General features: G+C 60.1%; 45 protein-coding genes, 2 tRNA genes and 1 pseudogene (1 of these 48 only partly in view). 27 read left to right on the top strand and 21 right to left on the bottom strand.

The genetic code is table 11. The annotated features are described in order from the left end of the window. Positions 1–963: the 5' portion of an anthranilate phosphoribosyltransferase gene (gene trpD / locus AC2FMD_RS06985; protein ID WP_496794829.1), read on the bottom strand. The gene continues 57 nt to the left of window position 1, outside the view; 963 of the gene's 1,020 nt are visible here — the first part of the coding sequence; it begins with the start codon at positions 961–963; its stop codon lies beyond the left edge, outside the window. Continuing rightward, a complete protein-coding gene (locus tag AC2FMD_RS06990; protein ID WP_496711385.1) occupies positions 960–1,541 on the bottom strand; it encodes an anthranilate synthase component II in 582 nt (193 codons plus the stop codon). Before AC2FMD_RS06990 ends, trpD begins: the two co-directional genes overlap by 4 nt. Before the next feature lie 194 nt (positions 1,542–1,735). Between AC2FMD_RS06990 and AC2FMD_RS06995 the strand changes: the two genes are divergently transcribed. Then, positions 1,736–3,211: a divergent polysaccharide deacetylase family protein gene (locus tag AC2FMD_RS06995; RefSeq protein ID WP_496678196.1), complete on the top strand. Its 1,476-nt coding sequence runs from the start codon at positions 1,736–1,738 to the stop codon at positions 3,209–3,211. A gap of 54 nt (positions 3,212–3,265) precedes the next feature. Here AC2FMD_RS06995 and trpE read toward each other — a convergent pair whose 3' ends face one another. The 5 genes from trpE to fabI form a co-directional block, all read right to left on the bottom strand. Further along, a complete protein-coding gene (gene trpE, locus AC2FMD_RS07000; RefSeq protein WP_496740560.1) occupies positions 3,266–4,777 on the bottom strand; it encodes an anthranilate synthase component I in 1,512 nt (503 codons plus the stop codon). A 12-nt stretch (positions 4,778–4,789) separates the two neighbouring features. Further along, the gene (locus AC2FMD_RS07005) at positions 4,790–6,631 is read right to left on the bottom strand and encodes a peptidyl-prolyl cis-trans isomerase (RefSeq protein ID WP_496794830.1); all 1,842 of its coding nucleotides are present in this window, start codon (positions 6,629–6,631) and stop codon (positions 4,790–4,792) included. Positions 6,632–6,712: 81 nt separating this feature from the next. Continuing rightward, positions 6,713–7,888: an aminotransferase gene (locus tag AC2FMD_RS07010; RefSeq protein ID WP_496794831.1), complete on the bottom strand. Its 1,176-nt coding sequence runs from the start codon at positions 7,886–7,888 to the stop codon at positions 6,713–6,715. A 40-nt stretch (positions 7,889–7,928) separates the two neighbouring features. After that, a complete protein-coding gene (gene gpt, locus AC2FMD_RS07015) occupies positions 7,929–8,438 on the bottom strand; it encodes a xanthine phosphoribosyltransferase (protein ID WP_093962173.1) in 510 nt (169 codons plus the stop codon). A 4-nt stretch (positions 8,439–8,442) separates the two neighbouring features. After that, positions 8,443–9,249 (bottom strand): enoyl-ACP reductase FabI, encoded by an 807-nt coding sequence (fabI, locus tag AC2FMD_RS07020; RefSeq protein WP_496689059.1) that lies wholly within the window; start codon positions 9,247–9,249, stop codon positions 8,443–8,445. A gap of 135 nt (positions 9,250–9,384) precedes the next feature. Here fabI and pdxH point away from each other — a divergent pair, with 135 nt between their 5' ends. From pdxH to AC2FMD_RS07040, 4 genes are all read left to right on the top strand, one after another. Further along, positions 9,385–9,990 carry a pyridoxamine 5'-phosphate oxidase gene (gene pdxH / locus AC2FMD_RS07025; RefSeq protein WP_496794832.1) on the top strand — a complete coding sequence of 202 codons (606 nt, stop codon included), beginning with the start codon at positions 9,385–9,387 and terminating at the stop codon, positions 9,988–9,990. A 121-nt stretch (positions 9,991–10,111) separates the two neighbouring features. Beyond that, the gene (locus AC2FMD_RS07030) at positions 10,112–10,639 is read left to right on the top strand and encodes a cold-shock protein (protein WP_496794833.1); all 528 of its coding nucleotides are present in this window, start codon (positions 10,112–10,114) and stop codon (positions 10,637–10,639) included. A gap of 7 nt (positions 10,640–10,646) precedes the next feature. Then, on the top strand, positions 10,647–11,111 hold the full coding sequence (locus AC2FMD_RS07035; protein ID WP_496794834.1) for a DUF192 domain-containing protein: 465 nt from the start codon (positions 10,647–10,649) through the stop codon (positions 11,109–11,111). Between the two features lie 43 nt (positions 11,112–11,154). Next, a tRNA-Pro gene (locus tag AC2FMD_RS07040) sits at positions 11,155–11,231 on the top strand. 8 nt (positions 11,232–11,239) lie between these two features. Here AC2FMD_RS07040 and AC2FMD_RS07045 read toward each other — a convergent pair. Beyond that, positions 11,240–11,695 (bottom strand): hypothetical protein, encoded by a 456-nt coding sequence (locus tag AC2FMD_RS07045; RefSeq protein WP_496794835.1) that lies wholly within the window; start codon positions 11,693–11,695, stop codon positions 11,240–11,242. Between the two features lie 59 nt (positions 11,696–11,754). Between AC2FMD_RS07045 and AC2FMD_RS07050 the strand changes: the two genes are divergently transcribed. The 3 genes from AC2FMD_RS07050 (at position 11,755) to AC2FMD_RS07060 (ending at position 16,604) form a co-directional block, all read left to right on the top strand. Further along, positions 11,755–11,943, top strand: a complete 189-nt coding sequence (locus tag AC2FMD_RS07050) for a hypothetical protein (RefSeq protein WP_496711378.1) — start codon at positions 11,755–11,757, stop codon at positions 11,941–11,943. A gap of 265 nt (positions 11,944–12,208) precedes the next feature. Continuing rightward, the gene (locus AC2FMD_RS07055) at positions 12,209–15,838 is read left to right on the top strand and encodes a vitamin B12-dependent ribonucleotide reductase (protein WP_496740548.1); all 3,630 of its coding nucleotides are present in this window, start codon (positions 12,209–12,211) and stop codon (positions 15,836–15,838) included. Positions 15,839–16,358: 520 nt separating this feature from the next. Beyond that, positions 16,359–16,604, top strand: a complete 246-nt coding sequence (locus tag AC2FMD_RS07060) for an EF-hand domain-containing protein (RefSeq protein WP_496740546.1) — start codon at positions 16,359–16,361, stop codon at positions 16,602–16,604. Between the two features lie 52 nt (positions 16,605–16,656). Here the strand turns inward: AC2FMD_RS07060 and AC2FMD_RS07065 are convergent, their stop codons facing one another. After that, complete coding sequence (locus AC2FMD_RS07065; RefSeq protein ID WP_496794836.1) at positions 16,657–18,201, bottom strand: trimethylamine methyltransferase family protein; 1,545 nt, start codon at positions 18,199–18,201, stop codon at positions 16,657–16,659. A 415-nt stretch (positions 18,202–18,616) separates the two neighbouring features. On the opposite strand from AC2FMD_RS07065, the gene AC2FMD_RS07070 reads away from it, so the two are divergent. Beyond that, positions 18,617–19,135, top strand: a complete 519-nt coding sequence (locus AC2FMD_RS07070; RefSeq protein ID WP_496794837.1) for an outer membrane protein — start codon at positions 18,617–18,619, stop codon at positions 19,133–19,135. A 16-nt stretch (positions 19,136–19,151) separates the two neighbouring features. On the opposite strand, the gene AC2FMD_RS07075 is transcribed toward AC2FMD_RS07070, so the two are convergent. Next, a complete protein-coding gene (locus AC2FMD_RS07075; RefSeq protein WP_496794838.1) occupies positions 19,152–20,339 on the bottom strand; it encodes a pyridoxal phosphate-dependent aminotransferase in 1,188 nt (395 codons plus the stop codon). 265 nt (positions 20,340–20,604) lie between these two features. Between AC2FMD_RS07075 and cysS the strand changes: the two genes are divergently transcribed. Genes cysS through AC2FMD_RS07090 form a run of 3 tightly spaced genes read left to right on the top strand, consistent with a single transcriptional unit; the run spans position 20,605 to position 24,424 of the window. Beyond that, entirely contained in the window at positions 20,605–22,014 is a 1,410-nt protein-coding gene (gene cysS, locus AC2FMD_RS07080; RefSeq protein WP_496794839.1) for a cysteine--tRNA ligase, read from the top strand. Then, complete coding sequence (gene cimA / locus AC2FMD_RS07085; protein ID WP_496794840.1) at positions 22,011–23,645, top strand: citramalate synthase; 1,635 nt, start codon at positions 22,011–22,013, stop codon at positions 23,643–23,645. The genes cysS and cimA overlap by 4 nt, the downstream gene beginning before the upstream one ends. A 2-nt stretch (positions 23,646–23,647) precedes the next feature. Then, positions 23,648–24,424: a squalene/phytoene synthase family protein gene (locus AC2FMD_RS07090; RefSeq protein ID WP_496740868.1), complete on the top strand. Its 777-nt coding sequence runs from the start codon at positions 23,648–23,650 to the stop codon at positions 24,422–24,424. Here the strand turns inward: AC2FMD_RS07090 and AC2FMD_RS07095 are convergent, their stop codons facing one another. After that, on the bottom strand, positions 24,425–25,651 hold the full coding sequence (locus AC2FMD_RS07095; RefSeq protein ID WP_496794841.1) for an MFS transporter: 1,227 nt from the start codon (positions 25,649–25,651) through the stop codon (positions 24,425–24,427). Positions 25,652–25,748: 97 nt separating this feature from the next. Between AC2FMD_RS07095 and AC2FMD_RS07100 the strand changes: the two genes are divergently transcribed. After that, positions 25,749–26,381: a DNA-3-methyladenine glycosylase family protein gene (locus tag AC2FMD_RS07100; RefSeq protein ID WP_496794842.1), complete on the top strand. Its 633-nt coding sequence runs from the start codon at positions 25,749–25,751 to the stop codon at positions 26,379–26,381. Beyond that, complete coding sequence (locus tag AC2FMD_RS07105; protein WP_496740536.1) at positions 26,378–27,043, top strand: alpha/beta hydrolase; 666 nt, start codon at positions 26,378–26,380, stop codon at positions 27,041–27,043. Before AC2FMD_RS07100 ends, AC2FMD_RS07105 begins: the two co-directional genes overlap by 4 nt. A 10-nt stretch (positions 27,044–27,053) precedes the next feature. On the opposite strand, the gene AC2FMD_RS07110 is transcribed toward AC2FMD_RS07105, so the two are convergent. Both AC2FMD_RS07110 and AC2FMD_RS07115 read right to left on the bottom strand, forming a co-directional pair. Further along, positions 27,054–27,479, bottom strand: a complete 426-nt coding sequence (locus tag AC2FMD_RS07110; protein ID WP_496794843.1) for a VOC family protein — start codon at positions 27,477–27,479, stop codon at positions 27,054–27,056. Between the two features lie 31 nt (positions 27,480–27,510). Beyond that, the gene (locus AC2FMD_RS07115; protein ID WP_496711369.1) at positions 27,511–28,116 is read right to left on the bottom strand and encodes a pseudouridine synthase; all 606 of its coding nucleotides are present in this window, start codon (positions 28,114–28,116) and stop codon (positions 27,511–27,513) included. A 212-nt stretch (positions 28,117–28,328) separates the two neighbouring features. Between AC2FMD_RS07115 and AC2FMD_RS07120 the strand changes: the two genes are divergently transcribed. Further along, entirely contained in the window at positions 28,329–28,916 is a 588-nt protein-coding gene (locus AC2FMD_RS07120) for an HNH endonuclease (protein WP_496678242.1), read from the top strand. Between the two features lie 2 nt (positions 28,917–28,918). Here the strand turns inward: AC2FMD_RS07120 and AC2FMD_RS07125 are convergent, their stop codons facing one another. Then, complete coding sequence (locus tag AC2FMD_RS07125) at positions 28,919–29,383, bottom strand: disulfide bond formation protein B (RefSeq protein WP_496740534.1); 465 nt, start codon at positions 29,381–29,383, stop codon at positions 28,919–28,921. Next, the gene (locus AC2FMD_RS07130; RefSeq protein ID WP_496678246.1) at positions 29,380–29,958 is read right to left on the bottom strand and encodes a YqaA family protein; all 579 of its coding nucleotides are present in this window, start codon (positions 29,956–29,958) and stop codon (positions 29,380–29,382) included. The genes AC2FMD_RS07125 and AC2FMD_RS07130 overlap by 4 nt, the downstream gene beginning before the upstream one ends. A gap of 145 nt (positions 29,959–30,103) precedes the next feature. Here AC2FMD_RS07130 and AC2FMD_RS07135 point away from each other — a divergent pair. Continuing rightward, positions 30,104–30,187, top strand: a tRNA-Leu gene (locus AC2FMD_RS07135). A gap of 90 nt (positions 30,188–30,277) precedes the next feature. On the opposite strand, the gene AC2FMD_RS07140 is transcribed toward AC2FMD_RS07135, so the two are convergent. Beyond that, the gene (locus tag AC2FMD_RS07140; protein WP_496740532.1) at positions 30,278–30,787 is read right to left on the bottom strand and encodes a tyrosine-type recombinase/integrase; all 510 of its coding nucleotides are present in this window, start codon (positions 30,785–30,787) and stop codon (positions 30,278–30,280) included. 416 nt (positions 30,788–31,203) lie between these two features. On the opposite strand from AC2FMD_RS07140, the gene AC2FMD_RS07145 reads away from it, so the two are divergent. Further along, the gene (locus tag AC2FMD_RS07145) at positions 31,204–31,431 is read left to right on the top strand and encodes a transposase (RefSeq protein ID WP_496794851.1); all 228 of its coding nucleotides are present in this window, start codon (positions 31,204–31,206) and stop codon (positions 31,429–31,431) included. 645 nt (positions 31,432–32,076) lie between these two features. Further along, the gene (locus tag AC2FMD_RS07150) at positions 32,077–32,475 is read left to right on the top strand and encodes a hypothetical protein (RefSeq protein ID WP_496740530.1); all 399 of its coding nucleotides are present in this window, start codon (positions 32,077–32,079) and stop codon (positions 32,473–32,475) included. Positions 32,476–33,194: 719 nt separating this feature from the next. Here AC2FMD_RS07150 and AC2FMD_RS07155 read toward each other — a convergent pair. After that, a complete protein-coding gene (locus AC2FMD_RS07155; protein ID WP_496740528.1) occupies positions 33,195–34,145 on the bottom strand; it encodes a LysR family transcriptional regulator in 951 nt (316 codons plus the stop codon). A gap of 105 nt (positions 34,146–34,250) precedes the next feature. Here AC2FMD_RS07155 and AC2FMD_RS07160 point away from each other — a divergent pair, with 105 nt between their 5' ends. Continuing rightward, a complete protein-coding gene (locus tag AC2FMD_RS07160) occupies positions 34,251–34,718 on the top strand; it encodes a cupin domain-containing protein (protein ID WP_496740526.1) in 468 nt (155 codons plus the stop codon). Beyond that, positions 34,715–35,137, top strand: coding sequence for a hypothetical protein (locus AC2FMD_RS07165; protein WP_496740524.1), 423 nt, complete (start codon positions 34,715–34,717; stop codon positions 35,135–35,137). Before AC2FMD_RS07160 ends, AC2FMD_RS07165 begins: the two co-directional genes overlap by 4 nt. 389 nt (positions 35,138–35,526) lie before the next feature. Here AC2FMD_RS07165 and AC2FMD_RS07170 read toward each other — a convergent pair. Continuing rightward, positions 35,527–35,712 (bottom strand): annotated as a pseudogene (locus AC2FMD_RS07170) (ATP-binding protein); the annotation flags it as partial. A 58-nt stretch (positions 35,713–35,770) separates the two neighbouring features. On the opposite strand from AC2FMD_RS07170, the gene AC2FMD_RS07175 reads away from it, so the two are divergent. Beyond that, complete coding sequence (locus tag AC2FMD_RS07175; RefSeq protein WP_496794844.1) at positions 35,771–36,475, top strand: IS6 family transposase; 705 nt, start codon at positions 35,771–35,773, stop codon at positions 36,473–36,475. Between the two features lie 126 nt (positions 36,476–36,601). Here the strand turns inward: AC2FMD_RS07175 and AC2FMD_RS07180 are convergent, their stop codons facing one another. Further along, positions 36,602–37,246, bottom strand: coding sequence for a response regulator transcription factor (locus tag AC2FMD_RS07180; protein WP_496794845.1), 645 nt, complete (start codon positions 37,244–37,246; stop codon positions 36,602–36,604). Next, positions 37,239–39,071: an ATP-binding protein gene (locus AC2FMD_RS07185; RefSeq protein ID WP_496742254.1), complete on the bottom strand. Its 1,833-nt coding sequence runs from the start codon at positions 39,069–39,071 to the stop codon at positions 37,239–37,241. The genes AC2FMD_RS07180 and AC2FMD_RS07185 overlap by 8 nt, the downstream gene beginning before the upstream one ends. A 142-nt stretch (positions 39,072–39,213) precedes the next feature. Here AC2FMD_RS07185 and AC2FMD_RS07190 point away from each other — a divergent pair, with 142 nt between their 5' ends. From AC2FMD_RS07190 to AC2FMD_RS07215, 6 genes are all read left to right on the top strand, one after another. Then, complete coding sequence (locus AC2FMD_RS07190) at positions 39,214–39,651, top strand: response regulator (protein ID WP_496742255.1); 438 nt, start codon at positions 39,214–39,216, stop codon at positions 39,649–39,651. A 237-nt stretch (positions 39,652–39,888) separates the two neighbouring features. Further along, positions 39,889–41,379 carry a DUF1254 domain-containing protein gene (locus tag AC2FMD_RS07195; protein WP_496742256.1) on the top strand — a complete coding sequence of 497 codons (1,491 nt, stop codon included), beginning with the start codon at positions 39,889–39,891 and terminating at the stop codon, positions 41,377–41,379. 64 nt (positions 41,380–41,443) lie between these two features. After that, positions 41,444–42,892 (top strand): DUF1254 domain-containing protein, encoded by a 1,449-nt coding sequence (locus tag AC2FMD_RS07200; protein WP_496742257.1) that lies wholly within the window; start codon positions 41,444–41,446, stop codon positions 42,890–42,892. Between the two features lie 50 nt (positions 42,893–42,942). Further along, on the top strand, positions 42,943–43,773 hold the full coding sequence (locus AC2FMD_RS07205; protein WP_496742258.1) for a transporter: 831 nt from the start codon (positions 42,943–42,945) through the stop codon (positions 43,771–43,773). 721 nt (positions 43,774–44,494) lie between these two features. After that, the gene (locus tag AC2FMD_RS07210) at positions 44,495–45,625 is read left to right on the top strand and encodes a BamA/TamA family outer membrane protein (protein ID WP_496742259.1); all 1,131 of its coding nucleotides are present in this window, start codon (positions 44,495–44,497) and stop codon (positions 45,623–45,625) included. Positions 45,626–45,740: 115 nt separating this feature from the next. Beyond that, the gene (locus AC2FMD_RS07215; RefSeq protein WP_209505941.1) at positions 45,741–46,541 is read left to right on the top strand and encodes an efflux RND transporter periplasmic adaptor subunit; all 801 of its coding nucleotides are present in this window, start codon (positions 45,741–45,743) and stop codon (positions 46,539–46,541) included. A 209-nt stretch (positions 46,542–46,750) separates the two neighbouring features. Here the strand turns inward: AC2FMD_RS07215 and AC2FMD_RS07220 are convergent. Then, positions 46,751–46,866: DUF3604 domain-containing protein (locus AC2FMD_RS07220; RefSeq protein WP_496794852.1), on the bottom strand; the 116-nt coding region annotated here is incomplete at its 5' end.

Raw genomic sequence — 46,866 nt, forward strand, 5'->3', positions numbered from 1 at the left:
GCTGTCGATGCTTTCGGCGGCCATGGCGACGCCGTCCCGCAGGTCATCCGCAGCGTCCGCCACGACCAGCGCGGCGGCCGTGTTCAGCAACACGGCGTCGCGATAGGCCGACGGTGCGCCCTCGAGCAGGGCGCGGAAGGCCGCGGCATTGTCTTCAGGCGTGCCGCCAACGATCTCTTCGAACGGATGCACGGGCAGCCCGGCATCTTCAGGGTGCAGTTCGACCTCTTTGACGCGCCCGTCTTCCAGCGCGGCGACCCAGCTGATGCCGGTGATCGTCAGTTCGTCGGTGCCGTCCGAGCCATGCACCAGCCAGGCGCGATCCGATCCCAGCAGGCCAAGCGTTTCGGCCATCGGGCGGATCAGGTCGCGACTGAAGGCGCCGGTCAGTTGGCGTTTCACCCCGGCCGGGTTGGTCAGCGGCCCGAGGATGTTGAAGATGGTGCGGGTGCCCAGTTCCTGGCGTGTGGGCATGACATGGGCGATGGCTGGGTGATGCATGGGTGCCATCATGAACCCAATTCCGACCTGTTGCAAAGCCTTTTCAACCACTTGCGGGCCAACCATCACGTTGATGCCCATTTGCCCCAGTGCATCCGCCGCACCCGATTTTGAACTCAGATTGCGGTTGCCGTGCTTGGCCACGGTCACACCGGCCCCTGCCACGACGAAGGCGGTGGCGGTGGAAATGTTCAGTGTGCCCTTGCCGTCGCCGCCAGTGCCGACGATATCCATGGCGCCTTCCGGGGCCTTGACCGCATTGCATTTTGCGCGCATCACCGCCGCCGCCGCGGCGTATTCCTCGACCGTTTCGCCGCGGGTACGCATGGCCATCAGCAGACCGCCGATCTGGCTGGGTGTCGCTTCGCCCTCGAACAGGATCTCAAAGGCTTGTTCGGCCTCGTCGCGGGTCAGGGCGCGATCGGCTGCGGCCCCGATCAGCGGTTTCAGTGCGTCGCTCATGCGGGGACTTTCATCTCGTTCAGGAAATTCTTGAGCAGGGCATGACCATGCTCGGATGCGATCGATTCCGGGTGGAACTGCACACCGTGGATGGGCAGCGTCCTGTGCTGCAGGCCCATGATCGTGCCATCCTCAAGCTCGGCCGTGATTTCAAGGCAATCGGGCAGGCTGTCCCGGTCAACCACCAGCGAGTGATAGCGCGTCGCCTCGAAAGGCGAGGGCAGGCCCGCGAACACCCCTTTGCCTGTGTGGTGCATCGTGCCCATCTTGCCGTGCACGATCTCGTGGCAGCGCACGACCTTGCCGCCAAAGGCCTGCCCGATGGTCTGGTGGCCCAAGCAGACGCCCATCAGCGGCGTTCCGGTCTCGGCCGCGGCCTGGGTCAGCGCAAGGCAGATGCCGGCTTGGTCCGGGTCGCAGGGGCCGGGGCTGAGCAGGATGCCGGCGGGGTTCATCGCCATGGCCTCCTGCACGTTCAGCGCGTCGTTGCGGCGCACCACCATTTCGGCGCCAAGCTCGCCCAGATAGTGAACGAGGTTGTAGGTAAACGAGTCATAGTTGTCGATCAGCAGCAGCATTTTGCACGTGTCTTGTGTTTGGGCAATTCGGACTGGCGATCCAGCCGCGAGCCACGGTATAGTGTTGGCACATACATGCTCAGGCTTGCAGGGCAGCGTCAAGGGGACAAGCTGCCGATGACGGGTCGCGGGCAAGCGCCGCACAGATGGCGCCGGTTTCATCGAGGCAGATTGCAGGGCGAGAGGCAAGAGAGATGGGCGGATTTTTCGGCGGGGTCGTGACCGGCGCGGTTGTCGTCGTGGTTTTGGGGGCCGTGTTTTCTCTGAACACACCCTTGGGCAGCAAGCCCGAACTACTGACCACCGCCCCCGAGGCCAAGGGCGTCGCACCGCAGGCCGTGGCAACGGATCTGTCCGAGCCCGGACCTGATGCCGATCTGGTCGAATTGGCGCCGCGGGGGTTGAATGCTCTGGACGACGCGACAGGTCAGGCGGAGGCCCCAATCGGCATCGCGGCCGAGCCCGATGCGCGCCCCGATGTCAAACGGCAGATCGGACAGGTCGAAAAGCCGACCACCGGTGCTGCGGCGACGGTAGAGATTGCGCGCGTTGCACCGGCGGCACCTCCTGCACCGTTGACCGCTCCGGTGACGCAGGATCAAGGCGCCGAGCCGGTTTCGGTAGATCCGACACCGCCAGCCGCGCCTCAGCCGCCCGAAGCCACCGCGCTTGCCGAGCCGCAGCCGTCGCCGCGTGCGGACTCTGACCAGGCCGCGGCATCCCCGGAGGCCGAGGCTGATGCCGCCGAGCCGGACGCAGACCTGCCGGAACAGCAGGCCGCGGTCACTGAACCCGAGGCTGCCGCTCCGAACCCGATCGCCGTCGAGGGCGAAGAGAACACCCAGCCGCGCAAGCGCGCGCGGATCGCCACCTTGCCTCAGATCGGCGGACAACAGATTGCCTCGGCTTCTCCGACCATCGGGCGGCGGGTGATCCCCCTGACCGAACGCGACGACCCGGCGGAAGACGTGGTTCAAGTCGCTGAAAAGGCACCCGCCGATCCCATCGACGCCTATGCCGCGCCGTTCGAAAACCCGGAAGGCAAGCCGTTGATGTCGATCATCCTGATCGACGACGCAGGAGCATTCGGCGCAGAGGCCTTGCAGGATTTTCCCTACCCGCTGACATTCGCGGTCAGCCCGTCCGACCCCGAGGCCGCTGACAAGATGAAGCGGTATCGTGAAGCGGGGTTCGAGGTTCTGGCCATCGCCGACCTGCCCACCGCGGCCAGCGCGCAGGATGCCGAGGTTTCGCTGTCGGTCTGGCTGGACGCGTTGCCCGAAACGGTCGGGATCCTCGAAGGCGTTCAGACCGGCATCCAGGGCAACCGCAAACTGGCCGATCAAGTGGCCGCGATTGCGGACGGGACCGGGCGCGGGCTGGTGTTGCAGGACAACGGGTTGAACACGGCGTTCAAACTGGCCGCGCGCAACGGGGTTCCTTCCAGCGTGGTGTTTCGCGACATCGATGGGGCGCGGCAGGACTCCGACGTGATGCGCAGGTTCTTGGACCAGGCCGCGTTCCGCGCCGGTCAGGAAGGAGCGGTGGTGATGCTGGGACGTCTGCGGCCCGAGACGATCTCGGCCCTGCTATTGTGGGGGCTCGAAGATCGCAGCAGCAGGGTCGCGCTGGCACCGATCTCGGCGGTCATGAAAAGCCAGATCCAGTAGGCTGGCGCTTTCGGAATGAAAAAATGGGTGGTCGTGGGGCCACCCGCTTTCCGTTCAGCCGTTACCCGAGCCGGTGAACCGAGCCGCATCCGCTGCAGCCCGCCTGATCGCGTTGGATTTGTGAACCGTCTCCATGTACTCGGCCTCGGGGTCACTGTCATAGACGACGCCGCCGCCGGCCTGGATGTACAGTTTCTTGTCCTTCACGATGGCCGTGCGCAGCGCGATGCACATGTCCATGTCACCGCCGGCGCTGAAATAGCCGACCCCGCCGCCATAGATGCCGCGCTTTTCGGGCTCCAACTCGTCGATGATCTCCATTGCACGCACCTTGGGCGCGCCTGAAACCGTACCCGCGGGCATCCCGGCAAAGAAGGCGTCAAGCGCGTCCTTGTCCTCGGCCAGTTCACCGACCACGTTCGACACGATGTGCATCACGTGGCTGTAGCGCTCGATGATGAATTCCTCGGTCGGGCGCACGGTTCCAATTTTGGACACACGCCCCGCATCGTTGCGGCCCAGATCCAGTAGCATCAGATGCTCGGCCAGTTCCTTCTGGTCGGCCAGCAGCTCCGCCTCGTTGGCCTTGTCCTCCTCGGGGGTGGCGCCGCGTGGCCGGGTGCCGGCGATCGGGCGTATCGTCACCTGGTTGCCGAAGACCCGCACCAGGATTTCCGGGCTGGCGCCCACCACCTGGAACCCGCCGAAATTGAAATAGAACATGAATGGCGACGGGTTCGTGCGCCGCAGAGACCGGTACAGGGCAAAAGGCGGCAGCGGGAAATCCTGCGTCCAGCGCTGAGCAGGCACCACCTGAAAGATGTCGCCGGCACGGATGTATTCCTTGGCCTTTTCGACCGCCTCCATATAGCCCGACTTGGTGAAATTCGACACCGGCGGCGCGACCTCGTGCGCCTCGCCCAGATCGCGGGTCTCGGCGGGCATGGCGCGTTCCAGATCGCGCACCGCGTCCATCACCCGCTCCGCCGCCTGAGCATAGGCTGCCTTGGCCGATTGCCCCTCGGTGACCCAGGCGGGCGAGACGATGGTGACCTCGCCCTTGACACCGTCCAGAACCGCCACGACCGAGGGCCGCAGCAGGATAGCGTCAGGCAGGCCCAGCGGGTCGGGGTTGACGTCGGGCAGGTATTCCACCAGCCGCACCATGTCATAGCCCAGATAGCCGAACAGCCCCGCCGCCGCCTGCGGCAAGTCGTCGGGCAGCGCGATGCGACTCTCGGCCAGCAGCGCGCGCAGATTGTCCATAGGGTTGCCGTCCTGAGCGGCAAAATCATCCTCGTCGAACCTGGCCGAGCGGTTCAGTTCGGATGTCTCGCCCCGGCAGCGCCAGATCAGGTCGGGCTTCATACCGATGATCGAATAACGCCCGCGCACCTCGCCACCGGTCACGGATTCCAGCACAAAGGCGTTTTTCTGCGCGCCGGTCAGCTTGAGCATCAGCGACACCGGCGTATCCAGATCTGCAGCCAGGCGGGTATAGACCACTTGGTTTTCACCCGCGTCATAGGCGCGGGCGAAGCTGTCGAAATCGGGGGTCAGAGCCATTTGTCGATCCGGTCAGAAATTGGCCTGAACGGCGTTCAGCGCGCGTTGGTCCAACGTAGGCCGGGCGCGGGTCTGCGCGTCGCGCACATAGGCGTCAAAGATGTTCTGCGCCAGCGCCTGGTTCAGCTGCGCCGCGACCGCGTCTTTCATCTGGCGTTGCTCGTCGGTTTCCGCCGGGGGAAGAACCTCGTCGAGACGCACGATGAAAACCGCGCCCTGACCGGGAATGACCCGCAATTCGCCAGGCTCCAACTCGAAAACCTGGTTCATGAAATCGGCGGGAACGTCATCCAGGAAAGCGGTGCGGGTCAGGGCGTTTTCCACCCGGAACGGCAGGCCCGTGGCGGTGAAATCCCCGTCAACGGCCAGACCGGTCACGACCGTATTGGCCTTTTCCAGCAGAGCCTTGCCGATTTCTTCCTGTTTCCATGCCTCGATCACACGCTCGCGCGCTTGTGCCAGCGGCTCGGGGCGCGGCGGCAATTCCTCGTCCAGACGCAGGGCAAAGACCGAGCCATCCTCGAGAAAGCCGATCTCGGGGAAGTCGCCCTCGCCGACGGCTTGGGCCGCGCTGCGGAACGCGTCATAGGCGGCAAGGGCCTCGTCGCTCTGGGTCGTCCAGTCGATCTGGCCCAGTTCCATCTCGGTCTCGGCGACCAGTTCCTCGAGCGTCGCGCCGCCGGCCAGCATGTCGTTGAACTCTTCGGCCTGCGACTCGATCACGCGGCGGGCGCGTTCGGCGGCCAGTTCCTCGCGCAGTTCGGGTTCGGCCTCGTCAAAGCTGACATTGTGTTCGGCCAGCGTGCCGTTCACGCGGAACAGCGCCGGGCCGAAGGCCGACGGCAGCGGGCCGATCACATCGCCGACCTCGGCGGCAAAGACGGCATCCGCCGCTTCGCCCAGATCGTCGCGGGTGACATCGCCCAGATCGACATCGCTGAGCTCCAGTTCGCGCGCGCGCACCAACTGTTCGAAATCCACCCCGCCAACTTCAAGCTGCGCCTTGGCTTCGGTCGCCTCGGCTTCTGACGGGTAGACCAGCCGTTCGACCAGACGCCGCTCAGGCTGCTGATACTGGTCCTTGCGCTGCTCGTAGAGGCGGCGCAGGGCGTCCTCGTCCACCTCGACCGTGTCCTGCAGCATCGCGGGCGACAGAACGGCATAGGTGATCTTTTTCGTGCGGGGCAGGGTAAAGCGGTCTGTGTTGGCGTCATAGAAGGCCTGGATGTCCGCGTCGGTCGGCTCGGGCGCCGGTACGTCCAGCGCGTCTTCCGACAGGGTGGCCACGGTAAAGCTGCGGCGCGCCAGCACATAATCGGCCAGCGTGTCGGTCAGAACTGCGGGCATTTCGATGCCGTTCATGATGGCGCCTTGCACCAGGGTGCGGGCGGTTTCCTTGCGCAGGTCTTCCTCAAATTCCGCTTCGGTCATGCCGATCTGTTCCAACTGGAACCTATAGGCCTCGCGGTCGAACGATCCGTCGGCGCCTTGGAAGGCCTGAATGCGCAGGATCTCCTTTTGCAGGTTTTCATCGCCGACCGAGATGCCCAGCTGCGCCACCTCGTTGTCCAGCGCGGCCAGCGCGACCAGCCGCGACAGGGCGCGCTGGTCCAGTCCCAGGTCGCGGGCCTGAGACATCTGCAACGGCTGGCCCGTCTGCGCCTCGACCGCGCGGATTTCGCGCTGAAGCTCGCGGGCATAGGCGTCGACGGTGATGACCTCGTCCCCGACCTGCGCGACCGTGCGCACGGTGCCACTGAGGTTGACGGCGCCGAACCCGGCAAGCCCCAACATCAACAGACCCATCAGGATCCAAACAAAGGTTTTGGAAAGGTTCTTCATGCCTGCGGCCATAGTGCCCCCTTGGATCTTGCGGCAGGGTTCTGCCGTCTGTGTTGCGGCCCTGAATACGACGCGGGATGCCGGGGGGCAAGCTCAGAAGGACAGAGCCTGCAAGCGGTCGAACAATTGCCCGATTCCAGCACGGTCCAGATTGGCAAAAGCAATGCGCACCTGGCGTTTCCCGGCGGGGTCGTGATCGGGCATGAACATCGTACCCGGCAGCAGCAGAATACCGGCCTCGGAGACCAATCTGCGCGCCAGTTCGTCCGACGGCATCTCGAACGGATGTTCGAGATAGGCGAAATAGGCGCCCAGCCCCAACAGCCGCCAGCCTTTGTCGGTCAGGCGGGGCATGTTCTCGGTGATTGCAGCGCGGCGATCCAGAATCTCGGCGCGTTCCCCGGCCAGCCATTGAGACAGGTTCTGCATCCCCCACAGCGCCGCGAACTGACCCATCTGGCCGGGGCAGATGGCGACGGTATCGAGGAATTTTTCGACCTCGGCCAGCAGCGGCGCACCGGTGGCGATCGCGCCCACGCGGTGCCCGGTCAGGCGGTAGGCTTTCGAGAAGGAATAGAGATGCACCAGCGTCCGATCCCAGTCGGGCTGCTGGAACAAAGCGTGCGGCGGGCCGCTGCGGCTGTCGAAATCACGATAGGTTTCATCGACCAGCAGGCGCAAGCCATGCTGTTGCGCCAGGTCATAGAAAGCACGGACCAAATCTGCCGGGTATTCGACCCCACCCGGATTGTTGGGCGTCACCAGCGCGATGGCGCGCGTGCGGTCGGTGATCAGCGCGCGCGCCTGTTCGGGATCGGGCAGCAGGTCCGCCCCGGTCCGCAGATCAACCGCCCGAACACCGGCCATGTCCAGCCACATTTTGTGATTGAAATACCACGGTGTTGGCAGGATGACCTCATCCCCCTGGTCGGTGATCGCCGAGATGACTGAGGCGAAAGCCTGATTGCAGCCCGAGGTGATGGCTGTCTGTTCCGGCCGAACCTCGGCGCCGTAGTGGTCACCAATCTCACGCGCGAGTTCTGCGCGCAGATCGGGGTTACCTAGAACCGGGCCGTAGAGATGCGCCGCGTCTTGATTGACCGCAAAATCGGCCATCGCCTGCCGCAGAGCCAGCGGCGGTGGATCGACCGGCGCCGCCTGGCTGACATTGATCAGTGGGCGATCTTCCGAGAACGTGACCCCCTCGAGCCAGCGCCGCGCCTCCATCACCGGAGGGGCGAAGGTGGCGGCGGTGCGGGTCAATGTCATCGGGTGTCCGGTCTTGCTGATTTGTGGTGGAAAAGTGGGATCAGTCGGTGCCGCGGTAGGGCTCGACATATTGCAGGGCCATATCCCAGGGGAAGAAGATCCAGGTGTCCTGGCTGACCTCGGTGATATACGTGTCAACCATCGGGCGGCCCTTGGGCTTGGCATAAACCGTGGCGAAATGGGCCTTGGGGTACATCTTGCGCACCAGTTCCAGCGTCTTGCCGCTGTCGACCAGGTCGTCGATGATCAGCACGCCTTCACCATCCCCCATCAAATCGGCATCGGGGGCCTTGAGCACCTCGGCCTCGCCGCGTTCCTGATGGTGATAGGATTTGACGCTGATCGTATCGACGGTGCGGATGTCCAGCTCGCGGCTGACGATCATCGCCGGTGCCATGCCGCCGCGCGTGATCGCGACGACGGCGCGCCAGGCACCGTCATCGGGGCCCTGACCGTCCAGCCGCCAGGCCAGCGCGCGCGAGTCGCGGTGGATCTGGTCCCAGCTGATGTGAAAGCCTTTCTCGTGGGGCAGGCGGTCCTTTGCGCTCATGGTCTTATCCCTTTTCCACGTCCGGCGCGTCGACGGCTTTCATGCCGACGATGTGATAACCTGAATCCACGTGCAGGTTTTCACCGGTCACGCCGCTGCTGAGATCCGACAGCAGATACAGCGCCGATTTGCCCACGTCGTCGATGGTCACGTTGCGACGCAGGGGCGAATTGTACTCGTTCCACTTCATGATGTAGCGGAAGTCGCCGATGCCGCTGGCGGCGAGGGTCTTGATCGGCCCGGCCGAGATCGCGTTGATGCGGATGTTGTCCTTGCCCAAGTCCTCGGCCAAGTATTTCACCGACGCCTCGAGCGCGGCCTTGGCCACACCCATGACATTGTAATGTGGCATGACCTGCTCAGCACCATAATAAGTCAGAGTGATGGCGCTGCCGCCGTCCGTCATCAGCTTTTCGGCGCGTTGCATCACCGCCGTGAAAGAGTAGACCGACACGTCCATCGTCAGCTTGAAATTTGCGCGCGACGTGTCGACGTAGCGGCCGCGAAGTTCGTTCTTGTCCGAGAAACCAATGGCGTGGACGACGAAATCCAGCTTGCCCCATTTGTCTTTCAGCGCCGCGAACAGCTCGTCAATCGATTCTTCGTTGCTGACGTCACAGGGCAGGACAATCTCGCTACCCAATTGGGCCGCCAACGGGTCGACCCGTTTTTTCAGTGCATCCCCCTGATAAGAGAAAGCCAGTTCGGCTCCGGCTTCGGACAAGGCGCGGGCGATTCCCCATGCGATTGATTTGTCATTGGCCAGTCCCATGATGAGGCCGCGCTTGCCGGCCATCAACTGATTTGACATGTTCGGTTCTCCGCCTGTCGTCGCGTTGCGTTGCGTTGGTTTAGGCCATTGATTGCGCTGCATCAAGGCTATCTGTCCTTGCCCGCGGCGGGTTCTCGCCCTAGGCTCATGTTCAATTTGTTCCAGGGGATGGACATGAGTGAGCGAAACGGCATCTTTGCCGGTGAAGATCCGTTCGTGATCGCGGCCCGTTGGTTGGCCGAGGCCGAAAAGACGGAACCGAACGATCCGAACGCGATTGCCCTGGCGACCGTGGACCCAGATGGTATGCCGAACGCGCGGATGGTGTTGCTGAAAGATATCGAGGCCGACTCCTTCGTTTTCTATACCAACTATCACAGCGCCAAGGCCCAAGAGCTGGACTCGGCAGGCAAAGCCGCCTTTGTGATGCACTGGAAATCACTGCGGCGTCAGATCCGGGTTCGTGGTACAATCACCAAGGAAGATGGGGCGAAGGCCGACGAATATTATGCGTCACGGTCACTGAAAAGCCGTTTGGGCGCTTGGGCCTCGCGGCAGTCGGAACCGCTGAGCAGCCGCGCGGCCTTGATGGCCGAAGTTGCCAAGGTCACAGCAAGGCTGGGGTCCAATCCGCCGCGCCCCGAGTTCTGGGGCGGGTATCGGCTGACCCCGGTGGAAATCGAATTCTGGGCTGATGGAGCGTTCCGGCTGCATGACAGGTTTCAGTGGAGGCGTGAGAGGCCCGGTCAGAATTGGGCAATCCAGAGGTTGAATCCGTGATATCCGTGCGACGTGAAATACAACACTCGGAAAAGACAGCGGTTTTTAACCTTGAACTAGTTAACGATTTGCGGGATCTACGAGCCTCGGACAAGCAGCAATAATTCGTGATGGAAGCACCGTGTCAGACGACCAGAACACAATTTACCGCGTTCGCGGTCACGTAAAATGGTTCGACCCCGCCAAGGGGTACGGCTTCGTCGTGTCCGACGAGGGTGGTCCCGATATCTTGCTGCATGTGAACGTGTTGCGGAATTTCGGTCAGAGTTCGATCGCGGACGGGGCCGGGATCGAGATCATGACCCACCGTACCGACCGTGGCGTTCAGGCGGTCGAGGTGCTTGGCATCGACCCGCCCGAGCGGGACGACTCGACGATGCTGGCCGATTTTGCCGAGATGGATCCCGCGCAGATCGCCCAGATGCCGATGGAAGCCGCGCGCGTGAAATGGTTCGACAAGGCCAAGGGGTTCGGCTTTGCCAATGTGTTTGGCCGGGACGAGGACGTCTTCCTGCATATCGAGGTATTGCGCCGGTCGGGGTTTGCGGATCTGCAACCCGGCGAGGCGCTGGCCATGCGGGTCATTGACGGCAAGCGCGGCCGGATGGCAGTGCAGGTCCTAGCCTGGGAATCCGCACTGAAGAATTGATGAGGGAATGTTACGAGCTCTGGTTCTGGCAGCTTTGACCTTTTTCTGGGCGCAGGCTGCCATGGCCAGCTGTCGCCCCGATTATGTCTTTCTGCGCAACGCGGTGGCGCAGGTGCGGTTCGATGTCGAACTGGCCGTCACGCCGCAGGACCGCGCGCGTGGGTTGATGTTCCGAGAGTCGCTGCCGCGTCAGTCCGGGATGCTGTTCGTTTTCGACCCCCCGCAGCCGGTGGCGTTCTGGATGAAGAACACCCTGATCCCGCTCGACATGATCTTTGTCGACCGCAAGGGCGTCGTCACCCGTGTGCATCGCGGTGCCATACCGGGTGATCTGACCCCGATCGACGGGGGTGATGCGGTCTTTGCGGTTCTTGAAATCAATGCAGGGCTGGCGGCTCGATACGGGATTGGCCCTGGCACACAACTGCGTCACGAAATTTTTGCGGACGGCCCTGCGATCTGGCCCTGTTAGGGGTTTTCAAATCAATAAGTCGCGGTTAGGAAGACGCACGGTCCGGGGCGTGGCGCAGTCTGGTAGCGCACCTGTTTTGGGTACAGGGGGTCGTGAGTTCGAATCTCGCCGCCCCGACCACTTTTCACTCACAGCGGCATTCCACCGAAATATCGGTACAGAGTCGTGAGTTCCTGATCCAGGGTCGCGCTTTCTATGGGGACCTTGACCGGTGCGCCGTCTTTCTGAGGGACAAGGAAGAACAATTCGGCATCTACGCGATAGCCTGCCGGGTTGCGTTGGGTGGACATCCGCCGGATTCCCTTGGGCAAGTCCTTCGTCGACCCGTCATAGTTCAGAATCAAAAAGGCGGTGGTGTCGGGTGGTAGGGCCGAGAGGCACTCGAACTGTGTCGACTTTGTTTTGCGGAATTGCTCGCCGGGGCCGTCACAGCTGATCTCGAATGTTTCAAACAATTGCCCAGGATAGTCGCTGAACTGGGCGCTGCGCGAGGTCGGTTCCGGGGGCGACGACGCACACCCCCACAGAAAGGGCGGTGCGAGGGCGAAAGCGATGAGTGCTTTTTTCACAACGATTCCTGTCAACTCATGGGCGCGAGACTCGTGAACCTTATCGGGCCCGGATCCGTGATTCCCGATTCAGTATGGGGCAGAAGCGCTTGCTTGACCATTATGCTGCAACCGGTCTGAAAAAAGGCGGAAAAACCGAATGGGCATCGGGCCAGAAAAAAACCGATCGCCCTGTGGATGAATCGGTTTCGGTGCGCGGGCGCCTTCTGGACACGGTGGGGTCAACTGAAAAGTTCTGCGTTTCGAGCAAAAAATGCCGTTGACCAACTATGGGTAGATACGCCAGATTGTATGGGCCGGAGCAATAGCCACTAAATCTGGTATAAAAAGCCAGTCAGAGGGCAACGGGCGAGGGTCGGAAACAAACTCAAACTGACGTGTACCGCTCAGTCGGGTTCACGCCGCTTTGGCGGCGCCGGGCCAGTACGTCCAGAGGTTTCTTGCAGGCACGGCGGGCGGCACCCCGCCGAATGTGAATTGGGTGCCGAGGACATGAATAGCACTGTTTGATGATCTGGGGCTGCGGACATGAAGATTGAAAGAAAGTTTACAAAACCTGGGCAGGACGCTTATGCCGATCTGGACTTCGTGTCCGTCACCTCGGAAATCCGCAACCCCGACGGCACCATCGTGTTCCGGCTGGAAGGCATCGAGGTGCCCTCGACCTGGAGTCAGGTCGCCAGCGACGTGATCGCACAGAAATATTTCCGCAAGGCCGGCGTTCCCAGCAAGCTGAAGAAAGTGCGCGAGAAGGACGTGCCCGAATTTCTATGGCGCTCGGTTCCAGCCGAGGATGCCGAGTTCGGCGGGGAGACGTCCTCGAAACAGGTGTTCGACCGTCTGGCCGGTGCCTGGGCCTATTGGGGCTGGAAGGGCGGCTATTTCTCGACCGAGGAGGACGCGCGCGCATACTTCGACGAGATGCGCTATATGCTGGCGACCCAGCGCGCCGCACCAAACAGCCCGCAATGGTTCAACACCGGTCTGCACTGGGCCTACGGGATCGATGGCCCGGCGCAGGGTCACTACTATGTCGACTACAAAACCGGTAAGCTGACCAAGTCGAAATCGGCCTATGAACATCCGCAGCCGCATGCGTGCTTCATCCAGTCCGTCGATGACGATCTGGTGAACGAAGGCGGCATCATGGATCTGTGGGTGCGCGAGGCGCGCCTGTTCAAATACGGCTCGGGCACCGGGACCAACTTCAGCCATCTGCGCGCAGAAGGCGAAGCGCTGTCGGGTGGCGGTAAGTCCTCGGGCCTGATGGGCTTTCTCAAGATCGGCGACCGCGCCGCTGGCGCGATCAAATCAGGCGGGACAACCCGTCGAGCAGCAAAGATGGTGATCGTCGATGCAGATCACCCTGACATCGAGCAATTCATCGAATGGAAGGTGATCGAAGAGCAGAAGGTGGCCTCGATCGTTGCCGGATCGAAGATGCACGAGAAGATGTTGAACGGCATTTTCGAGGCCATCCGCACGTGGGACGGCGCACAGGACGACGCCTATGATCCCAAGAAGAACGACGGGCTGAAAACAGCGATCCGCGAGGCGAAAAAGGTCGCGATCCCCGAGACTTACATCAAGCGCGTGCTGGATTACGCCAAGCAGGGCCACGACAGCATCGAGTTTCCGACCTACGACACCGACTGGGATTCGGAAGCCTACAATTCGGTCTCGGGTCAGAACTCCAACAACTCGATCCGCGTGACCAACGCCTTCCTCAAGGCGGTTGAAAAGGATGCCGACTGGGAACTGATCAACCGCACCGACGGCAGGGTGGCCAAGGTGGTCAAGGCGCGCGACCTGTGGGAAAAGGTCGGCCATGCGGCCTGGGCCTGCGCCGATCCGGGCATTCAATTCCACGACACGGTCAACGAATGGCACACCTGCCCCGAAGACGGCGAGATCCGCGGCTCGAACCCGTGCTCAGAGTACATGTTCCTGGATGACACGGCCTGCAACCTGGCGTCGATGAACCTGCTGACCTTCCTGAAAGATGGCGAGTTTCAGGCGGCCGACTATATGCACGCGGCCCGTCTCTGGACGCTGACGCTCGAGATCTCGGTGACGATGGCGCAGTTCCCGTCGAAAGAGATCGCGCAGTTGTCTTATGACTTCCGTACGCTGGGTCTAGGCTATGCCAACATCGGCGGCCTGCTGATGAATATGGGCTATGGCTACGACTCGGACGAGGGTCGCGCGATCTGTGGCGCACTGACTGCGATCATGACCGGCGTGGCCTATGCCACCTCGGCCGAGATCGCCGGCGAGCTGGGGCCGTTCGCCGGCTACAAGCGCAACGCCGAGCATATGCTGCGGGTCATCCGCAACCACCGCCGCGCTGCGCAGGGCGTGACCGAGGGGTACGAGAAACTCTCGGTCAAGCCGGTGCCGCTGGATCACGCCAATTGTCCGGACAAGCGCCTGATCGATCTGGCCATGAGCGCCTGGGACGAGGCGCTGAGCCTGGGTGAGAAGAACGGCTACCGCAACGCGCAGGCCACCGTGATCGCACCGACCGGCACGATCGGTCTGGTGATGGACTGCGACACCACCGGGATCGAGCCCGACTTCGCGCTGGTCAAGTTCAAGAAGCTGGCCGGAGGCGGCTACTTCAAGATCATCAACCGCTCGGTCCCCGCGGCGCTCGAGAAGCTGGGCTATTCTTCGGCCCAGATCGAAGAGATTGTGTCCTACGCGGTGGGTCACGGCACCTTGGGCAACGCGCCGGGGATCAACCACACCTCGCTGACCGGTCACGGGTTCGGCCCGAACGAGCTGGCCAAGATCGACGCCGCGCTGGAAAGCGCGTTCGACATCCGGTTCGTCTTCAACCAGTGGACGCTGGGTGAAGATTTCTGCACCGGTGTTCTGGGCATCCCGGCCAGCAAGCTGAACGATCCGACCTTTGACATGCTGCGCCATTTGGGCTTCAGCAAGGCGGATATCGACGCGGCCAACGACCATGTCTGCGGCACCATGACCCTGGAAGGGGCCCCGCATCTGAAGCCTGAGCATTACGCGATCTTCGACTGCGCCAACCCGTGCGGCAAGAAGGGCAAGCGGTTCCTGGGTGTCGACAGCCACATCAAGATGATGGCGGCGGCGCAAAGCTTCATTTCGGGCGCGATCAGCAAGACGATCAACATGCCCAATGATGCCACCATCGAGGATTGCCAGAAGGCCTACGAGCTGTCCTGGAGCCTGGGCGTCAAGGCAAACGCGCTGTATCGCGACGGGTCCAAGCTCAGCCAGCCGCTGGCAGCTGCGCTGGTCGAGGATGACGATGAGGCGGCGGAAATCCTCGAAAGCGGATCGGCGCGGGAAAAGGCCGTGACTCTGGCCGAAAAGGTCATCGAGAAGGTCGTGGTCAAGGAGGTCATCCGCAGCCACCGCGAAAAGCTGCCGCATCGCCGCAAGGGCTATACCCAGAAGGCGATCGTGGGCGGGCACAAGGTCTACCTGCGTACCGGCGAGTTTGAGGACGGCAAACTGGGCGAGATCTTCATCGACATGCACAAGGAAGGCGCCGGCTTCCGCGCGATGATGAACAACTTTGCCATCGCGGTCTCAGTCGGCCTGCAATACGGCGTGCCGCTGGAAGAGTTCGTCGATGCCTTTACCTTCACCAAGTTCGAACCGGCGGGCATGGTGCAGGGCAACGACTCGATCAAGAACGCCACGTCGATCCTCGACTACATCTTCCGCGAGCTGGCGGTGTCGTATCTGGATCGTACCGACTTGGCGCATGTGAAGCCGCAAGGCGCAACCTTCGACGATCTGGGCCGCGGCGAGGAAGAGGGCGTGTCGAACGTCTCGGAGGTCAGCGACAGCGCGGCGTCGAAATCGCTGGAGGTGCTGAAACAGATCAGCTCGACCGGCTATCTGCGCAAGCGTCTTCCGCAGGATCTGGTGGTGTTCAACGGAGGGCAGGCGGCCGCGACCGGCATGTCCGAGGCGTCCGTCACCTTCGAGACCAAAAGCGAGACCACCGTCGTTGCCGAGACAGCCACCGGGATGGATGCCCGAACCAAGGCCAAGATGCAGGGCTACGAGGGCGATCCCTGCGGGGAATGCGGGAACTACACGCTGGTGCGCAACGGGACCTGCATGAAATGCAACACCTGCGGCGCAACCAGCGGGTGTAGCTGAGCTAAACGCCCCGGCAACCCGGGGCGCAGGGGCCGGACGCTGCCAATACGGTGCCGGTCCCGACGAATACGGAGACAGGTCGCAAGGCTTACCATCTGGCCTTTCTCCGCCCGGCCGACATGCCCGTGTCGGCCACGAACAGGGTGGGGCGGAATATTTGCTCCTTCCCACTCTTTCACGGGGCGGGTGCGCTCGTCCCATGTGCAGTCCAGGCCGCAGGCAAAAAACACCGGGCGGTCAATGAGAATGAGCCTGGACGGCAAAACTGACAGGGGGCTTCGGCCCCCTTTCTTTTTGGGCGACGTTCTGCCGGATCGGGCCGCCCGCATGAGGGGAGTCATGGCGCAACGTCCCGGCGGAATTTTGCACGGCAAAAGATCGCGCGCCAGGTTCGCAAAAGGGGCGGGGATCGGCGCGAATCGGGCTGTGCGATTCGGCGGCGGTGAGATGGGCCGCTCAGGGGTGTTTGGTGCCGGTGTCCGGACAAACTACCACACATCCCTTATTTGGAGATTTGACAATGAAACCTCGCAATCTGGCTCTTCTGGCCACCGTGGCCCTGAGCGTTCCGGCGGTTGTTCTGGCCCAATGCAGCGCCGATGCCAACGGCGACGGCGTTCTGACCATCGAAGAGGTGCAGGCCGTTGTGCCGGACATGGATGCAGACACGTTCTCGGCGATGGATGCAAATGGTGACGGCGCGTTGGATCAGGCCGAAATCGCCGTCGCGCAGGAGGCAGGGTTGCTTCCCCCAAGCAACGGCTGACACCTGTCGGCGGAGCGCGGCCCTAGGGAAACCCTGGCCGCTTTACAATAGGTTATGCGGGTAAGTGAATGTTGAACTTGCTGCGGATCTCGGCGTCCAGCACCGGATCGAACCGGGCTGGTGACGGCTGGCCTAGAATCTCTTCCTTCCGGGCGGTGGCCTTGGCAATCAGGTCGGGCTTGCCCAGCTCGGCCCATTCCTTGGGCGAGGTCCGATCCCCCAGGATGGGATATACATAATCGGCCTGCATCCGGCTGAGCGTGGCATCGGTGCCCAAATAATGGCCCGGCCCGCCCAGACAGACCTCGGCAATCTGGTCGACGGCCAGGGTGTCTTCATTCACCTCGATCCCGCGGACGCAACGCAGGGCCTGCCCGATCAAGTCATCGCCCAGAATCAGGCTCTCGAAGCAGAAGCCCAGCAACGAGGCGTGCATTCCCGCGGCTTCGTAGACCATGTTCAAACCCGAAAGCCCGGCCATGACGTTCGAGCACATCTGCTCCCACCCGGCCTGCATGTCGGGCAGTTTCGCATCCGAAGCACCGGCCGCGGCGCCGCCCGGCAGGTCGTAGAACTTGTGCATCTGGGCGCAGCCCGCGCTCAGCAGCGCCTGCTCGCCCGAGCCGACCGACATCGCGCCCGTGCGCAGGTCCAGCCCAAAGGGCCAGGTGCCAAAAACCGCTGGAGCACCGGGGCTTACGGCATTGACATAAACCAACCCGGCCAGGCATTCGGCGGTGGCCTGGACGATCGCGCCCGCGATGGTCGAAGGCGCCGTCGCGCCTGCCATGCCCGCTGACAGCAGCAGCACCGGCATACCTGCCTTGATGCATTCCTCCATCACCTGGCAGCTTTCGGTGGCGAATTTCATCGGCGGCACGACGAAACAGTTCGAATTCGACACGAAGGGCCGCTCGCGCCATTTGTCCTCGCCGCCGGCGATCATGTGCAGCATCTCCATCGCCGGCGCCACATAGCTTGGGTCGGTGAACGAGGTGCCGATATGTTTGTAGGTGCCGGAACAGCAGGCATAGATCGTGTTCAGGTCCATTTCGCGGTTGTCGGCGATGTCGCGGCAGACCATGGGGCGCTGCACGAAATGAATATTGTCCAACTGCTCGCAGATCCGGGCCGCGTCGTGCAGGTCCCGCACGGTCGAATCGCGATAGTTGCGGCCCTGGGCATCGACCATGCTGACCGCCGCCCCGGCGGTGCCGTAGTGCACGCGGTTGCCCGAAAGTTCGAGATCGGTCTTGCCGTCGCGGCTGTAGAGCGTCACCGAGCGGTTGGCACGGGCGATCGTGTCCTCGACCAGCGCGCGGGGAAAGCGGATACGCCCGTCATCGCCCAGCGTACAGCCGGCATTGACAAGGTAATCGATGCCGCTGGGCGGCGCGTCGGCCAAACCGATGGTTTCCAGCGCGTCCAGCGCGGCGGCGTGAATACGCTCCATGTCCTGCTGGCTGAGCGGTTTGTACGTGCCGCCCTCAAGCCCCGGACGAACGGGGCGAAGATGTTCGGGCAGGGCTGCGGCACGGGCGGCGCGACGGGCGGCGCGGCCGCCACTGCGGGACGTTGAGCGGGATTGGTCGTTCATGGTGAGGACTCCAAATTGAAAGTCAGGTCAAAGGGGGGAAGCTTCAACCCGTCACGGCCGTCCTCGTGCCGCACGCCCCCGATCGGCACCAATGGTGCGGCTAATCAGGCAAATCTTCCAGATATCGTTTGGCATGTGGCCCTCAACTCCTGCGACGAATGGTGTCAGGGTCCGAGCAAGTAATCTGTCCCGTTTGCGACCGATGTCGCTATTGGCCTCAAAAACTCGGACCGTTGATGAACGCGGCAGGAAATCCTCACGCAGATGGCGAAATATGTTATGCTTCCATTACTTATTGTTAAGATTTGCGTGACTTGAATTGATCTGACTGCACCAAAGCACATGTTTAGTAGAGGTGCACATCACCGCATCTGTTTCAATTGCAAAGGGTGCTGAACGAAAACCGGAGGCTTGCATGAAACTGATCCGCGCCTTGCTGTCGGCCCTGCTGATTCCAGCGGCGCAGGTGGCGTTGGCCGAGGATTGGACGGGCGCTTACGCCGGGTTCACCTTCGGTTATACCGACGCGGACGGACCCGGCGGCAGTGGAAGCAATTCGGGCAGCATCGGCGCAAATATCGGATACGATCTGGATCTTGGCAGCTTCGTCGTCGGGGGTGAACTGGAATATGACCCGCTGAATCTCGACCTGGGCGCCTCGGAGGGCAGTTTGGACAGCGTGTCCCGCGTGAAACTGCGCGGCGGATATGAGTTCGGGCCCGCTTTGGGCTACGTCGTGGTAGGTGCCGCGCGGGCGAATACTTCGGGCGACAGCGACACAGCAGCGGTCTACGGAATCGGCGTAGCCTATCCTCTGGGCGAACGGCTGATCATCAGTGGCGAAGCGTTGCGGCAGAATTTTAACGATGTCACACGGTCGCGGGGCGATCTGGATACCAACACCTTTAACCTGCGCACGACGTTCCGGTTCTGAACGAAACCCGTCTCGGTCACTCTGCCGCTGTCTGACCCGCAAGCCGGGCTGCGAATTCGCATAGGGTCTGAAGGGCAGCGGCGAACCGGTCATCATCGATGGTCATGGCCACGCGCACATGCCCTGCGGCGGCTTGGCCGAAGCTTTCTCCGGGCATGACCGCGATGGCGTGGGTGTCCAGCAGTGCATTGGCGAAGTCTTCGCCGCTTTGCCCTGTCGCGCGGATGTCCAGCATCAGGTACATTGCGCCTTGTGCGGGGATCAGGCCCACCGTGTTCTGTCGGGCCAGAACCTGCATCGCCCGGGCGCGGCGGCGGCGGAAGGGGGCCGCAACCTCTTCTTCCAGTTCGTCCCCCGCGGTCAGCGCATAGCTGGCAGCGTCCTGAATGAATCCCGGAACCCCATAGGTGGTGTGCGTGGCAAGGTTGATCAGATGTTCGATGGCCTCTTCGGGGCCAACGATCCAACCGCAGCGCGACCCGGTCATGGCGTGGGACTTCGACATCGAGCCCACGACCAGGGTGCGGCCGGCCATACCGGGCAGGGCGCGGGGCGACAGGTGCGCGCCTTCCCAGACTTGCGTGTCATAAACCTCGTCCGAGATCAGCCAGATGTCGCGCTCGCGGCACAGATCGGCAATCTCGGTCAGGGTCTCGCGGGAATAGACGACCCCGGTCGGGTTGTTCGGCGTGTTGATCAGCAATGATGCGGCACCCTCGGCCTGTTCTGCTATCGTGGCTGCGTTGGGCTGAAAGGCGTCCTCGGCCCGGGTCTGAACCGCGCGCGCGATCGCGCCAGCACCGCGGATCGTACCGGGGTAGGTGGCGTAGAACGGGTCGAGATAGAGGCCCACATCGCCCGGGTCGCACGCTGCCATATGCGCGGCGAACAGCGCGGCCTGTCCGCCCGGGGTGATCAGCACGTTGTGGCGCGTGGTCGGAACGCCCGTGCGGGTCTGCACCCGCGCGGCCACGGTATCGCGCAGCAGATCCGTGCCCGGCACCATTGCGTATCCGGTATGGCCCGCGCGCGCCGACCGGTCCATCTCGGCCAGGATCGAGGGGTGGGTGCGGATGTCATGTTCGCCGATGGTCAGCTCGGTCACGGCCTGGCCTTCGGCGATCATGCGGCGCGCGCGATAGAACACGTCCCACCCGTCCGAACCGCCTCCGGTCAGATGCGTGATGCGGTGCGAAAGTTTCATGGCGCGCCTCCGTTGCGGCAAGTCCGCCGAATGGGTCAGAGCCGGGGTGATTTGTCAATCAGCTTCCCCCGCCGGCAACAGAAGTCTTGGCGCGCGGGAACGGGCGTGCTACGCGGTGGGCCATGAATCGGATGACCTGCATCATTATCTGCTGCATTCCCTGCTGAACTTTCACGCGGGCTGGTTTCTTTCGTTTTCTTCCCTGAGACAAGTTGCTAAGCCCGCATCAACGCGGACGCTATTGCTGTATCCAGGAGCCAGACGCATGACGACGATCAAGACGATCAAACTGCACAACACGCGGACCCGGACGAAGGAAGATTTCGTTCCGATCGATCCCGACAACGTGCGGATGTATGTCTGCGGACCCACCGTGTATGACCGGGCGCATCTGGGCAACGCGCGGCCCGTGGTAGTGTTTGACGTGCTATACCGCCTGCTGCGTCACGTTTACGGGCCCGAGCATGTGACCTATGTACGCAACTTCACCGACGTCGATGACAAGATCAACGCGACGGCCCTGGCGCGCAAGCAGGCCGGGGCCGAGGGAACGCTTGAGCAGTTGGTGCAGGAGCGGTCGGACGAGACGATCGGCTGGTACCTGCACGACATGGGCGCGCTGGGGGCGCTGGAGCCCGACCAGATGCCGCGGGCCACGCGGTATATCGACCAGATGATCGCGATGATCGAGGACTTGATCGCCAAGGGCCACGCCTATGAGGCCGAGGGGCATGTTCTGTTTGCGGTGGACAGCTGGCGCGACGAGTATGGCAAGCTTTCGGGTCGGTCAGTCGATGACATGATCGCGGGCGCGCGGGTCGAGGTGGCGCCCTATAAAAAGAACCCGATGGATTTCGTGCTGTGGAAGCCCTCGGACGATGAACTGCCCGGTTGGGAGTCGCCCTGGGGCCGGGGGCGTCCGGGCTGGCATATCGAGTGCTCGGCCATGAGCTATGAGTTGCTGGGCGAAAGTTTCGACATCCATGGCGGCGGCAACGACCTGATGTTCCCGCACCACGAAAACGAGATCGCCCAGAGCAAATGCGCCCATCCGCACGGCGAATTCGCGCGCTATTGGCTGCATAACGAGATGCTGCAGGTCGAGGGCAAGAAGATGTCCAAATCGCTGGGCAATTTCTTCACCGTGCATGACCTGCTGGATCAGGGCGTGCCGGGCGAGGTGATCCGGTTCGTCTTCCTGCAGACCCACTATCGCAAGCCGATGGACTGGACAGAAAAGAAGGCTCGCGAGGCCGAGGCCACGTTGCGAAAGTGGCGGGCGCTGACTGCGGGCATCGAACCCGCAGCCAGCGCGGCGCCCGCGGTGATCGAGGCACTTTCCGATGACCTCAACACGGCGGGTGCCCTTGCCGAGCTGCATCGTCTGGCCTCGGACGGCGATGCCGCCACTTTGCTGGCCAGTGCGCAGGTACTGGGCCTGTTGGAACCCGAGATGGGGGGCTGGGCCGAGACCGACGGCGTGGATCTGTCGGCCCATGCCGACCGGCTGGCCCGTGTTCGGGCCGAGGCGATGCAGACCAAGGATTTCTCGGAAGTGGATCGGTTGAAGGCCGCCTATCTGGCGGCTGGTCTGGAAGTGCGGATGAGCAAGAACGGGGTCGAACTGGTGCCAGGCGCGGGCTTTGATGCCAGCAGGCTGGAGGGCGTGGAATGAGCAAAGAGCGCCTGTACCTCTATGACACCACGTTGCGCGACGGCCAGCAGACGCAGGGCGTTCAGTTCTCGACCGCCGAAAAGGTCCAGATCGCGCAGGCGCTGGATGCTTTGGGGGTGGACTATATCGAAGGCGGCTGGCCCGGTGCGAACCCCACCGACAGCGCATTTTTCGACGCCGCGCCCAAGACGCGCGCCTGCCTGACCGCCTTTGGCATGACCAAACGGGCCGGGCGCTCGGCCGAGAATGACGACGTGTTGGCCGCCGTCATGAACGCCGGCACGCGGGCGGTCTGTCTGGTGGGCAAGTCGCATGACTATCACGTGACCGACGCGCTGGGGATCTCGCTGGAGGAGAATGTCGAGAACGTCCGCGCCTCGGTCGCGCATATCGTGGCGCAGGGGCGCGAGGCGCTGTTCGATGCCGAGCATTTCTTTGACGGCTACAAGGACAACCCCGCCTATGCCATGCAGGTCTGCCAAGCGGCGCTGGAGGCCGGTGCCCGCTGGGTGGTGTTGTGCGACACCAATGGCGGCGCGCTGCCGGCCGAAGTTGGGCGGATCGTGTCCGCCCTGGTCGCCGCGGGCTTCCCCGGCGACCGGCTGGGCATTCACACCCACAACGACACCGAAAATGCCGTGGCCTGTTCCTTGGCCGCTGTGGATGCCGGCGCGCGCCAGATTCAGGGAACGTTGAACGGGCTGGGCGAGCGCTGCGGCAATGCCAACCTGACAGCCCTGATCCCGACGCTGCTGTTGAAGGAGCCCTATGCCTCGGCCTTCGAGATCGGCGTCAGTCGCGACGCGCTGACCGGTCTGACCCGCATCAGCCGCATGCTGGACGACATCCTGAACCGGGTGCCCAGCAAACAGGCGGCCTATGTTGGCGCCTCGGCCTTTGCGCACAAGGCAGGGCTGCATGCCAGCGCGATTCTCAAGGACCCTTCGACCTATGAACATGTCGATCCGGCGACCGTGGGCAATGCGCGGATCATTCCGATGTCGAACCAGGCGGGCCAGTCGAACTTGCGCAAACGCCTGACCGAGGCCGGATTGCAGGTCGAGCCGGGCGACCCGGCGCTGGGGCGCATCCTGGAACGGATCAAGGCACGCGAAGCCGAAGGGTATTCCTATGACACCGCGCAGGCTAGTTTCGAGCTGCTGGCCCGCGATGAACTGGGCCAGCTGCCGCAGTTCTTCGAGGTCAAGCGCTACAAGGTCACGGTCGAGCGGCGCAAGAACAAGTACAACCAGATGGTCAGCCTGTCCGAAGCGGTCGTCGTGGTGAAGGTGGACGGTGAGAAGAAGCTTTCGGTCAGCGAGTCGATGGACGAAAACGGCAGCGACCGTGGCCCGGTGAACGCGCTGGCCAAAGCTTTGGCCAAGGATCTGGGGCAGTACTCGCCCATCCTGGACGATATGCACCTGGTGGACTTCAAGGTGCGCATCACCCAGGGCGGGACCGAGGCCGTGACCCGCGTCATCATCGACAGCGAAGACGGGCAGGGGCGGCGCTGGTCCACGGTGGGGGTCAGCGCGAACATCGTCGACGCCTCGTTCGAGGCGCTGCTGGAGGCGATCCAGTGGAAGCTGGTGCGCGATTGCAGCCCGCAATCGGTGGTGGCCGAGTGAGCGTGCCCTTCGACGACGACGTCAAGGCCTGCGCGGCGCTGGTCCACCGGGCCGACCCCGATCGGTTCATGGCCGCGATGGCGGCGCCGGTCCAAGCGCGGGCCGTGCTGTTTCCGATCTATGCGATGAATATCGAGGTCGCCCGCGCGCCTTGGGTCACCCAAGAGCCGATGATCGCGGAAATGCGCCTGCAATGGTGGCGCGACGCGCTGCAGGAGATCGCCGAAGGGCCCTCTGTGCGGCGGCACGAGGTGGTCACGCCCCTGTCGCGTGTCCTGTCCCCGCATCTGGCGGCGATGCTGGATGAATTTGTGGCCGTAAGGCGTTGGGATATCTACCGCGATCCGTTCGAGGATGAGGAACACTTCGAGGCCTACCTGACCCACAGCGTAGGGTCGCTGATGGTCGCCTCGGCGCAAGCCCTGGGTGCCGCCGACGAAACGGTCCTGCGCGATTTTGGTTATGCGGTCGGTGTGGCGAACTGGTTCCGCGCCATCCCCGAGCTTGAAGCCCGCGGGCGCATTCCCCTGTTGGACGGAACGCCGGACGGGGTGCGTCAATTGGCCGAGCGGGCGCTGGACCGGATGGCCGCGGCCCGGTCGCGGCGCGCCGATGTTTCCGCTCAGGCGCGCCCGGCGCTTGTGGCCGGTTGGCAGGCCGAATGGGTGTTGCGCCGCGTGGTCGCCGACCCGACAGCGGTCAGCACGGGCGCTTTGAAACAAAGCGAGTTTCGTCGGCGGGCATCCCTGATCTGGACCGCGACCACAGGTCGGTGGTGATCAGGCCGTATCCGTGGCATCGGGTTTCAGCACCAGCCACAGCAGCGCGCCGCCCGCCAAGGTCAGCAATGGTACCATCGCCAGGTTGACGGCCGTCCATCCCTCGACCGGGGAGCCGCCCGAACAGTTCATCAATCCGCCCGAGGCCAGCGACGCAATCGTCACGCCTCCAAACACCAGCAGGTCATTCAGTCCCTGCACTCGGCCGCGTTCATGCACATCGTGCTGGGCCGCCAACATGCTGGTGGCGCCGATGAAACCGAAGTTCCAGCCAATGCCAAGCAGCACGAGGGCCAGAAAGAAGTTCCCGATCTCAACGCCTTGTAGGGCCACAACGCCCGCGCCGCCCAAAATCGCCAAACCGATCGCGACCATTTTCTCGGCCCCGAACCGGGCGATCAGGTGGCCGGTGAAGAAACTGGGAACATACATCGCCAGAACGTGGCTGGTGACCACATCCGCCGCATCACCTTCGGAGAAGCCACAGCCGACGACGGCCAGCGGCGTTGAGGTCATCACAAGGTTCATCAGCGCGTACGAGACCATGGCACAGATGATGGCCACGGCAATACGTGGGGTTTTCAGCAACTCCAGCCGCGACCGGCCTTTGGGCGCATACTGTGACGGACGGTCGGGGGTCGGAATGTCCAGAAACAGGAATAGGACCGACCCTATGACGTTCACTGCGATCACTGCGAAATAGGTGCCCAGGAACGGAATGACATAGGCCTGCGAGGTCAGCTTGACGATCTGCGGCCCGATGATGGCGGCAGCCAGACCGCCGGCCATGACATAAGAGATCGCCTTGGGCCGGAATGCGTCTGAAGCAGTATCAGCGGCGGCAAAGCGATAGAAGCCATGTGCGCTCATGTAGATGCCGGTCAGCAGGCTGCCGACAAGAAAGACAGGGAACGACCCCAGGTACAGGCCATAGGCTCCTACGCCGCCGCCCACCGCTCCGGCGGTGGCACCGACCAGAAATCCGGCGCGGCGGCCCCAGCGCTGCATGATGGCCGAGACCGGCGTTGCCGCCAGCATCGAGCCCAAAACGATCAGCGAAATCGGCAGCGTGGCCAGGCAGGCGTTGCTGGCCAGCGACTGGCCCGCCAATCCGCCAACGATGAAGATCATCGGCATCTGTGCGCCCAGAATCGCCTGCGCCGCCACCAGAACGGCAACGTTGCGCTTGGCGCGGGTATCGTCGGGGGCTGTGCTGGTTATCGACATGCGCAAATGGGTATCGGCGAACCGGCGGACATACAAGCGGGTTGCATATGCGACAAAGCAGCCTAACCTGCGCCTTGAACCGCCACCCGGAGCCGCCATGACCGTTGGTCGAATTATCGAGACACCAGAATGCGTTGCGGAAGGGGCCGAGTGGCTGTCTGACACCTGTCCGCGCATGGCGCACGCGATCGAACTGACCCGCCCGTTGCCCCTGCGCCGCCGGCCCGACGGTTTCGCGCAACTGCTCAGCGCCATCGTCAGCCAGCAGGTCAGCGTGGCCTCGGCCAACGCGATTTGGGGGCGGATGCAGCAGGCCGGCCTGACCGGGCCGCGCAAGATCAAGTGGGCCACCGACGATGAGCTGCGCGCAGTCGGGCTGAGCCGTCAGAAGATCCGCTATGCCCGGGCGCTGGCCGAGGCGCGGATCGACTACAAAGCCCTGCGCGAGGTACCCGATAACGTGGTCATTGCGACGCTGACCCAAGTGCCGGGCATCGGGGTCTGGACGGCCGAGATTTATGCCATGTTCTCGCTGGGGCGGGCGGATGTGATCGCGCCGGGCGATCTGGCCCTGCAGGAGGCTGCGCGGATGCTGTACGACCTGCCAGATCGGCCGACCGACAAGGCGCTGCGGCAGATGGCCGAGGCGTGGTCTCCGTGGCGGTCGGTTGCAGCCCGGGTTCTGTGGGCCTATTACCGCGTGGCCAAGGATAGGGAAGGGATCAGATGACACGGGTTTTGAACGCGCTCCGCAAAGAGCCGGTTTCGGGCGACACGCGCTCGGTCGTGGTGTTCGTGCATGGCTATGGCGCCAACGGGGCCGATCTGCTGGGGCTTGCGGATGTTCTGGGCGAACACCTGCCCGACACGCTGTTCGTGGCCCCCGACGCACCCGAGCAGATCCCCGGCATGCCCAACGGCTTCCAGTGGTTTCCGATCCCGTGGATCGACGGTTCGTCCGAGGAGGAGGCCCGGCGCGGCATGGAAATGGCGGTCGAGGATTTCAACGCCTTTCTCGACGCCCTGATGGTGGACGAGGACGTGCTGCCCGAGCAGGTGGTGCTGTTCGGCTTTTCCCAAGGCACGATGATGAGCCTGCACGTGGCCCCGCGCCGCGAAGACCCGGTGGCTGGCGTGATCGCGTTTTCCGGCCGCCTGTTGGAGCCTGACCTGCTGGCCGACGAGGTGGTCAGCCGGATGCCCGTGCTGCTGGTGCATGGCGATGCCGATGACATGGTGCCGCCGCAATCGCTACCCGAGGCCGCCGAGGCCCTGCAGCGCGCGGGTTTCAAGGAGGTCTATGCCCACATCATGAAGGGCACCGGCCATGGAATCGCACCCGACGGGCTGGGCGTCGCGCTGGCCTTCATGCGCGACAAGCTGAGCCTGTGACTGGGTAGAGTCACCCCCACAGGTGACCCTCGGCAAATTCCACCGAATTTCCGGCCGGGTCGCGCACATAGAGCGACCGGGCCCCGTTGGGCCAGTCGAATTCGGCCTCGACAGGGACGTTCCAGTCCAACAAATGCTTGCGCATCGACGCGATCTGATCGCGCGTCAGGATCAGGCACACATGCCCCGAACCGCGAGCGCCATGCGGCGGCACCGGCAGGTCCGGGTTGGTCGGAGGCCGTTCTGTCTGGTCAGGGTTGAACAAAAGCAACACCGAGGCGCCGACCCGGAAGAACACGTGCCGGCCCTCCACGCGCTGAATGCGTTCCAAGCCCAGAACCTCGCCATAGAACCGTTCGGCGGCATCCAGATCATCGACATACAGCGCGGCCTCGAGAATGCCCGAAGGCGACGGGATTCCGGCTGCCACTTTCATGGCGACATGATATCGGACATCGCCGAAAAAGTCACCGCCGCGGACGCCTGTCCCGCTTGCGTTGGGGGGCGGTTTCCAGAACGGGCATCGGCAGACTGTCCCAGCTGCCGGGGGCGAGGTCGTCCAGGGTCCAGTCCCCGATCTTGGCGCGGATCAGGCGCAGGGTGGGATGGCCCACGGCGGCCGTCATGCGACGCACCTGACGGTTGCGCCCTTCGCGCAGGGTCAGTTCCAGCCAGCAATCCGGTACCGTCTTGCGGTCGCGGATCGGTGGGGTGCGCGGCCACAGGCCTTGGGGTTCGTCGATCAGCCGCGCCTTGGCTGGGCGGGTCATGCCGTCATTCAACTCCACCCCGTCGCGCAGGGCCCGAATGGCCGCCGCATCCGGGATGCCCTCGACCTGGACCCAATAGGTTTTGGGAATCTTGTGCTTGGGGTCCGCGATATGGGATTGCAGCCGCCCATTGTCGGTCAGCAGCATCAGCCCCTCGCTGTCGCGGTCCAGCCGCCCGGCCGGATATACACCTGGCAGGTCTATGAAATCTGACAGGGTGCGGCGCGGCGAGTCGGCGTTTTGCCGGTCGGTGAATTGCGGCAGCACGTCGAACGGCTTGTTGAAACGGATGAACCAGGACATGGGTCTCGCATACCCGCGGTTCATCGCCAGCGCAAGCTGTGGATAACTGTCACGCGCTTGTTACGGCCGCTGCCTATCATGCTCTCGAGATATTGTGGAAACTCAGGGCTTGCCAGAGCTTTGCCACGATATATAGTTGAATCAAGACCGGGGCGGGTGCTCCCCGCTCTGGTGTCCCATACAGGCAGCCGAGAGCGAGGAGCGATTCTGCGATGGACGGAGATTTCAGGACCGAATTTGTCAGGGAGCCGGGTGCGCTGAAGCACCATCCGGCCTTGGTTTTGAACGCCGATTACCGCCCGTTGTCCTACTATCCGCTGTCGCTGTGGCCCTGGCAGGAGGCGATAAAGGCCGCCTGGCTGGATCGGGTCGATATCATCGCCGAATATGACGAGGTGGTCCGCAGCCCCAGCACGGTGATCCGAATACCGTCGGTGGTTGTCCTGAAAGACTATGTGAAACCCAGAAAGCGCGTGGCCTTCACGCGCTTTAATTTGTTTCTGAGGGATGAGTTCCGCTGTCAGTATTGCGGCAGCCGGGGCGAGTTGACTTTTGACCATGTGGTGCCGCGCGCGGCCGGAGGCGTCACCAGTTGGCAGAACGTGGTCGCCGCCTGCAGCCCGTGTAATCTGCGCAAGGGGTCGAAATCGTTGCGCCAAGCCGGGATGAGCCTGCGCAAGCCGCCGCGCCAGCCCGATGCCGAGATGCTGCAGAACATCGGGCGGAAGTTTCCGCCCAACCACCTGCACGAAAGCTGGATCGACTTTCTGTATTGGGATGCGGAACTGGACGCCCAGTAGGGTCAGCGCGCGCGCCAGGCGGCCAGCCAGACCAGAACCAAACCTGCGGACAGCAGTGCATTCCAACCGGCCATGGACAGGCCGAACATCTCCCACGGGATTTCGTCGCAGCGCACCAGCGGGGCGGCCATGATCTGTTCCATCAATTCTTCCGCCGACAGGCCGCTGATGCTGCCCGAGGTGCAGCTGGACGGGCCTTCCCATAGCCCGCGCTCGACCCCGGCGTGATAGATGCCGATGCCCGAGGTGGTAGCGGCGGCTGCCGCGCCGAGAAGCGGCAGGAGGCGTACGCTTGGCAGGGCGAAGGCCAAGGCGCCGATCGCGATCGCCGCGCCATGTGGATAGCGTTGCCAGATGCACATTTTGCAAGGCGCCATTCCACCGATGTATTGAAAGGCCCAGGCCCCCAGCAGCAATCCCAGGGATCCGGTGGCGGCCAGAAGAATGAGTGTGCGTTTGCGCGTCATACGTATTTCACCACCAAAAATCCGCCGATCAGCAGAAAGATGAAAAGGGTGAACATTAAACCCAGACGTTTTTCGATGAAATCGCGGATCGGTTCCCCAAAGCCCCAAAGCAGCCCGGCAACCATGAAGAACCGCAGCGCACGCGCCAGAATGGATGTCGCGATGAAGGTGCCCAGCGGCATGCCCGTCCAGCCGGACATGATCGTGATGACCTTGTAGGGGAAGGGCGTGACGCCGGCGGTCAGAACCGCCCAGAAACCGAAATCGTTGAACCGCTGGTTGAATTCTTCCATGGCGTGGGCCTTGCCCATGGTCTCGAGGATAGGCTGGCCCACGCTTTCGTAGAAGAAGGCCCCGATGGCGTAGCCGAGCATCCCACCCAGCACCGAGGCAACCAGGGCCACGGTGGCGATCAGCCAGGCGCGCGACGGGCGCGCAAGAATCATCGGGATCATCAGAACATCGGGCGGGATCGGAAAGAACGAGCTTTCGATGAATGCCACGACGGCCAGCGCCCACAGGGCATGCGGGTGATCGGCCAGACGGATGGTCCAGTCATACAGCGATCGCAGCATTTGCACCAAATTCCACTGTTCAAGTCTGACGAGGCAAATCATGTGCACGCCCCAGCGTCAACCTCTTGCGCTATCGCGCTGCCCTGTCTTTGGTGATTTTTGCCTCTGGACCTTCGCACGCTTGGGCGGTAATTCAATGCGCGTGGCCCAAGTGGCGGAATGGTAGACGCAGGGGATTCAAAATCCCCCGCCTTCGGGCGTGTGAGTTCGACTCTCACCTTGGGCACCACCTTGATTTCATTGCGAAATTTCTGTTTCCCTGTTCACCTCCTTTCTTCTGAGTTGGCCGAGTTTGCCAATTAGTTTGCCAATTTGGTCGCTACGAGTCGTTTTGACCACGCATGATTTGGGCCTCTTTGGACATTCGTTTCTGGGCCGCGCGGCGCCGGTATTTCTGGACCATTGCCAAGGTGCGGTGACCTGTCACAGCTTGAATTTGAGCGTCCGAGCAGCCGGATTCGGCCAGCTGGACAGCTGCCGTGCAACGCCATCCGTGGGGGACGTACCGCTCTGCACCAATCGCTCGGCGGACTTCCAAGATCAACTCTTGCGCGTATCGAACGGCGATGGGTTCGTCCTTGGTCTTTGGCAGGAGGTACTTTCCCTTGCGCGGTAGATCCTGCAGATACAGTTGGAGGCGTTCGGGACAGTAGATCTCGAGAGGCTCTCCCGTTTTCTCCTGAACAACCGAAACGTACCCATCATTGCTGAACTGCTCCCAAGTCATGGCGCAGACGTCGCCCAACCGCTGTTCAAGCGGCATCGGCTCGTTCACTTCGTAGTCGTCGACGCTGCTGTAAATCAGGTTCCCAATCTTTCTGGGATACACTGATTACGCTCGCAACTTCCGGCACGCGCAAAAACAATTCATCTAGATTTCGGGCCTGCTAAACCCGCTGGCACAACAAAAGGGAAAAACAAGAACAAACACGACGTGCCAAAAGCATCTGGACGGGTGCCGCCGAAAATTGATCAATGCCAACACCTCCACGGAGGGCAAAGACTTAGCTGACATCCCCAACCCCTTGTGAATCTCTTGTCGACCGGAGTGATGAAATAGAAGTAGGCTGCAAGGGCGCGCTCAGCGAAGCACAGGTTCGCTGAACTCGATCTTCAAGCATCGCACCCAAGGAATTCGTTCCGGCGCTCAGGGGCTTGCTCAGCGGCTCTCATGAGGGTATCGGCCGCTAAATCTGCAGCGAGATTGCCGGGCCGACAGATGAACTGGAGCCAGGAACCGTCGTCATCCTGGACAACCTCGCCACCCACAGCTATTCCTCCGCGGCTAAAGCCATGCAAATGGAAGGCTGCTGGTTCCTGTTCCTGCCTCCGTATAGCCCCGACCTAAACCCAATCGAGATGGCATTCTCCAAGCTCAGAGCGCACCTCCGCCGCATCGGAGCGAAAACCTTTACGGGCTTGTTCAATTCATTCAGCAAAATCCGCGGCCTCTTTTCACCGGACCAATGCTAGAACCACTTCCAGTCTGCCTGTTACGTCTCAGGTTAAACGCCGGATGCTTTAGGGCAGCACGTCGTCGTGGCAGGTCTAGTATCTTTAGCCTGTATCCGTACAGGACACCGGGGCAGGTTCTTCAACAGATGATTTGTGGCGCGGATTTGCAGTATCCGTCCAGCAGTGGACAAGTCGCATTTCGGGAAATGCAGTGAGGTTCAAAATTTTGAACCCTACAGGCGGTCTCCGAGCGTGCAGTGCAGTATCTCAGGGGCGCGCTACGCAGTGCGCAGTTCGCAGTGCGCAGTACGCAGTACGCAGTATCTCAGGGTCGGGTTCGGCCAGCAGTGCGTAGCTAGACACATTCCGAAAACAGAAAGTGTCATGGAGGGGACGCCCAAAAACCTTGGAAGATTTTTATTAATTTCGGGAAATCGACAAATTCTCCCCAAAGTTGACGAACAAACCCTCCATGACACTTTTGAAATCCTCTTTCTTTCTTTCTTTCTTTCTTTCTTTCTTTTCTTTAGAGGGGGGAAGGAAGTAAAAAAGAAAAGAAAAAAGAGAGAAAAATATAATTAAATCAAGGATTTAGAGGCCATAGTTAAACCGCGCGGCAGCAGCCAACTCCTGGCCGAACCGTGCCCGCGAGGCACCAAACTGGTGAAACCCCAAATCCTGTTTCGCGAAATCACCGAACCCGAACCCGACCCAGCGTTTCGCGAAATCAGGTGCGGGGAAAGGTGTTTCGCGAAATCGTCGAACTCAAACACGACCCGTCGTTTCGAGAAATTGGGATTGGGTTCAATTTCGGGAAGTATCAAGGATGACTGTATCAGCGAGTTTCCTCAGCATCCCACACCTTTTCTCGCTTCAGCATGTGGTCCACAGTTGCCGTTCTCTGTCCTGCGTGGCTTCTTCCATCGCTGTAAATTGATTGAACTGATTTTAGACGTTTGTCTGCTGGCTCTGTGGTTCCAGGCTTTTGCGGGCTACGGTTCGGAGCATGACGTTACCGACCTGTTGGCGGTGGATCCCGAGCAGCGCAACCTGATATTCTAAAATTGAAACTGAAAGACGGTCAGAAAATCAGAAAGTTGGGGCCAAGTGTATCAGAGATATTGGTGCCATCAAATAGGTCAGGGCTAAGGAGAAACGCAAAAAGGTATTCTTGTTCAGTAGAAGTCTAGGAGAGTTGTTTAGGAGTTTTTCGCACTTGTCGCAGGTGAGACTCAAGCCACATAAACCTTCGAACCTTTTGATCACTCGCTACCGTGAGGCGTTGGCGAACGAGCAACCAAAACCCACAGCACTTTTTTTGGGGGGGGCAAGGTGGAGTATCTCCTGGGGAGCCCAAAGAATGGCTAGTAAAAAATTTCAAATTTCGAAAATGAACCAAATTGGTTGTGCAGGGTATTTGGTCGGGGTCACGATCCTTAGGCTCTGGACCTATTAACAAGTCGGAGCGTCAACGGCTGCTTTGATCCAGGGCAGACACTGGTAGAAAACACGGCTATGACCGGTTCGCGGACTAACCGGACCGATGCTGCCGCGGTATGATGGGTCGTCCAGATGACAACCTGTCAGCTAGCTTGTCGCTGCAGTGCAGCTCGGTTTCCCAGAAGCGGTCATTTGAGCACGCCTGGATTAAGCAGATCTGAAACGGTCGTTCGCCGCGCGACAGCTTGATGTCTCACATGCGGACGAAGTGAGCATTCGGTACACGGTGTTCAATGTCGGCTCTGGATTGCGCAATGCTCCTCTAATTAGCATGGCTTTCACTATGGGATGATCGGTTCTTCATCGAGGCTAGAAAGCAATTCCGCAATCTGGTCGCGCATCCAAGAATGTGGCGCACTTGCGGAGTATCGTCGGTGCCAAATCATGCACAGTTTTGCGGTTGGTACGGGCATTGGGGCGCGGTAGACACACAGCCCAGCTGTTTGTGCCACATGACGAGCCAATGCCGTCGGAAGCAGAGCGATAAGGTCTGATCCAGCCACAGCTCGATAAACGCCTGAAAAGATCGGCATCGTCATGACGACGCGCCTCTCACGCCCAACTTCTGCCAAAGCCGCATCGCCCATGGCACTACTATTTCCCTCCGGCGAGAAAAGAACGTGGCCGATATCGCAGAAGAGATCTATCGGTATGACATCGCCACTCGACAATCCCTCGCGTTTCAAGCGTGGGTGGTCCTTGCGCGCAATCACCGAAAAGCTTGACCTGAAGACTGGGCGGCTCTCAACCCAATCTGGAAAAGGTGTTTTGGGAACAATTGCGAGATCGACCTCGTAGCGATCGAGCGTTTCGACATAGCTATCCGGGACAAGATCAACCAGATGGACACGCATCTTGGGAGCAAGAAGCTGAAGTCTTTCGGCGAGTCTTGGCATCAGAAGTTCTGCAAAAAAGTCACTCCCTGAGATGCGAAAACTCACATCCGACATGCGGGGGTCAAATGTGTCAGGTCCGCGGATCAGATCTTCGATACGCTCAAGAACCTGATGCAGTTCCTCTCTCAGGGTTAGCGCGTATTGTGTCGGCTCTAGACCTTTTCCGCGGCGAAAAAACAATTCGTCGCCAAGAGCTCTTCTGAGGCGCGCGAGTGCTGCTGAAACCGCAGGTTGGGACAGTCCAAGGCGTTCGCCTGCACGAACCGTCGAGGGTTCTTCCAGCAATGCGTTCAGCACGCGTAGAAGGTTCAGGTCGAAGGTTTTCAAATTTGCCATACGAATTAATACTATATGAACAATCGATTTTCCATATGAAGCCAAAAATGATACCGTTCCCCTATCGAAGGCGCTTTCGTTTCCCCGTCTTTTCAGGAGGAAGCGATGAACGACACAATACTCGGACCCGATGCGATCGAATGGCTCGGGGTCCACTACAACACAATCCTCACAACCGATGCCACCAAGGGCGCGATGTCGATTACGGATTCCGTCTCGCCGCCAGGTTCTGGGCCACCCCGTCACATTCACAACGATGCTGACGAGACGTTCATTGTGCTGACGGGTGACTCCGAATTCTGGCTTGATGGGGAACGGTTCGCACGGGGTCCTGGCCAAACCGCCTTTGTTCCGCGTGGCACAGAACACACGTTTCGCGTCGTGAGCGATGTACCCGCCCGCCACTTGATAATCCTTACGCCAGGTGGTTTCGAAGGCTTCTTTGCCGAGATGGCCGCGGGACAGTTCCGCATTCCACAAGACATGCCCCGGATCACAGAAATCGCGTCGAAATACCAACTAACATTCACTGGTCCGCCGCTGAGCGCGGATGATGAGGAGGCAATCCAATGAAAAACATACCAAAAATGTTCTTTGTGGCGGCGGCGCTATTTGCACTCTGCGGAATGATCTGGGGCATTCAAATGTCGGCAGCCCACGATCACACGCTTTCGCCAGCTCATGGGCATCTCAACCTGATCGGTTTTGTGATGATGTCCGTCTTCGGCACCTACTATGCTTTGACGCCCCATGCAGGTCGCAGCCGGACAGCAGGGTTTCACTTTGCGCTGAATATGGCGACGGTTGTGGTTCTGATCCCCGGGATCGCGCTCGCAATTTCAGGTCAGACCGAAGTGCCCGCTAAGATCGGTTCGTTCTTGGCCGTTCTTTCCATGGCGTTGTTCGGCTTTGTTGTCCTGAGATACGGAGTAGGCCACGCGTCGAATGAAGCTGTGTCAGAAAGCAGAATGACCTCCCGACCTGCAGAATAGTCGGCTTGTTCGTTGAAAAATATGGCAACAAGCGCCCCTCTTGGGCGCTTGCTCTCGTTTTTCTGAAGCGGCCATTCGCCCGCTTTGCAGCATCTCGTTCTGGGGCCCAAGGCATCTCTTCAAACGGTCCATAACCTGTTCAATTCGGAGCGCACGCTTTCCTCCAGACCAAACTTCAAGTCGAACCAGGCCGCCGCACTTGCCGAGTGGCGGGGTCTCTGCGCCGATTACGGGACAGCCATTCTATCCATGTGGAGACTGTCAATCGGCATTGAACCTTAACCCCCTATCGGCATCCAATTTTGACCCCTTTTGTGATGAGCAGGCCCGGCGCTGCGTAGTCTCCATTTAACGCAGCTGCGACGGGCCTGCGGGGTTTGGGATTGGCGTTATGCCCGGTTTTTGAAGCGCCAGCTTTCGTTTCCGGTTTCGACGATCTCGCAGTGGTGTATGAGCCTGTCGAGGAGCGCGGTTGTCATCTTGGCATCACCGAAGACACTGGGCCATTCGCCGAATGCCAGGTTTGTTGTGACAATGATCGAGGTGCGTTCGTAGAGCTTGCTGATGAGGTGGAACGGCACTGTCAAAGCAAACTGCCTTGAGGCGGGAAGGGCGGTTTTGTAGCGTCGCACCATGACCCAACGATCGCCGTTTCGCTATTTCAAAACCAGTCCAGAAATCATCCGTCTGGCGGTGATGTTGTATGTTCGGTTCCCACTGTCGCTTCGGAATGTGGGAGATCTGCTGCATGAGCGCGGCATCGACGTGAGCCATGAAGCCGTTCGGTTTTGGTGGCACAGGTTTGGGCCTATGTTTGCCAACGAGATCAGAAAACGACGGGTCGAGGGGATGAAGTCGAGCCAGTGGCGATGGCATCTGGACGAGATGTTCGTGAAGATCAACGGCGAAAGACACTATCTGTGGCGGGCCGTGGATCACGAGGGCGAGGTGCTCGAAAGCTTTGTCACCAAGACCAGAGATAAGAAAGCGGCATTGAAATTCCTAAGAAAAGCAATGCGGAAGCATGGCCGCCCTGACGTAATCGTGACCGACCGGCTCCGGTCATACGGCGCTGCCCTGAAAGATATCGGTGCCGACCATCGCCAGGAAACGGGGCGCTGGCTCAACAATCGCGCTGAGAATTCACATCTGCCGTTCCGACGACGAGAGCGGGCGATGCTTCGCTTCCGGCGGATGCGAAGTTTGCAGAAATTCGTCGCCGTCCATGCCTCGATCTATAACCTGTTCAATTCTGAGCGCACGCTTTCCTCCAGACCAAACTTCAAGTCGAACCGGGCCGCCGCACTTGCCGAGTGGCGGGGTCTCTGCGCCGATTAAGGGACAGCCATTCTGTCCATGTGGAGACTGGTTCGCATTCGTATGGCAGCACTACAATGCCGTTGCACATGATCGCGCACCTCGGCTGCAGCTATTTTTCATGCCGACGGAATGGCAGACGTTTTCTTACTGCTTTGCACCTTCGACAGAGCCTTCGCGTTCCATATCGAGCGTCTGCGAAAAACCGACCATATCCATCTGGGTCTCAAGCCCAAGCCGCTCTCTAATAGCGCTTCGATGTGCCTTGACGGTGCGTTCGCTGACATCGAGATTTCGCGCGATCTGCTTGTTGCTGGCGCCAACAACCAGTTGCCAGAACACCTCCTTTTGCCTGTCGGTCAATTGATCAAACCGCACCCGGGCGATTGCGCTTTCGTTTTTCTTCCGACGTGCGCCTTCCACGTTCTCCACTGCCTCGTTCAAGGCAGCTTGCAGATCGCTGTGTTCGACAGGTTTTTCCAGGAAGTTGACGGCTCCATCGCGCATTGCCCGGGTCACCGAACGCACCGAAGCAACACCGCTCAGAAACAGGATCGAAAACGGTTCTGACCGGGTTTCGAGGCGCGACTGCAGTTCGAGTCCGTCCATCTTCGGCATTGAGAGATCCGCAAGCAGACATTTCCAGTCTGCGTGCTCCAAGAATTCGAGCGCCAACAGGGGATCGTCGAATGTCTGTGTGGAATATCCCATCGTACGAACCTGCTTTTCCAGCGCGCGCAGAAGCGATCGATCATCGTCCACGATCACGACGTCGCAAATGGTCTCAGGCACTGATCCTTAACTCCGTTTGTTGGCCCGGTGGCAGTGTGATGGTGAACCGGGCACCGCCGCTAGCACTTGCGCCCACTTCGATCATGCCATTATGCCGCTCGACCACCCGGCGCACGACGGCGAGGCCTACACCCATGCCCTTGCTCTTAGAGGTTACGAAGGGCGCAAACAACTTGTCGGCCGCTTCGTCCGAAATGCCCGGGCCATTGTCTTCAACCGAGAGGTTCAGGCCGCCGTCGGATCCCCCGCCTATCGTGACAATGACCTCGCCGCCCTCTGTCTCACCGGTTGCCTGCATAGCGTTCATGACGAGATTGACCATCGCCTCCTGCAGTTCCAGTTCGACACCAAAGAAGCTGCCCGGCGGTTTTTCGGTGATCAGCCGAATGGCAATTCGTCGGCGCTGCGCCTCAGGCTGGAGCCATTCCAGAACGGCCCTCAGCGCTGTTACCGGGTCGAACCATTGGCGCTCTGGATCGCCGTCGTACATGAAACGGCGGACGTGCCCCATAAGGTCGCGGGCGCGTCGTGTATCCCTGAGGATGTCCCGAATGATTTCCTCTATTTCGCCCTCGCCGGCAGAATGTGAGTCCAAAAGGATTTCGCAGGTTTGCGCGTTGCTGAGGACAGCGGCAATCGGCTGGCTCAGTTCATGGGCGATCGTCGAAGCCAGCTCCCCAAGCGTCAGTGCGCGCGACAGTTTCTCGAACTCGCGCCTTGTTTTATCACGTTCGGCCTCGGCCTTCAGACGTTCTGTCTGATCCTTTCCAATGGCGATCAGCCCATCGCTGGTCCCCGCTTCCTTAGAGAGCGCCACGCAATGCCAGGCCATTTCTCTGTGCGTCCCATCCGCGGCGGGTAGGCAACGGGTCGCAGACTCCTGACTTGTCCAGAATTCCGGATCAGTGATCGGCACCTGATCTGAGGTTCGGGCGGTTTCCATAAAGAGGGTATCTGCCTTTTGCCCCACCAAGTCGACGGAGCTGCGGCCTATCAAACGTTCGAGGAAGGGATTGACGCCGGCGATCCTGCCATCGGCATCGACCCGAACCAGCGCCAAATCGACCGCATCCATCACTCTTTGCCATCGTTCCCGTTCGATCTTGATCTCGCGGTTCAGCCAGGCTCCTTTGGCGACTTCGCCAACCAGCGAAAACGCGAGCGAGACGGAGATAGCAACGAAGATGACACCGATAAGGTACGGTGTCTGGATCACAGACGCGTCCACGAGCGGCGTGTGAATTCCCGCGACCACCATGAAGAACAAAATCGGTCCCGCCGTCTTGAGTGCGTGAGCACCCGAACCGGTTCGTAAGGCGCGAAGCAACACGTCAATCACGTAAATCACGATTGCCAGAGAGGCCAAATCCGTCAGGTACTTGGACCAGTGCATTTCTCCAACCGGCAGGGCGAAGGCCTCATTCCAGGGCGTAGTACGGTAGTCCAGCCCTTTGAGCCAACCAGTCACAATCTGCCCCGGGTTAGTTAAGATTAAGATGATACTAAAGCTCCAAAGACTGGTGATGAGCCAGCAAAGCCACCGCCGACCGCTGTTCAGCTGAAATTGAAGAAACCAAACCATGCTAATCAGCGAAACACCGATAAAAACACTTTGCGCCCGAAATGCATTCACGAAATCTGCGGTCGACGGGGCCCCGAGATAGGAGACTTCGCACAGGGCCGCAGCACTGCCCGCCAGGCTCATCACGCTCGCAAACAGATACGCCAACTGATCCCGGAGCCTCAACCAGATCAACAGGTAGACCGCACCAAGAATGATGCCGAAACCGGCAGTCACGAAATAGATCTGGCCAAGAAGTTGCATCTGGTCCTTTCATATTTGGGCACAGAGACGCTAGCGCGGCCCCAGTGACAAGGCAAGGAAGCGCTCAGATCCCTGATTCGGCTGCTCAAAAAGCCTGTCAATTGTCCTTCGGGGACAATAGCGGGGTTCACCGCACCACCGCATGATCCCTAGGAAAGAGAAAGGTTTCGCAGTGGCACCGTCTCCCGTCACTATATTCGTACTCGACGATGACAGCAGCGTTCGCTCGGCACTCGGTCGTCTGCTGAAGGCAAAGGGATTTGCCGAAAAGCAGTTGGACAGTCTCGCGTCGTTGCGCGCAGCATTGCCCCTGCCGGTTGACAGCTGCCTGCTTGTCGATGTCGTCCTCGACCAAGAAAGCGGGCTCGATGTGCCAGGCATTCTCAATGGCCGGAACGAAATGGTGCCCATCGTTTTCATGTCGGCGACTGACGACGAAGAGAAGCTCGCCAAGGCGGACACCGCGGGCGCGACCCGCTGCCTGCGCAAACCATTCGAGGCCGAAGAACTCTTTGCCGCTTTGGAAGCGGCGATTTTTGCCTGTCGACATGCGCCTGATTTGGATTTGGAAAAGGAGTGAAAACTGAATGAAGCAACTACTGCTATCTGCCGCAATCACAATCGCACCTCTGGCAGCATTCGCCGAGCCGGAGCACTGGAAACAGCTCCGCAATGGAGGATAGCCGTTAGTGAACCGGCTGAGATCGGAAGTTGCGAAGCAAGCCAGCACGCATCCAGCGGTTTACGGAAGCCCTGGCTACTGGGGCGTACACCGTCTGACGGATCGCAACAGGAACAATGAAAGGGAGAGAATATCATGAAAATCAAACGCCTTACGGGGTCGTCGATGATTTGTGCCGTGCTCCTCGGCGCAACAACCTTCGGGGCCGCGCCTGTCATGGCCCAGGAGGAAACGACGCCTCCGCTTGTGCGTCAGCTTTACAACGGCAACTGGCCACCGCCGGAAGAGGCACAGCAACTGCGCGAGGAGCTTTACTACCAGCGGGCTATCCATGCCTATATGACTATGCTTCCGGCGCTCAACGTGATCGGTATGCGAGACGGATCCGAAGCGGCGTTCGGCAAGGGCTACAACGTTCTGCCGATTTGGAAGGATCGAATGGATGCGCGAGCATGGGTACCCACGCCGAATGCCGATGTCATCTACTCGATGAGCTATCTCGATTTAAAGGAGACAGGTCCGCTCGTTGTTGCCGCGCCACCCGGCGTCATCGGCATGTTCACGGATTTCTTCCAGCGGACCATCACCGACGTCGGCGCCATTGGTCCGGATCGGGCGCGTGGCGGACTCTATCTGCTGCTACCACCGGGCTATGACGGCGAAGTGCCAGGCGGTTATTTCGCCTTCGAGTCCTCGACCTACAATGTCTTCCTGTTCTTTCGCACAGTGATGGAACCGGGCCCGGATCCCAAGCCAGCCGTAGCTTTGGCTGAGCGGACCCGGATCTACCCGCTCTACGAGGTCGAGAAACGCGTCAAACCGATGGAGTTCCCGAACGGGTCCGGCAAGCGGGTCGACATGATGTATCCAGTCGATTTCGCCTACTGGACCAAGCTGAAGGAATTCGTGGACTACGAACCCGTCGGGGCGATCAGCCCAGAATTGCGAGGCGTCCTTGCCTCTATCGGCATCGTCAAGGGCGAACCATTCGAGCCCACCGATCGGGAGCGCGAGTTGCTGGAAAAGGCGGTGGATGTCGCGCCGCGCATGATCATGGCGCTGCGCATGGAGCCCCGCGCGGACGGCCGGGACCTCTACTACGATGACCGGAACTACGTCCGGGCATGGGCCGGGGCGACGGCCGACTGGATGCAGAAGAGCTATCTCGATGTGAATCAGCGCGCGACGTTCTTCCAATACGCCTATTCCTCTGCCCCGGCGATGGTCATGCGCACAATCGGTGCTGGCTCCAAGTATCCGGTGGCCTTCCTGGATTCCGGGGGTGAGTTGCTGAACGGTGCCAACAGCTACAAGTTGCATCTGCCGGCTGGAATTCCGGCCAAGGCGTTCTGGGCGGTGACGCTTTACAACGTCACCGATGGGACAATGCCGGAAACGCCGCAATTGCTGCCATCGAAGAACAGTCTGGACGCCTCGATCGTCAAGAATGACGATGGATCGGTCGATCTTTGGTTCGGCCCCGAGAAACCGGCGGATGCGCCGGAACAGAACTGGATCCAGTCGATTGATGGACGTGCGTTCATGGCCGTGATCCGCCTCTATGGCGCGGATCTCGATTTCTTCGACCAGGCATGGCGCCCGGACGACGTCGTGAAGCTGAATTGATATCTCGCCGCCCCGCGTCAACCGTGGAGCGGTTCTTCTTCAAATCATCGGAGGATAACTGGAAATGAAATTCGCTGCACGCAGTTCGTCAGCCTTGGCGCTATTGCTCACCTTCTCGTTGGCCGCTACGGCCCAGGAGACGGTCGACACAAGGATCGGCCCATTGAGCTTCACCCATGGGTTCACAACCGGCTACCCGACCGATGAGACCATCGCCAAGCTCTACGAGGAAATGGATTTCCAGAGGGCGGTCCAAGCCTATATCTGGGCGATCCCCCTGATGGGCATGGCACAGTGGCGGCGTGCCCATGAAGACGAGCTTGGCGCCGAGAACGGCCAAATCGTCTTCGTGGAATCCTATGCCGACAAGATTGGTGGCCTGACCTTCAACGCGACAACGCCTTACGTGCTGCCTTTCATCGATCTTGCCGATGGCCCCTGGGTGGTCGAGATGCCGGAACCGCAAGGGTCGGTGCGGGGGGCCGCCCATGACATGTGGCAGATCGGGATCACGCAGATCACCGAGCCCGGCAAGTACGTGTTCGTCGGCCCCGGACAGGACGCGCCCGAGGCGGAGGGCTACAAGGTGTTTTCTTCGCCGACCAACGGCGTGCTCATGGGAATCCGGTTGATGCCGGAGGACCGCGACGAACGCATGGCGCTGCTGGAACAGATCAAGGTCTATCCCTGGTCCGAACGCGACGATCCCAAGCCCCGTGGATACATCACGCCCGATGGAAAGCCCTGGATGGGCGCACAGCCCGTCGGGTTGGAATACTGGGAGTTACTGAACGACACGATCCAGCGCGAGCCCGTCTTCGAGCGGGACCGCTTTTTTATGGCCATGCTCCAGCCGCTCGGGATCGAGAAAGGCAAGCCGTTCACGCCGGGCTGGCGCGAACAGCGCATTTTGATGGAGGCTGCCGTTGTTGGAGAAGCGATGGCCAAGGCCAACGATTTCTCGAAACGCGTGGAGACGAGCCACTACCGCGACGACGTTCAATGGGAATACGCGACGACCGCAAACCCAGACCAGCGTGACGAAAACTATGATCACCTCGATGAACGTGCGGCATGGTTCTACGAGGCCGTGACCAACGACGTTGCGATGCATGGCCAGAAGACGGGCAAGGGGCAGGTCTATATGGCGACCTACAAGGACGCCGACGGCGATTGGCTGGATGGCGGTACTGACTATGTTCTCCGCGTTCCGCCGGATGTACCGGCCGAGGCCTTCTGGTCACTCACGGTCTACGAGGTAAGCACCCGAACACTGGTTCGAAACGACTATGAGATCGCGGACCGCTCGTCACGGATGGATTTGGCCTACAACGACGACGGCTCGGTGACACTGCATATTGGACCAAACGAGCCGGCAGGCGATGCCCGCAAGAACTGGATCCCGACCGAACCCGGGCGCGCATGGTTCCCGTATTTCCGCCTATATTCACCGAAGAAGGCGTTCCTCGATCAAACTTGGGTTCTGCCCGATATCGAGAAGGCGGATGAATGAGGCGGATACAGTACAAGCTCTTTAACTGCGCTTGCCCTAAGGAGGACAAAATGCGCCTGACATTCAAATCCGCGGTTCTGTCCCTGGGACTGGCGTTAGGCCTTTCGGGCAATGCGATGGCTGAATCCGATTTGGGTTCAGCCGTTCAAAACCCGATTAGCTCACTCATCAGCGTTCCGTTGAAGTTCACCTTTGACAATGGCGCGCCGAACGGGAAGGCAAATGTTCTGAGTATTAATCCAGTAATTCCAATTACCATCGGAGATTGGAACCTTGTCAGCAGGTTCATTATCCCTCTTTATGACGCCCCCGGGGGCGTTGCAGGGCTGCCAGGGAATCCGGGGATTGGCGACCCGACTACACTTGGACGCACAACCGGTTTGGGTGACATAAACTACACGCTGTTCTTCAGCCCTGTGAAACCGGTCAACGGTTGGATCTGGGGCGTCGGTCCATCTATAACCGCAGATTCCGCAACGGACGATAGGCTTGGTAGCGGCAAGTGGAGTGCTGGGGTGTCGGCAGTAGCCTTGAACCAACCTGGTTGGGGAACCTACGGTGCCTTGGTCCGCCATCTCTGGTCCTTTGCTGGTGACAGTGCCCGCAGGGATGTCAACCAGACGTTGTTCGAACCCTTCGTCAACTACAATCTCGACAATGGCTGGTACTTGATCAGTGACATGGTAATTACCTATGACTGGGAGGCCTCTTCCGGCGACAGGCTTCTGTTTCCTGTTGGCGGCGGTTTCGGAAAGATCACGAAATGGGGGAACCAGCCGGTCAATCTCCGGGCCGAAGCCTATTATAATGTCGAGCGACCGGCAACGGCGCCGAAATGGACGGCAGGGTTCACTATCCAGTTCCTGTTTCCAAAGTCCTGATGTCGATCATGCGGTCAGGGAAGCCTAGGGTTTGATTTCAGACGACTTGCGCCATGTTGCGAACGCATGGTGGCGACATAGAGGCGGTGCGATTATGAAAGCTTTGCTCGAGAAAACCAAGACTACACTGGCCTTCGTTTTCACCCTCTCACTATCGGCTTCGGCGCTTGCCTTCATCAGTACGCGTGGCAAATGATCCCTGGGCTCGACAAATGTTACCAACGGCGAAGTTTAACCAAGGTAAATGAAGGGACTGTTCAATGAATGCAATTCGAACCGCACTCGCGGGAGTGATCAGAGACCTGATCGACGAAAACGACTTATTCTATGTAAACGCCGACCGCTACAGAGAGGGGGCCAGTTGTGGACCGCGCAACCGGATGAGCATCAAGCGGGGCAATCCACTAAGGCTGAAAGATTTCGGTTAGTCTATGCTGGGATACCAATCGGATTTTGAGCTGAATCAAGTTTGCCGGATCAAGCGTCCACTAAGCTTACGTTGTGCTTGGCGTCCAGATACTCGCTAGTATTCAGCAACAGTCCACCTAGGAGGCATTCGGGAGCGACTTGATTTTGCGTAGCGGGCGGAAGTCATGAGTTTGTCGGATGTTCTACCCAATGATTGCACCTATGCAGGATCGACAGTGTTTGATCCGTTAAACTTGACAATTTAAGATCATCGATTTCTTCGGAAATGGTAATTTGGAAGCACTGAAACGCAATGCGAAATCTGCTGAATATTAGTTTCTTGGCGCCAACAGTCTTTAGTCTGCTGGTATCTACCATGTTGACCATTGGGGCGGCGAATGCGAACCCGAACATAATAAACAAAACCCGAGAATCTGTTGATGTAGCAGTTGAAGAACAAAAGTTTGGTATTCGGAACGGTTCAACTATCGTTGCGCCAGTTCCATTTTCTAATCCGGTGATTGGAACCGGCTTAACGTTAGGTGTGGGATATCTTTTTACGACCGCACCGGAAGCCGATCCTTCTTTCTTTGCGCTTGGTGCCATGGCATCTAGTAATGGTAGCCAAGCTTACGGAATCGGCGCGGATGTAAGTCTCCAAAATGGTTGGAGTTTCGACTTTGCATTGGCTGAAGCGCAGCTCAGCTATGATCTTTTCTTTGGTTCTCAGCCAATCTCGATTGATCAGGACGGGACGTTGTTCAATGCAGGTTCGGACTACAAACTGTCTAACAATTTCTCTATCGGAGCAGGACTCCGATATCTTGATTCAAGCATCAGCCTTGCTTCCAACAGCACGCCCATTCCAGGAGACCTTGTTCCGGATCTGAATCTTGAGGTTGCAACAATTGAACTTCGAATTTTATGGGACGAAAGGAATGACAAAACCTACCCGACGGACGGCAAACGTTTTAGTGTTTCAGCGAATGCCGGAGAAACTTTAGGCGCTGGAGACCGTCAGTATGGTTTTGGCAGTGCCAACTACGATTTCTATCGATCAATCAGTGAGACCGGGATGTTTGCAGGTCGGGTATCAGCTTGCGCTGCGTCTTCAGACACCCCCTTTTTTGACAAGTGTTCAATAGGCTTTTCAGATAGTTTTCGCGGATTTGACCCATTACAGTATCTCGACACGCGTCTTTTGTCAGCTCAACTCGAATATCGTCAGCGGCTTGGAAAGCGATTTGGTGTGGTCGCATTTGGAGGCCTTGGCTATACTGCATCAAGCTTCGCGGATTTGTTAGACAACGGTGATCGAATTGCGGTTGGCGCCGGTGTTAGGTACCGCGTGTCGAAACAATACCCTCTCGATTTTTCATTGGATTTCACAACAAATAACGATCACGAGGAGTATGTTTATATTTTTATTGGGCAGAGGTTCTAAGCATCAACCCTGAATGATAGAAAGGTATGTTATGGACGACAGGATGTCTGATCGAGTATCGAAACATTGCGCCGCATTCTACCTTTGTGTTGGGCTCATTATAGGCGGGCTTTTGATGTTCGGGCTGGCCCCAAAAACGGCAGTGGCCGATAGCCAACCCGAGAAACAAGCGGAATTTCCCGGTCGCATCGAAGCGTTAAATAGTCACGACGTATCAAACCTCATTGAGGGGGTTATCGCCGCTGTTCATTTCCAACCCGGTCAGTTCGTCGACGCAGGGGATTTATTGTACTCCATCGACGCGGGGCGTTTCGAACTTTCAGTAAAGACTAAGAGACTCAACACCGTCCGAGCCGAGGCCACTCTGAACTCGGCCCGCCAAGACCTAGATCGAATTCGCAAACTGAAGGAACGCGGTTCGGCCACAGAAGTTCAATTGCTCAAGGCCGAGGTAGCGCTAGCTCTGGGCGATGCATTATTGGAGCAAGCCAAAGCCGAATTGACGGCAGCAGAATCCGACCTTGAAAACACACTTATTCGCTCGCCAATCCGCGGAATTATCAGCCGATCTGAAGTTAATCCCGGGGCATATGTGGAAAAAGGCCGTGCGCCCCTTGCCAGGATCGATCAAATGGACCCGGTACGGTTGTCTTACGATATTCCATATGTGGAACGCATAGAACAATTGGCTATCGACGACCTGAGCTCGCCGAAGGAATTACTCGAGAATGTGACGCTTCGGGTGAAGATATCAGAGACTTGGATTTATTCGAAAACAACCAAACCGGACAATGTTTCGTCACGGGTGGACTATTCAACCGGCAACCTGACAGTCTGGGCGGAACTGTCCAACCCAAACTTCATACTACGTCCGGGTATGCGTGTTACTGTCCTTCCAAGCATAAAATCCGAGTGACCTGCCCGGGCTAAGCCTGCGTCAGAGAGATAGACAATCCTTTGTGTAAATGTCCGCTTCGTCCCGCAGAACGGTCGTTCACCCGTAGCGGCCAAATGACTGCGTCGAGCCCATGGCAGCCGTAGACACATTTCCATGGATGGCCGCTTCGTGGGCTGTGGAAGGCAACTTCCCTATTTGATTCGTCCTTGTCCCAACTAGCAGTTCGCTCAGGATGGCGAATACCAGATTGGCGAGGTGTAGGCGCGCTCCTGTTGGCCTGCGTCGATATAGTCGGGAAGAGGGATGCCGAAAAAGACGCTGTCGTAGGTCGTCCAGCGTGGCG

The sequence above is a fragment of the Ruegeria sp. BHSC276 genome (assembly GCF_059612945.1).

Coding starts and splice junctions, on each gene's coding strand:
- AC2FMD_RS06990 (WP_496711385.1), bottom strand. CDS start 1,541: ATGCTGCTGCTGATCGACAACTATGACTCGTTTACCTACAACCTCGTT.
- AC2FMD_RS06995 (WP_496678196.1), top strand. CDS start 1,736: ATGGGCGGATTTTTCGGCGGGGTCGTGACCGGCGCGGTTGTCGTCGTG.
- trpE (WP_496740560.1), bottom strand. CDS start 4,777: ATGGCTCTGACCCCCGATTTCGACAGCTTCGCCCGCGCCTATGACGCG.
- AC2FMD_RS07005 (WP_496794830.1), bottom strand. CDS start 6,631: ATGGCCGCAGGCATGAAGAACCTTTCCAAAACCTTTGTTTGGATCCTG.
- AC2FMD_RS07010 (WP_496794831.1), bottom strand. CDS start 7,888: ATGACATTGACCCGCACCGCCGCCACCTTCGCCCCTCCGGTGATGGAG.
- gpt (WP_093962173.1), bottom strand. CDS start 8,438: ATGAGCGCAAAGGACCGCCTGCCCCACGAGAAAGGCTTTCACATCAGC.
- fabI (WP_496689059.1), bottom strand. CDS start 9,249: ATGTCAAATCAGTTGATGGCCGGCAAGCGCGGCCTCATCATGGGACTG.
- pdxH (WP_496794832.1), top strand. CDS start 9,385: ATGAGTGAGCGAAACGGCATCTTTGCCGGTGAAGATCCGTTCGTGATC.
- AC2FMD_RS07035 (WP_496794834.1), top strand. CDS start 10,647: ATGTTACGAGCTCTGGTTCTGGCAGCTTTGACCTTTTTCTGGGCGCAG.
- AC2FMD_RS07050 (WP_496711378.1), top strand. CDS start 11,755: ATGGGGCAGAAGCGCTTGCTTGACCATTATGCTGCAACCGGTCTGAAA.
- AC2FMD_RS07055 (WP_496740548.1), top strand. CDS start 12,209: ATGAAGATTGAAAGAAAGTTTACAAAACCTGGGCAGGACGCTTATGCC.
- AC2FMD_RS07060 (WP_496740546.1), top strand. CDS start 16,359: ATGAAACCTCGCAATCTGGCTCTTCTGGCCACCGTGGCCCTGAGCGTT.
- AC2FMD_RS07065 (WP_496794836.1), bottom strand. CDS start 18,201: ATGAACGACCAATCCCGCTCAACGTCCCGCAGTGGCGGCCGCGCCGCC.
- AC2FMD_RS07070 (WP_496794837.1), top strand. CDS start 18,617: ATGAAACTGATCCGCGCCTTGCTGTCGGCCCTGCTGATTCCAGCGGCG.
- AC2FMD_RS07075 (WP_496794838.1), bottom strand. CDS start 20,339: ATGAAACTTTCGCACCGCATCACGCATCTGACCGGAGGCGGTTCGGAC.
- cysS (WP_496794839.1), top strand. CDS start 20,605: ATGACGACGATCAAGACGATCAAACTGCACAACACGCGGACCCGGACG.
- cimA (WP_496794840.1), top strand. CDS start 22,011: ATGAGCAAAGAGCGCCTGTACCTCTATGACACCACGTTGCGCGACGGC.
- AC2FMD_RS07095 (WP_496794841.1), bottom strand. CDS start 25,651: ATGTCGATAACCAGCACAGCCCCCGACGATACCCGCGCCAAGCGCAAC.
- AC2FMD_RS07100 (WP_496794842.1), top strand. CDS start 25,749: ATGACCGTTGGTCGAATTATCGAGACACCAGAATGCGTTGCGGAAGGG.
- AC2FMD_RS07105 (WP_496740536.1), top strand. CDS start 26,378: ATGACACGGGTTTTGAACGCGCTCCGCAAAGAGCCGGTTTCGGGCGAC.
- AC2FMD_RS07110 (WP_496794843.1), bottom strand. CDS start 27,479: ATGAAAGTGGCAGCCGGAATCCCGTCGCCTTCGGGCATTCTCGAGGCC.
- AC2FMD_RS07115 (WP_496711369.1), bottom strand. CDS start 28,116: ATGTCCTGGTTCATCCGTTTCAACAAGCCGTTCGACGTGCTGCCGCAA.
- AC2FMD_RS07120 (WP_496678242.1), top strand. CDS start 28,329: ATGGACGGAGATTTCAGGACCGAATTTGTCAGGGAGCCGGGTGCGCTG.
- AC2FMD_RS07125 (WP_496740534.1), bottom strand. CDS start 29,383: ATGACGCGCAAACGCACACTCATTCTTCTGGCCGCCACCGGATCCCTG.
- AC2FMD_RS07130 (WP_496678246.1), bottom strand. CDS start 29,958: ATGCTGCGATCGCTGTATGACTGGACCATCCGTCTGGCCGATCACCCG.
- AC2FMD_RS07155 (WP_496740528.1), bottom strand. CDS start 34,145: ATGGCAAATTTGAAAACCTTCGACCTGAACCTTCTACGCGTGCTGAAC.
- AC2FMD_RS07160 (WP_496740526.1), top strand. CDS start 34,251: ATGAACGACACAATACTCGGACCCGATGCGATCGAATGGCTCGGGGTC.
- AC2FMD_RS07165 (WP_496740524.1), top strand. CDS start 34,715: ATGAAAAACATACCAAAAATGTTCTTTGTGGCGGCGGCGCTATTTGCA.
- AC2FMD_RS07175 (WP_496794844.1), top strand. CDS start 35,771: ATGACCCAACGATCGCCGTTTCGCTATTTCAAAACCAGTCCAGAAATC.
- AC2FMD_RS07185 (WP_496742254.1), bottom strand. CDS start 39,071: ATGCAACTTCTTGGCCAGATCTATTTCGTGACTGCCGGTTTCGGCATC.
- AC2FMD_RS07190 (WP_496742255.1), top strand. CDS start 39,214: ATGATCCCTAGGAAAGAGAAAGGTTTCGCAGTGGCACCGTCTCCCGTC.
- AC2FMD_RS07195 (WP_496742256.1), top strand. CDS start 39,889: ATGAAAATCAAACGCCTTACGGGGTCGTCGATGATTTGTGCCGTGCTC.
- AC2FMD_RS07200 (WP_496742257.1), top strand. CDS start 41,444: ATGAAATTCGCTGCACGCAGTTCGTCAGCCTTGGCGCTATTGCTCACC.
- AC2FMD_RS07205 (WP_496742258.1), top strand. CDS start 42,943: ATGCGCCTGACATTCAAATCCGCGGTTCTGTCCCTGGGACTGGCGTTA.
- AC2FMD_RS07210 (WP_496742259.1), top strand. CDS start 44,495: ATGCGAAATCTGCTGAATATTAGTTTCTTGGCGCCAACAGTCTTTAGT.
- AC2FMD_RS07215 (WP_209505941.1), top strand. CDS start 45,741: ATGTTCGGGCTGGCCCCAAAAACGGCAGTGGCCGATAGCCAACCCGAG.